This is a genomic window from Flavobacterium sp. 270 (assembly GCF_004368785.1).
Taxonomy (GTDB): Bacteria; Bacteroidota; Bacteroidia; order Flavobacteriales; family Flavobacteriaceae; genus Flavobacterium.
In genome coordinates, this window is record NZ_SODM01000002.1 from 519,045 (window position 1) to 576,715 (window position 57,671).

The following is a 57,671-nucleotide window of genomic DNA, read 5'->3' on the forward strand; positions in this document are numbered from 1 at the left end:
ATTCGTGGCAAAAAAAAATTTAAAATGAATAATTCAGAGCAAATCCAAAATCATTCTTTGATGTTATTTCATTGAGATTTAATACTGGTTTAAATGCTAATTTTTCGCTTACATTAAACTGCGATAAAGCAGCGTCAATATTAGCATCAATAATATTTAAGACATAAAAACCAACGATAAAAAGCGCTGATAAATCTCTGTTTCGTTGAAACCCTTTTTGCGCCGTTATCAATTGGCTTTCACTTAAACTCTTTAAATATTCAGAATTACTTGTGTTTCCTGCAAGTCTGCTTTTATATTCATTCCGATAAAGAGTATAGCTTTTCTGATTGTCAAGATAAAGAAAAACACTGGTTCCAATTGCTCCATAAACTAAAGGAATTTTCCAATATTTCTTATTATAGGCTTGCCCCAATCCGGGAAGTATTGCCGAGTAAAATGACGCTTTTGCTGGACGCAAAGGATCAATTGTTTCTGATTTTAAAGTATCATTTGCAATAATTTGATTCTTTTCCTGAGCAAAAGTTATAGTTAATCCAAAAAATAAAAAGAGTATAATGAAGTGGTATTGCATGAAAGTTTCTTTGAAAATTTTCATCAAAGAAACCTTTTTGTTTCTAAGTATTTTCTTAAATAAAATACAAATAAAACCTAATATTTGATTTAGTTTTTTACCTCGAATTAAAATTTAATCTTAAAATAGAATTATTGGAAATTCGTGGCAACTAAAAAAATTATTCCCCCAACAACTCCATCAATTCTAAAGCTCTTTTAGTAGACTTTACATTATCAAAAGTCAATAAAAGTCTTAAACCATTGGGAGTTTGTTTTTCTTTCATCTGGCAAAGATTACTGTGTGTAGTGACAAATTTCAGAACCTTATTAAAACGTTTAGATTGATAATAATCTGACTGTTGATCGGCAACAAAATAGCCAATCATTTTGCCTTTTTTCATGACTAATTTCTCAATACCTACACTTGTCGCAATCCATTTTATGCGAATACTATTCATCAAGGCATTAGCGCGCGGAGGCATTGGACCAAAACGGTCAACTAATTTGTTTTGAAAAATAACCAATTCCGCTTCGTTTTTAACGGAACCTAATTCATTATATAAACTCAAACGTTCTGTAACATTATTAATATATTCATCAGAAAATAAGAGCTCAAAATCGGTATCGATTTGTAGATCTTTTACGTATTCTTTGGTTTCGATATCATTTTCTTCCGGATACAAATCTTTGAATTCGTTTTCTTTTAATTCCTCAATCGCTTCGTTCATGATTTTTTGGTACGTATCAAAACCAATTTCATTAATGAAACCGCTTTGTTCACCGCCTAATAAATCTCCTGCGCCTCGAATTTCAAGATCTTTCATCGCAATGTTAAAACCACTTCCCAATTCGCTGAACTGCTCCAACGCCTGAATACGTTTTCTGGCATCTTCTGTCATTGACGAATACGGCGGACAGATAAAATAACAAAATGCTTTTTTGTTGCTTCGCCCAACGCGCCCGCGCATTTGGTGTAAGTCTGATAATCCAAAATTATTGGCATTGTTAATGAAAATTGTGTTGGCATTCGGAACGTCCAATCCGCTTTCGATGATTGTAGTTGCGACCAAAACATCAAAATCTCCGTTCATAAAACCTAACATCAATTCTTCCAGTTTTGCGCCATCCATTTGTCCGTGACCAATTCCTACTCTTGCATTTGGAACCAAACGCTGAATCATTCCGGCAACTTCTTTGATATTTTCGATTCTATTATTGATAAAGAAAACTTGTCCGTTTCTCTGAATTTCATACGAAATCGCATCACGAATTATTTCTTCATTAAAACCAACTACATTCGTTTCAATCGGATAACGATTTGGCGGAGGCGTTGTAATTACGGATAAATCGCGCGCGGCCATTAACGAAAACTGTAGCGTTCTCGGAATTGGCGTTGCGGTTAATGTCAGTGTATCAACATTCGCAGCAATCGTTTTTAATTTGTCTTTTACGTTAACCCCAAACTTCTGTTCTTCATCAACAATCAATAAACCAAGGTCTTTAAAAACTACATTTTTGTTGACTAATTGATGTGTTCCTATTACAATGTCTAGTTTTCCTTCAGCTAAATCTTTTAGCGTTTGCGTTTTTTGTTTTGCCGTTCTAAATCGGTTTAAATAACCAATTGTAACCGGCATATCTTTCAATCGTTCCGAAAAAGTTCTAAAATGCTGATAGGCCAAAATAGTCGTCGGCACCAAAACGGCAACTTGTTTACTATTATCAACGGCTTTAAAAGCAGCACGAATGGCAACTTCTGTTTTTCCGAAACCTACGTCGCCACAAACCAGACGATCCATTGGGCGATCGCTTTCCATATCGGCTTTTACTTCTGCTGTCGATTTGGTTTGATCTGGTGTATCTTCATAAATAAACGAACTTTCTAATTCGTTCTGCAAATAACTATCCGGCGCAAACTGAAACCCTTTTTCTAAACGACGTTTTGCATATAACTGAATCAAATTGAATGCAATATGTTTGACGCGCGCTTTGGTTTTTTGTTTTAAAATTTTCCAGGCGTTCGAACCTAATTTGTATATTTTTGGAGGTGTTCCGTCTTTTCCGTTGTATTTTGAGATTTTATGCAGCGAGTGAATGCTTACATAAACGATATCATTATCAGCATACACTAATTTTATGGCTTCCTGCGTTTTTCCTTCTACCTGAATTTTCTGCAAACCGCCAAACTTCCCGATTCCGTGATCGATATGCGTTACATAATCGCCTACAGAAAGTGCGGTCAATTCTTTTAGCGTAATATTCTGTTTTTTAGAATAACCGTTTTTGATGTTGAATTTATGATAACGCTCAAAAATCTGGTGATCTGTGTAAGCTGTAATCTGGTTTTCTTCATCGATAAAACCTTGATACAATGGCAGTACAATGGTGTGATATTGTTTTCGGATATTCTCTGAATTGGCTTCGTCTAAACTTTCAAAAATATCGTGGAAACGTTTTGCCTGCGTTTCATTAGAACAGAATAAATAATTCTTGTATCCGTTAAAATGATTGTCACTCAGATTATTCAACAATAAATCAAATTGTTTATTGAATGAAGGTTGTGGCTGCATGTGAAATTCAAAACTTTTTGTGGTTTTGAAAATGGGTTTAGATGCCAATTCTACAATCGAAAAATCTAAAGCACGTTTTATAAAGGCAGCTTGATTTAAGAATAATTTCTCAGGTTCGGCGTGTTTTATTTCTTTCGAAAGTTTCTCAAAAGCTTCTTCGGCTCTTGTAAATTGTTTGTCTAATTGAGAAAAAAGTCCGTCTGTATTTTGAATAAAAATAACGGTTCTTTCGGCAATATAATCTAAAAAGCTTTCGCGGTTTTCCTGAAATATCTTGTTTTCGACATTCGGGATAATCGTGATTTTTTTATGTGTTTCTACAGACAATTGGGTTTCTACATCAAAACTTCTGATACTGTCAACTTCATTTCCAAAAAACTCTATTCTGTACGGATGATCGTTTGAAAAAGAAAATACATCGACAATTCCTCCACGAACCGAAAATTCGCCGGGTTCTGTAATGAAATCGACTCTTTTAAATTCGTATTCAAACAAAACTTCATTAATAAAATCAATCGAAATTTTATCGTTTAAAGCTACTTTTAATGTGTTTTTATCGAGTTCTCTTCTGGTTACCACTTTCTCAAAAAGCGCTTCGGGATACGTAACAATTATGGCTGGTTTTTTACGGGAATTGATTCGGTTTAAAACCTCAGCACGCAATAAAACATTGGCATTATCGGTTTCGTCAACTTGGTATGGACGACGGAAAGAGGCAGGATAAAACAATACATCCTGCTCACCAATCATTTGTTCTAAATCGTTTAAATAATAAGCAGCTTCTTCTTTATTGTCTAAAACAATCAGAAAAGGAAGTTCTGTTTTTTTAAAAACAGAACGAATAACAAATGAAACTGCAGATCCCAGCAAACCGCCGAGATGCATTTTTACCTGATTCTGCTCTAATAACTGCGCCGCAATTTGCTGCGTTTTTGGTAAATTATCGTATGTTGTATATAAGGCGTTTTTACTCAACTTGTAAATTTTTATCGACCGGAATTTCGCTTTTTATGGCTCTTGTTGTGTCTAACATTTTTAAGAAATCAGCTTCTCCTTCTTCTTTTGGTATTTTACTTTTCTCAACCAATTTGTCCATTTGTCTTTCTAACGAAACCAATTCTTTATTGATATCTCCAACGAGAAAAGTTACTTTTTCGTCTGGAATTTTACTTAAATGAATAAATAAATCCAGCATTTTAACTTTGGTAATCAAAATTGAAATACGGCTTCTGATTTGAGGCTGATTGAATGTTGCCGGAATATTATTGTTTAAAGCCATTGCTTTTTTTGATATCGCAGTTGACTTTTTCTGAAATGCTCCGATTGTTTTTCTTGGTTTGTCTCCAATTTCTTTTAAGAAATCGCGCCATTCTGTCCAATTTCTAACATTTTCTTCAGAAACTTCGTTGATTGGCTCTTCTATAAAGACCCAGCCTTTATTGATATTATTAAAGATAACTTCCTTTTTTTTGGCTTCTTTTAAGTTTTCTGCAATGCGCTGTTCATCTGCATTTTGACAGGAATGCAGCACAAAAATCAAAAGCAAAAAAAGAGATATTTTATATTTCATCTGGTAAAACGTTAAGTCGCAAAGTTACAAAGTAAATTTACAATTATGAATTCTGTTTTTTGCTAAAGATTTTATAAATCAAGGTTATTTTTTTGCCACAGATTAAAATGATTTTTTATTGTGTGAGTAAAATAATCTGTGAAATCTACGGCTAAAATTCTTTTAAAATTAAATAGCAGAAAATTTATGATGGCGAATAATCCAAAAAACAAACTTCATTGTTGTTAAATTTATAATTTCATCTATTAAAAAACGTATTTATTTGCGAAAACGTTATATTTGTATCTCTAAAAATTACAAAAAATGAATCCAAAAATATTGATCATTGGTGCTTGCGGTCAGATTGGGACAGAACTGACTCAAAAATTACGCAAGTTGTACGGAACAGAAAATGTTATTGCTTCTGATATCCGAAAATTAAATACGGACGTTGTTAATTCTGGTCCTTTTGAAGTGGTCAATGCTTTAGATTTTAACCAAATTGAACATCTTGTTGAAGTTCATAAAATTACCGATATCTATTTGATGGCGGCGCTTCTTTCTGCTACGGCGGAGAAGAATCCTGCTTTTGCATGGGATTTGAATATGAATTCTCTTTTTCACGTTTTAAATTTAGCGAAAGCAAAAAAGATTCAGAAGATTTTCTGGCCTTCTAGTATTGCTGTTTTTGGACCAACAACTCCAAAAGAAAATACGCCACAATATACTATTATGGAACCTTCTACCGTTTACGGAATTAGTAAACAAGCAGGAGAAAGATGGTGCGAATATTATCATAATATTTATGGTGTTGATGTTCGTAGTATTCGCTATCCGGGCTTAATCAGCTGGTCTACTCCTCCGGGCGGTGGTACTACAGATTATGCTGTTGATATTTTCTATAAGGCTATTGCCGATAAAAAATACGAGTGCTTTTTATCGTCTGAAACCAAAATGCCAATGATGTATATGGATGATGCGATTGAAGCAACGATTAATATTATGAAAGCTCCGGCTGAAGAAATCAAAATACATTCGTCTTATAATTTGGCTGCTATGAGTTTTACTCCAACTGAAATTGCTGCCGAAATTAAAAAACATATTCCTGAATTTGAGATTACGTATAATCCAGATTTCCGTCAGAAAATTGCGGACAGCTGGCCTGCAAGTATTGATGACAGTTCTGCAAGAGAAGACTGGAACTGGAAACATACTTTTGATCTTGAATCTATGACTAAAGATATGCTAGAGCATTTGAGTTAGATATTGAATTGCTATAAAATAAAAAGTCCCGTCTAAAATAAACGGGACTTTTTTTATGTTTTAAAATGAAGATTATTTTACTTCAAAAACATTATTTGCAGGTTTCACATCCGCCATTAATCCGCTTGGATCAATTGTGATTTTTTTGATTGCTGTTTTGTTTTTATCGATTGTAAAACTGTAGTTCGATTGTGCCCAAGCCCAGTCTTCAAGAACTGTTCTTTTTACATTCGGATTTGGATTTGGTTTAATGAAATTCATCATTCTTAACGGAATGTAAAAACTCTCTGAAGTTCCGTCTGTATATTCTACAGTTAAATCAATAGGCATTGGCATTCTTCCAATTCTTTCTAAACTTATTGTAGTTTTTCCGGCATTATCGGCTACGTCTTTAATTCCGTAATCAATTGTATTTCCTGTTTGTGCCCAATCTACTAAATACCAGTCTAATTCTGCTCCAGAAACTCTTTCTGCAGATCGTTTGATATCGTTTGGTGTTGGATGTTTGAATTTGAAATCGTTAAAATACCTGTGCAATGTCGCGTCAACATTTTCTCTTCCGATTACATATTCCAATTGCGAAAGGAAAATACTTCCTTTAATATAAGAAGCAATACTGTAAGATTTGTTTTCTTCGTAACGATCACCGTGTGTTGTTAGTGGCTGTTCTTTTCCAGAATTTACTAAACTGTAATAAGCAGCATAATTTCCTTTATATGGATTTACTTCTTTTTTATCTCCTTTTAATTCGTTTGCCGCACCGTTTTGAATATAAGTTGTAAAACCTTCATCCATCCAAGGGTGTTTAGATTCGTTTGAAGCTAAAATATGCTGAAACCAAGAGTGTCCTAATTCGTGTGTAGCTGTTCCAACAATTCCGTCAACAGTTCCGTTTCCTAGCATCAAAGTACACATTGCATATTCCATTCCGCCGTCGCCGCCCTGAATAAAAGAGTATTGTTTGTACGGATATGCTCCAACTCTATGATCATAGTAATCCATTACTTTAACCATTATTGGTTCTACTTTTTTCCAGTTTTCTACAACTTTTGGTGTGTTTTTGTAGAAGAAATGTAAGTCGACATCGTTTGGTCCTTTTACAACATCATGTACATAATCTTTGTCTGCAGCCCACGCAAAATCGTGTACGTTTGGCGCGATAAAATGCCATGTCAATGTTTTTGCTTTTTTAGGATAAGTAACTGTTACTCCGGCATCTTCGTAACCGTGTCCGATTTCATTTTTATCCTGAAGATATCCTGAACCTCCTATTGTATATTCTTTGTCTATTGTAATTTTTACATCAAAATTACCCCAAACTCCGTGAAATTCTCTTGCTATATAAGGATCTGCATGCCAGCCTTCAAAATCAAATTCGGCCAATTTTGGATACCATTGCGACATAGATAATTCTATTCCTTCTGAATTATTACGTCCAGAACGACGAATCTGTACTGGAACTTGTCCGTCAAAATCTAAGGTAAAAGTAGTTTTAGAATTAGGTAAAATTGGTTTCGCCAAAGTTACTTCTAAGATTGTCCCTGAAGTTCTGGTTTTAGCCGTAACGCCATCTTGTTTGAAGTTGATAATTTTTAAAAATCCAATTTCGTTTGGTTTTAAAGTTTCAATTCTACTTTGTTTGGTTTCTTTTCCAGCATCATCTTTAATTTTGGTTACCATTCTCGCATCCGGATCTTTTATGGAATGTAAACGTGCGTCCATTTCACTTCCTGGTTGAAAGGCATTTGGATATAAATGATAGAAAACTTTTCTAAGTGTATCAGGAGAATTGTTAGTATATACTAACTCTTGTTTTCCTTTGTATTGATAGTTTTTTACATCCATCGATACCTCCATTTTATAATCGGCGTGTTGCTGCCAATATGGAGCGTTTTGTGCAAAAGCTGCGTTTAAACCAAAACTCAAAAAAGAAAGTAGAATAATTTTATGCATATTTATTATAATAGAAAATGGAAGAGCTTACACTCTTCCATTGGATTAGTATTGTATTGTAATTATTTTTTTGACATTTTTTCTGCCATGATTAATGCATTGTAAGCATTTACCATTTTACCTGTTTTAGAGGTTTCTGCTAATGGTTTTACTTCGTGTTCTTCTCCTAATGCTACATTTGCAGGAAGCAAAACTCCAGAATCCATCAAGATGTGTTTTACCTGTGATGCTTTTAATTTTGGATAATAAGAACGAATTAAAGCCGCAACTCCAGCTGCATTTGGCGATGCCATAGAAGTTCCTTGCAAGTATTTGTATTTATTGTTAGGAACTGTTGCGTAAATTTCTTCTCCCGGTGCAAAAACGTCAACGTTTATTTTTCCGAAATTAGAAAATGCGGCTACAACATTTTGTCCGTACTCTTTATTGATTGCTCCAATTGTAAGGACGTTATCTGCAAATTCTTTTACGTTGTCTTCTGCATCATTTGGAAAGTTGATATTTTCTGTTTTATCAATATCATAACCGTCATTTCCGGCTGCATGTACAATTAAAACATCTTTTTTCGCGGCATATTTGATAGCATCATAAACCCATTTTTTGTGCGGAGAAAAACTTTTTCCAAAACTTCCGTTGATTACTTTTGCTCCGTTATCTACAGCATAACGAATTGCCAATGCAATGTCTTTATCGTATTCGTCACCATCTGGAACAGCTCTAACGGTTAAGATTTCAACATTGTTTGTAATTCCGTCACCACCTAAGTTATTACCTCGAACTTGCGCAATAATTCCGGCAACGTGAGTTCCGTGAAGTGCTTTTTCTTTGTCTGGACCAAAAACAATATTATTACCATAATGATTGTCTTTAATATCATCTGGATTATCGCCTAATATTTTTCTGCTGTCTAAATCTTTGTTTAGATTATAGTTGAATTGATCGTAAACCGATTCTCTGTATTCTTCTAAATCTGCTTCTGGATCAAAAGTTGGTCCGGCATTTCCAAAAATTTGAGTCATCACCATTTTACTTCTGGCCACTTTTGGATCTGTTGAAGTAATCGTGCTTAAATCTTCTAATTTGTAAGTTGTTTTATTTAACTCTTTTTTGATAGTATTATGCACATCTAATAAAAAGTCAACCTGTTGTTTGTCTTCCAGAACCTTCTTAGATTTTTCGTCGTACATTGCTAAAGCTGCTTTGTATTGTGCAGATCCATCATCTCCTTTTTTAATGATACGGGTTAATTCCAGATTTTCGTGTACAATATCTCCAAGGAAATTCCATCCGTGAACATCATCAATAAAACCATTTTTATCATCATCGATTCCGTTGCCTGCAATTTCTTTAGGATTCGTCCAGATCATTCCTTTTAGATCTTCGTGCTCAATATCTACACCAGAATCTACAATCCCTACAATTACTTTTACACCTGTTTTACCTTGTAGTAATTCGGCGTAAGCCTTATCTACACTCATTCCGGGAATAGTATCTTTTACTAAATCAAGATGGCTCCATCTTTTTAGATCATTTTCTGAAACTGGGGCTTTTTTTACAATTACTAAAGGTGCTGTAAGTGCTTCTTTAGGTGTTGAAACTTGTGCTTGTAAAGTCGCTCCGCAACTTGCTAATACAAGTAATGCAAAAGCAGATAAGGTATTTGATTTTATATGATTCATGTAATCTTTTTAATGTAAAGTTAAAACTTGCGACTAAATTATACTTTTTTGTTACAAAAAACTAACGATTAACAATGCCTTATGATATTTTGATGCTTTTTTGGAATGAATAAAAAGTAGATCAATGTCTAAAAAACAACAGTTTAGCTTATTTGTATTAAAAATCAGACAGCTCTTTTTGATTTTTTTAATGTCGCTTTAAGGAAAGTAAAAATAATAATCCCCTTTACGTTATCCCGTAAGGAATGCTCAACTGTAATTTGTACACTTGCGCGACTGAATCATAAACAAAATCTATGAAAACAAAACTACTCTTGCTGCTATTATTAGCAAATTTTACTATTTATGCTCAAATTAATTTAGTGCCTAATTCTGGATTTGAAACATGGAGCGGCTCTGTTCTTTCAAATTGGACAATCGCTAATACAGTAACGTCCAGCACAGATTTTATAGGAGGTCAATACAGTGCAAGACTGTCGTATACGACCTTGTCTCCAAAAATTACCGCTCAAGTGCCAATGAAAGCTGGTGTAACTTATACGGTAAAATTTAATTACAAATATCTTACGAGTAACTATGGTGGAGACCATCCGATTGCTTTAAACATTTCAAAAGCCGGAAGCGCCACTACTTTGTCCAGCAGTACTTTTGCAACAAATAATTTATGGACAGAAAAAGCAACTACTTTTACTCCTGATCAAGACCTCTCTTATGACTTGTCAATTTCTGGTTTTAGCTTTGACAATGCTGCTTACTCTTTTTTAATTGATGATGTTCAAGTTTATGTTCAGGGAACAGAACAATATACAAAAATTCCGGATGTTGAATTTGAAAAAAAACTGATTGCAATGGGAGTTGATTCTGGACCTACGGATGGTCAGGTTTTGACCTCAAAAGCAAAAACAGTAAAAACATTAGATTTCAATAACATTCCAGCACTTGCAGATCTAACTGGTATACAAGACTTTGAAATTTTAGAGTCGTTAAGTTATAATGGAGGCTCTTATTCAGCAGGTAATGGCGGAGGTGGTAAATTAAAAATTATAGACCTCTCTAAAAATACTAAACTGACCTCTCTGAACATTTATGCAACTCAACTTGCTAGTTTGGATATTTCAAAAAATGTCAATTTGATCACTATTAATCTTAGTGGAAATAAATTTACAACCCTTAACACTTCTTCTAACCTTGCACTAAAAAACTTAAATTTAAGTGCAAATTTACTTACTTCGCTGGATGTTACAAAAAATTTAGCTTTATATACTTTAGATATTTCATCTACGGGATTGTCTACTTTCAATCTTTCTAACAATACACAATTAGGAGGGCTGTATATTCAAAATCTTGGATTGAAAAATCTTGACGTTTCAAACCTTTTAGATTTAGTTGGTCTTGACTGTAGTCAAAATCAGTTAACATCACTTGATGTTTCAAAAAATACTAAATTGGCTTACTTTGCTTGCGATTCAAATCAATTGACTTCATTAGATCTCTCTAAGCATACCAGTTTAACTTTTTTCAAAGGCTCTAAAAACAAGCTTAAAAGTTTGAATTTCAGAAACGGAAAAAATACTTTAATTAGCACAGGTTCGTTTGACGTGAGAGAAAATCCGGAGCTTTCTTGTATAATTGTGGATGATGCTATTTATTCCTTAAATAAATGGGGAACCTATAAAGACTCGGCCTCGTACTTTTCAAATTTTGACTGTGCAACAGTGAGCCAGATTCCGGATGTCGCATTTGAAGAAAAATTGATTAATCTTGGTATTGATACTGATGGCAAAAATGGAACAGTATTTAATTCTAGTATCGCATCGATAACTTCATTAGACGTTTCAAACAGTTCTATTACTTCTTTAAGCGGTATTGAAGGATTTACGGCTTTAAAGACTTTAAATGTTTCTGGAAATTTATTACAAAAATTGGATCTTTCTAAAAATTCAGCTTTAACAACTTTAAATACTACTGGCAACGCTGCATTAAAATGTATTCAGGTTGCAAATCTTGACGTTGCTGCTAATTGGGCCGTAACTAAAGATGCTGCAACAAGCTTAAATATAGATTGTAATGATTATACTAAAATTCCTGATATTAATTTTGAAAATAAATTAATCGCATTAGGAATAGATTCTGGAACTCCTAATGGAAAAGTATTAACTAGCAATGTGAAAGATTTAAAATCATTAGACGTTAAAAATAGTGCTATTGCTGACTTAACCGGAATTGAGGATTTTGTTTCATTAAATACCTTACAAGCAAACAATAATAAAATAAAAACACTGGATCTTTCCAAAAATATTAATTTAACCTTTTTAGATATTAATTCTAATTATACGGTAGAAACTTTAAATGTTTCTAAAAACACCAAACTAACCCAATTGTATTGTAACAGTAATAAGATAACCAGCCTGGATCTTTCCGGTCTTACTGAATTAAGTATATTGTATTGCGGCACCAATCAGTTAGCCAGCTTAGATCTTTCTAAGAATACAAAATTAACTACGGTTAGAATCGACGAAAACAGAGCACTGACGACCTTAAATCTGCAAAATGGAAAAAATACTTCTATAAGTTCAATTAGCATGATATATTGTTCAAGCTTATATTGTGTATTAGTTGATGATGTTGCATACGCAAATTCAAAATGGACCAACAGCAAAGACGCAATAGTATCTTTTTCATTAACTTGTTCAACTCCGGAATATATTTCAATACCTGACCAAGAGTTTGAAAAAGCATTAATGAGTAATAATGTTGATGGCGTTTTGGATGGAAAAGTTTTAAAATCAAGAGTTGAAGCTACAGAAAATCTGACCTTTGATGGTAAATTAATATCTGATCTCACAGGTTTACAATATTTTAAAAATTTAAAAACTTTAGATTGTTCAAGCTCATTCAATTCAACTCCTAGTAAACTTACAAAACTAGATATTTCGGCGCTTACGAATTTGACTTCTTTGGATTGTTCTTTTCTTGGGCTTACTACAATTAATACTTCAAATAATTTGGCGCTTACCTATTTAAGAGCAACTTCAAATTTACTTACAACAATAGATGTTTCTAAAAATAAAGCATTAGAAACTTTATCAATTGAGAACAACAAAATCACTGAATTAAACGTCACAGGCAATACTGCTTTGATAGGTTTATATTGCAGTAATAATCCTTTGTCTGAAGTTAATGTAACAAAAAACAAAGCTTTACAATATTTGTATGGTACAGATTTATTAATAAATTCATTAGACTTATCGCAAAATACAGCTTTAAAAAATTTAGACATCGAAAGAGATAGAGTAAAGGTTTTAGATCTTTCGAACAATTTGAAATTAGAGTTTTTAAATTGCAGCCAAAATGGTTTAACAAGCTTAGATATTTCTAAAAACACTGTTTTAAAAGAAGTAAACTGCTACAATAATCGTTTACAAAATTTAAATCTAAAAAACGGAAATAATAAAAACTTTGTAATAAATGCATGGTATTACAGAGGATTTACAGAAAACGCAAACTTAACTTGTATTGAAGTAGATGATGTAGAATATTCGAAAGCAAATTGGGCATCAATAAAAGATGCTAAGGCAAATTACTCAAATTCTTGTCCTGCAGTATTAGTATATACAACAATTCCCGATACTAATTTTGAAAACAAATTAATTGATCTTAAAATAGACACGGATGGTAAAAACGGTAAAGTCTTAACATCAAGTATTTATACTGTAACTACTTTAGACGTATCTGCCAGTAATATAACTGATTTAACAGGAATTGAAGATTTTGCTTCATTGCGTTCCCTAAATTGTTCTAAAAATCAACTGAATAAATTATCTGTTTCCAAAAATATTTTATTAAATAGTTTAAAATGCAGTAATAATGAAATTATTGATTTGGATGTTTCTAAAAACACTCAATTAGTCACTTTAAGTGCAAGTTTTAACAAAATAACCAAATTAGATGTTTCTAAAAATACGGCTTTAAAAGAATTTGACTGTGCAAACAATAACCTTTACAGCCTAAATGTAAAAAACGGTAATAATATTAATATGCAAAACATGATTTTTGGCAATTTTACCGAAAATCCAAATTTACTTTGTATTCAGGTTGATGACGCTGCATTCTCTTTGGATAAATGGATTGCAAAAGATGCTAAAGCAAATTACTCAACAGAAGCATGTCAGGTAAATTTACAATACACGAAAATTCCAGATATTAATTTTGAGAAACTTTTAATACAGCAAGGTTATGATAAAGACGGTCAAAATGGAAAAGTTTTAACTTCTGACATCTCAAAATTGACTAGTCTTAACGTTTCTGATACAACTCTTAAAATTAGTGACTTAACAGGTATTGAGGATTTTGCTGAGTTGGAAGTTTTAAATTGCTACAGTAATGAACTTACAACCCTGGATCTGTCAAAAAACAAAAAATTGACGAATTTAGATTGTTCCAGTAATAAATTAACATCTCTTAATGTTTCTAAAAATACAGCTTTACAGTATTTACACTGCCGTACAAACAGCTTAACTGAAATTGATCTTTCACAAAATTTATTACTTTATTTTGTTGGTATAAACGACAATAAGCTTACTAACATTAATGTTTCTCAAAATTTAAAATTAGAAACATTTTATGCGTCTAATAATCTTATAACAAGTGTTGATCTTTCTAAAAATAAAGACCTAAAGTATCTTATTATTACAAATACAGCTCTAACACAAATAGATCTTACTTCTAATAAAGTTTTAAAGACATTAGATGTTTCCAAAAATAAATTAGCTTCTTTGGATCTTTCTCAAAATACAAGTTTATACTCCGTTGATGTAAGTTCAAATCAATTATCTACCTTAAATCTTAAGAATGGAATTAATTCTACAATGTCAACTTTAAATTTTACATCAAACCCTAAATTGTACTGTATTCTTGTTGATGATGTTGTCTTAGCAAATACAAAATGGTCTGGCAAAAAAGATGCAATCGCCACTTACAATACAGAATGTACTGGCGAAATAGTCGTGCCATCTAATAATTTTGTTATCGAAACTAAAGGAGAATCTTGTCTTGGTGAAAACAATGGTGAAATCAGTATAACAGCAAAAACTGCATTTGCATACTCTGCATCTATAAACGGAAAAGCTGCTGCATTTACCAATAATGCGCTAAAAGTTACTGCTTTAACTCCTGGAATTTATGCAATTACGATTACAATTCCGGGACAAATATTCGAACAAAACTTTAATGTTACTATTGCAAAAGGAGCAACTATTACAGGAAAATCTAGTATAACTTCTAGAAAAGTTGACGTTGAAATCACTGAAGGAACTGCACCTTTTACTGTTTTTGTTGATGGTCAGGCACAGTTTGAAACAACCGATTCTAATTTCTCTTTAGATCTTAACAAAGCTGCTTTAGTTGAAGTTGCTACCGCTAAAGCCTGTGAAGGTGTTTATTCTAAAAAAATCAGCACAATGGATGTTTTTGGAAGCTTAACTGCATATCCAAACCCAACAACCGGAAGTTTTGAAATCGAAATTCCAGTGAATAAAAATGAAGTTAAAATCGAAATTTACAATTTTGGAGGCCAATTAGTTTCTACTAAAAACTACACGATCGAAAATGGAAAAGCGCAATTGAATCTTGAAAATCAACCTTCAGGAATTTACGCTGCCAAAATCTATTTAGACACTCCGGAATACATTAAAATTATAAAAAAATAAAGATGAAGAATTTTATATATTTATCAATCATTAGTCTTGTGTTTATTTCTTGCGGAGGAGGCAGCGATGACTCAGAGCCTACACCTCCGACAGCTGAAAATACAGCGCCAACGGTACCGGCTTTAGTTGGCCCGACAGACAATAAATTGTGTTTAGACAGCAATGTTTCTTTTCAATGGAATAAAGCAACAGATCCTAACGGTGATGCTATTACTTATCAAATTCAAGTGGCAAAAGACAATGCTTTTGCGCAAATTGAAAAAACATTTGATGGAGCAGACAACTCTGCGTCTATCGCATTGACTAAAAACACAGCTTACTACTGGAGAGTAAAAGCAACAGACAGTAAAGGATTAGCGAGTACTTTTTCTTCTACTTTCAAATTTTATACGTCTGGTGATGCGGTGGTAAATCATTTGCCTTTTGCTCCAGATTTAACTGCACCTGCTATAAATGCTGCATTAAGCGGAACAACTGCAACTCTTAAATGGACTGCATCTGATGTTGATACTGCAGATATACTTTCTTACGATGTGTATTTTGGAATGGCAAATCCGCCGACTGCTAAAGTAAAAGAAAACGCATCTTCAAATACTCTTGATGTTACTCTGGAACCTGCAAAACAATATTATTGGAGAATTGTTGTAAAAGACAATAAAGGCGGAGAAACTATTGGTCAGGTTTGGAAATTTAAAACGAACTAAGTCTATTCTTTTAACTAAAAATCCCATTTTCAAATAATGAAAATGGGATTTTTCAACTAATATTAAATCATATTTTAGCCTATGAAAACAAAATTACTCTTATTGCTTTTACTAGCAAACTTTTCTATTTATGCACAGTATACATCTATTCCTGATGTGAATTTTGAAAACAAACTGATTAGTCTGGGTATTGATTCGGGCGTTGCCGATGGTAGAGTTCTGACGTCTAAAGTAAGTTCTTTAACTTATTTATATGTTGAAACCAGCTCGATCACAGACCTTACCGGTATCGAAGCTTTTACAGCTTTAAAAGATTTGAGATGTTCTTCTAATCGATTGACAAAGCTAAATGTTTCTAAAAACATTGCGTTAACCTCTCTCGAATGCAGCAATAATTTATTAACCACACTGGATATCTCTAATAATCCATTATTACAAAAATTGGACTGCTCTCTAAATAAACTTACAGCGCTTGATTTTTCTAATAATACAGCACTTAAAAATATTTATTGCAACAGCAATCAACTTACAACCTTAAATGTCTCTAAGCAGTTAATGCTGGAGTATCTTTTTTGTGACACCAATAAAATTGAAACTCTTGACCTTTCTCCTAACGTGAATTTGTCAACCTTAACATGTTACACCAATTTGCTACAGAATCTAGACCTAAGCAAAAACACTAAAATCCATTATGTACGAGCTCATGACAATCGTTTTATCAGTTTCAATATTCAAAATGGGACAAATTATTTGTTTGATGCTCCTCTTTCTACATTAACGTTTAGTAGTCCAAATCTAAAATGTGTTCAGGTAGATAATGTAGAAGAGGCAAATGTACGCTGGCCCAGATCAGAAATTGATGCACAATACAGTACATATTGTTCTCCTTATACCATAATTCCTGATGCCAATTTTGAGAAGAAACTAATTGCTCTGGGTATTGACAAGGATGGTGTAAATGGCAAAGTTCTAACAGCAGATATTACTTCGGTAACTTCGCTGAATGTTTCAAATAGTTCGATTACTGATCTGACTGGTATTGAAGATTTTCACAGTTTGACTAATTTATCCTGTGATGGAAACCAGCTTAGTACACTGGACATTACCAAAAATGTCTCTTTAACGACCTTAAGCTGTAATCAAAATAAAATAACTACTCTGAATGTATCCCGTAATACAGCCCTAAAAACGCTGTCATGCTCTTCCAATCAATTGACAAAGATTGACTTATTTTATAGTAGTTCTTTGCAAATTTTGGATATTAGTAAAAATAAAATCGAAAAATTAGCGGTGACCTTTAATGGAGCATTAACTTCTTTATATCTAGACGAAAATCTAATAACAAGTTTAGATGTATCAAACAACCCTGCATTAACTTCTTTATCTTTAAACGGAAATCAACTAACGATTTTAAATCTTGCGAAAAACACTTTACTTACCAATGCGTCTTTCAAATCAAATCCGGATTTGTATTGCATTCAGGTTAGCAGCTTAGCATATGCAAATACAAATTGGTCCGATAAAAAAGATCCTATAACATCTTTTTCCGCAAGTCCTTGTGTCTTTACAGATTATTTTACCTTAATTCCCGATATTAATTTCGAAAACAAACTAATTAGTCTGGGTATTGATTCAGGTGTTGCCGACGGAAAAATTCTGACATCCAAAGTAACTTCTTTGACCTCTCTAAATGTGTCACAAAGCTCCATTAAAGACCTTACAGGGCTTGAAGCTTTTGTTGCTTTAAAAACTTTGAATTGCGCGAACAATAGATTGCTTCACTTAAATGTGTTTAAAAACACGCTGCTAACCTCTTTAGAATGTAATAATAACCAATTAAACAAATTGGACTTGTCTAATAATCCGATGTTACTTGTATTGGAGTGTTCTAATAATAATATACTCGCGCTTGATTTTTCTAATAATACAGCGCTTAAATCCATTAAATGTTATAATAATTTTCTAAATAACATAAATCTTTCTAAACAATTAGCACTTGAAAGTCTGGATATTAATTTTAATAGACTTCAGGCCCTTGATGTATCTTCTAATGTGAACCTGCAGTCTCTGATATGTAATGGTAATTCGATAGCTAGTCTGGATTTAAGTAAAAATAATAAACTGACCACTATGCTTGCCCATACGAACGACCTAACTCGTTTGAATATCAAAAATGGAGCAAATATCCTATTCAGCAATCCTGGTTCTGCTATACGCTTCGATAACAACCAGTATCTAGTATGTATTCAGGTTGATGATATAGATTATAGTAATAAAAACTGGAGCAGTCAGAAAAACCCAGGTGCAAGTTTCAATACAGATTGTACTCCATATACTTTAATTCCTGATATAAACTTTGAACAAAAATTAATTGATATCGGGCTTGATAGCGGAGCCATAGATGGTAAAGTTTTGACATCTAAAATCAGCACTTTAAAAACCTTAAACCTTACCAAAAGTAATATTTCAGATTTAACAGGAATACAAGATTTTGTATCATTAACTAATTTATATTGCGGTCAAAACAGTTTAAAAGCATTAAATCTAAGTAATAATAATGCTCTAACTGTTTTAGATTGTATTAACACACAGATTACAGCTTTAGATCTAAGTAATAATCTTGCTTTAACTACTTTGTATTGCGGTCAAAATTCATTAACAGCATTGAATGTAAGTAAGAATACTGCTTTAACTGTTTTAAATTGTAATAATAACCAAATTGCAACTTTAGATGTAAGTAATAATGTCGCTTTAACTGACTTAACTTGTTACTCAAATAAATTAACCTCTTTGAATATTAAAGTAAATACAGCTTTAACAAAATTAGATTCTGGTTCAAACCAATATACTTCTTTGGATTTAAGCTCAAATACTGCCTTAACATTTTTGGGCTGTAATACCAGTCAATTAACCTCTATAGACGTAAGCAAAAATACTGCTTTGACGCTTCTTGATTGTCGTGAAAACAAAATAACCAACTTGGATGTTTCTAAACTCACTGCTCTAACAGAGCTATATTGTCAGTCTAATCAACTAAAAGATTTGGATGTAAGCAAAAATAAATCTTTGGAGCTTATAAATTGTTCAAAAAATCAGTTAACAACTTTGGACATAAGCGTGCATCCAGCCGCAATTGGTTTATATGCTAATTCTAATCAATTAACGAGTCTAAATTTGAAGAATGGAAATAATGCTAACTTTCAATTGCTATATCTAAATCTTACAAACAATCCAAATCTAAGCTGTATTCAAGTTGATGACAAAGCCTATTCTGATGCTAACTGGTCAACAAAAAAAGATGCAACTGCAAGTTACGAAGCTAATTGTACGTCTTATTACACTGAGATTTCAGATTCAAACTTTGAACAGAAATTAATTAATTTAGGAATTGACACTGATGGTTTAAACGGAAAAATTACCACTGCAAACATAAGTTCAATTACCTCTTTAGACCTTTCAAATAGTAACATTAAAGACCTAACAGGAATTGAAAATTTCACAGCATTAAACATTTTAGATTGCAGTAATAATCAACTTACGACTTTGGATCTTTCTAAAAACAGTAATCTTCAAATTTTGTATGTTACAGGAAATCCACTTGTATATCTGAATTTGAAAAACGGAAATAATCAAAATCTTATTGTAGAATCACAAAATGGTAAAAAAGCTGCCAACATTCCAGGTACTAGCTTTTTAGGGCTTATTAATTTAGGCTGTGTAAAAGTAGACAGCGCTCCTTATTCTAATGCAAACTGGTCAAGAATTAAAGAAGCAACAACAACTTATTCTGAAACCTGTACTTTAGGTCTTGAAGATTCTATTCTTGATAAAATCGTAATGTATCCAAATCCAACTAAAGGCGAAGTAAACATTCTAAATGTAAGCTTAGAAAAAGCGACAGTTTACAACTCGTTAGGACAATTAGTAAAAACATTTAATTTAGATTCGTCAAACACTATTAACACGATCAATTTGTCTGGTCTTCCAAAAGGAATTTACTATATATACTTAATCAATCAAGATGCAGCTTCGGCTAAGAAAGTAATAGTAGAATAATTACAATTAGTTAAACTAAAAAATCCCATTTTCATTAATTTGAAAATGGGATTTTTTTATGTTTTAAATGCTTTTAAAGAACTTCTTCGCAGGTCAAAACTTCTTTTAATCGAACGCCTTTTTCGGTATGTTCAACCGTTATAATTTGATTGTGCGCATCATGTTCCAGAAACAAATAATGATTATTATCTGCTGCATCATTTAAGAATTTTGATTTCTCCGGCATTGTCAATAAAGGTCTTGTGTCGTACCCCATAACATACGGAAGCGGAATATGTCCGGCTGTCGCCAATAAATCGGCACAAAAAATAATGGTTTTATCTTGGTATTTTATATACGGAATCATTTGTTTTTCGGTATGGCCGTCAACGTAGAAGATGTCAAAACCCATTTCTTTCGAAAAGCCGAAATCACTGTCTGGTCGTTTTACAAAATTCAATTGCTCACTCTCTTGTAAAGGCAAAATATTTTCAGACAAAAAAGAAGCTTTTTCGCGAGGGTTTGGTTTTGTTGCCCATTCCCAATGACTTTCATTCGTCCAATATTTAGCATTTTTAAAAGCCGGTTCATAACCCGTTTTATCAGAGTTCCATCCTACACTTCCGCCACAATGATCAAAATGCAGATGCGTCATAAAAACATCCGTAATATCATCACGGTGAAAACCATATTTTGCCAAAGATTTATCTATAGAATGCGAGCCCCAAAGCGAATAATATCCAAAAAACTTCTCCGATTGTTTGTCGCCCATTCCAGTATCAATCAAAATCAGTCGTTTTCCTTCTTCAATCAATAAACAGCGCGCTGCAATATCAATTAAATTATTGTTGTCGGCAGGATTCGTTTTATTCCAAATTGTTTTAGGCACAACGCCAAACATCGCGCCGCCATCTAATTTAAAATTTCCAGATTCAATAGGATAAAGTTTCATGAGCTTAAATTTTTAATAACAAACAAAGCTAGGAAATCCAATTTCCTTATGCTAAAATTTCCTATTTAAAAACTTTCGCTTTGTAGAAATAAATATAATCGCGAATTATTTTCTAATCTTCAACTAAAAGAAAAAGATTCGTGCAAAATAGTGCAATTAGTGGCAAAAAAATTATTCTAAAGTAATAGAAGCATTTCCCATTATTTCCTGCTTGTCGAAGAAATTGACAAAATAAGTTCCTTTTTTAAACTGATTTTCATCTGCATTCAAAACACCATAAACATTTATAGATTTCCCTTGAAAATCGGTACTAACAATAAAACTGTAAACCAGTGCTTTATCATTTCCAAATTCAATCAATTTATTTTCACCCAAAACATTGTTTTTCTGATCTAAAACCTGAATATAAAAAACTCTTTTTCCTGTTTTAGCAACAAGATTTCCATTTACAGTGAAACTTATTTTAAATTTTGTAGTACCTTTTGCTCTAGTAGTTTCCAACTCTTTTCCAGAGCTTTTTTCTCTAAGTGCTAATACCTTAAAATTGGATAATGCCAATTTTGAAGCATCTTTTAGTGTAGATTCTAATTTTTTTTGTTTCGAAATTAAAGTGTCATTTTCAGCTTTTTGCTTATACATAACCAAATTTTGACTTTCAATCTCCGTTAATAAATTTTTATTCTGAGATTTAAGTTTAGTAATTTCTACAACTTTAGATTCTAATGTGTTTTTAAAATCCGATAGCTGATTGCGATAAATCTTAATCTGAGCGACCGAAGGATTTTGAGAAGCCTTAATGATTTCCATTAAGTTTTCTACATTTTTTCTCTCAAGCTCAAGTTCTTGAGACAAAGCTGTTTTTTCAAGAATGGCAACATCATAAGCCAACTTTAATGTATTTAAAGAATCCAGTATATTCTTTTGAGCAAGATATTCTCTATTCGACCCCAAAAATTCTTGTTCTTTTACGGCTTCATTTGTTTTATTCTCATCACCCCCATACGACTCCATACTAAAAACAAAGACTGTTGCTCCTACTCCAAAAACAAAAAATACTGCTAAAAGTGCTGTTAACCACTTATTTGTGTATTGTTTTTTCATAATTACTCACAATTTCTTGCAAAAGTACCAATAAATATTTGCTATGAATGCGTATAAATACCCTTTTTTAACATATTTAAAACATATTTGATACCTAAATCTTACAAAAAGATATGATTTTTAATTAATTCGCAAAATTTATTAGAATTTCATTTTTTCCAGAAAAGTAAAATGATTTTTTTATTAAAATAACTTCTATCTATTTTAACATTTGTTATAATAATGTGAACCATTATGGAAAAAGGTTTTTAAGTCGTATCTTTGCAGATAATTTCATTTCAGCATTGACATACAGCACTTTAAAATGTAATAATTTGATTACTATTTTTAATGATTAAAAGGAATGTTGAAAAGATAAATACCATAAAAACAATGATAAAAGTTTCTGATACAGCCAAAAAGAAAATCATCGATTTGATGAGTGACGATGGTTTTGATGCCGCCCATGATTACGTACGCGTAGGTGTGAAAAGCGGTGGGTGCTCTGGTTTGTCATATGATTTAAAATTTGACAAAACGAAAGGCGACGACGATAAAATATTTGTAGACAACGACATAACAATTGCAGTTGAAAAAAAATCATTTCTGTATTTAGCCGGAACAACTCTTGAGTTTTCTGGTGGATTAAACGGAAAAGGTTTTGTTTTCAATAACCCAAATGCAAGCAGAACTTGTGGTTGCGGCGAATCTTTTTCACTATAAATAAAAGAACCTATAAAGCTTAAACGCTTCAAAAGTTAAATTTTTGTAGTGTTTTAAAAAAATAAAAAATGTCAAAATATACTGAAGACGATTTAAAAATCGAACTCGAAACTAAAGAATACGAATACGGATTTTATACCAATATAGAATCTGAGACGTTTCCTATTGGCTTAAACGAAGATATCGTAAGAGCTATTTCGCTTAAAAAAGAAGAACCGGAATGGATGACCGAATGGCGCATCGAGGCTTTTCGTGCGTGGAAAGAAATGATCGAGCCGGAATGGGCAAACGTTCATTATGAAAAGCCGGATTTTCAGGCAATTTCATACTATTCTGCTCCAAAGCAAGTAGATCCAAACAAGACATTAGACGATGTAGATCCAGAACTTCTTGAAATGTACAAAAAGTTAGGAATCTCTGTTGACGAACAAAAAATGATGAACAATGTCGCTATGGATATTGTTGTCGATTCTGTTTCTGTTGCTACGACTTTCAAAAAAACTTTGGCAGAAAAAGGAATTATTTTCTGTCCGATTTCTGAAGCCATTAAAGAACATCCTGAATTAGTTAAAAAATATTTAGGAACTGTTGTACCTCAAAAAGACAACTTCTACGCAGCATTAAACTCAGCGGTTTTCTCTGACGGAAGTTTCTGTTATATTCCAAAAGGCGTTCGTTGCCCAATGGAACTTTCAACTTATTTTAGAATCAACCAAGCCGGAACAGGTCAATTCGAAAGAACGCTTGTTATTGCAGATGCCGGAAGTTATGTTTCATACCTTGAAGGTTGTACAGCTCCTAGTCGTGACGAAAATCAATTGCACGCTGCTGTGGTTGAATTGATCGCAATGGACGATGCTGAAATTAAATATTCTACCGTTCAAAACTGGTTTCCTGGAAACAAAGAAGGAAAAGGTGGGGTTTATAACTTCGTAACCAAAAGAGGTTTATGCGAAACAAACGCTAAAATTTCTTGGACGCAAGTAGAAACTGGTTCTGCTGTAACATGGAAATATCCTTCTTGTGTACTTAAAGGAGATAATTCGGTTGGAGAATTTTATTCTATTGCCGTAACCAATAATTACCAACAAGCTGATACTGGAACTAAGATGATCCATTTAGGAAAAAATACTAAATCGACTATTATTTCTAAAGGTATTTCGGCTGGAAAATCACAAAACAGTTATAGAGGTTTAGTGCAGATTTCTCCTAGAGCGGAGAATGCAAGAAACTTTTCGCAATGTGATTCCTTATTAATGGGAAATAATTGCGGAGCACATACTTTCCCTTATATCGAAAGTAAAAATCCATCAGCAAAAATTGAGCACGAAGCAACTACAAGTAAAATTGGAGAAGATCAGGTTTTTTATTGCAACCAAAGAGGTATTCCGACTGAAAAAGCGATTGCCTTAATTGTAAACGGTTTCAGTAAAGATGTATTGAACAAATTGCCAATGGAATTTGCTGTTGAAGCTCAAAAATTATTAGAGATTTCTTTAGAAGGTTCTGTAGGATAATAAAAAAACAAAACAATATGGATCTTATCTTAAAAAATGTAAATAAAAAAGATTTTCCAGTTTTTAAATCGCTGGCAAAATCTCTTGGTTTTGAAATTGTTGAAGAAATAGAAAAACCATATAATCCTGAATTTGTAAAAGAGATTTTGGAAGCCAGAGAAGAATTAAGACAAGGTAAAGGGACTAAAATGACCATTGAAGATATAGACAAACTATGGAAATAGTTTTTTCTACTAAAGCAAAAAATGATTTGGTGTTTTGGAATAAATCAGGTAATAAAAAAATTCTAAAGAAAATTTCTGAATTATTAAGAGCAATTCAAGAAAATCCTTTTGAAGGTATTGGAAAACCTGAACCCTTAAAATATAATTTATCAGGAGTTTGGTCTAGAAGAATTGATCAAGAACATCGACTGATTTATGAAATTATAGACGAGAATACAATAGAAATATTAAATGTAATTTCACTAAAAGGTCATTACGAATAAGTATTAATGGAAAACAAAACAGTAATCATTTTAGGTTCTTCCAGAAAAAACGGAAACACAACAAAAATTGTGGATGAAATTTCTAAAGAACAATATATAGATGTAATTAATCTGAGTGATTATAACATCTCCTATTATGATTATGAAAGCAAAAATATAGACGATGATTTTCTGCCTTTGATAAGAGGAATAATTGAAAATTATGATACTTTACTTTTTGCAACTCCTATATATTGGTATAATATGAGTGGAATCATGAAGGTTTTCTTTGATCGTATTTCGGATTTAATCCGAATTGAAAAAGAAACCGGGCGAAAACTCAGAGGAAAAAAAATTGGCGTGATAACAAATTCTCATGACAATGAAATTGAAGAGAGTTTTTACATTCCGTTTAAAAAAACAGCCGATTATTTAGGCATGGAATATTTAGGACACGCGCATTTTAATGCAAATGTTCTGAACCAAACAACAAAAATAGAATTGACATTTATATAAAATAAAAAACAATGTTATCAATACAAAACCTTCACGCCGCAATTGGTGATAAAGAAATCCTTAAAGGAATCAACATAGAAGTAAAAGCTGGCGAAGTACACGCTATCATGGGACCAAACGGTTCTGGAAAAAGCACACTTTCGGCTGTTATTGCCGGAAACGAAAACTACGAAGTTACAGACGGAGCAGTTTTCCTGGACGGAGAAGATCTTGCTGATCTTGCTCCAGAAGAAAGAGCGCACAAAGGAGTTTTCCTTTCGTTTCAATATCCTGTAGAAATTCCCGGAGTTAGCGTAACTAACTTTATGAAAACTGCAATCAATGAATCTCGTAAAGCAAATGGTCAGGAAGAAATGCCGGCTAACGAAATGTTGAAAGTGATTCGTGAGAAATCTGAATTGTTAGAAATCGATCGTAAATTTTTATCTCGTTCATTAAACGAAGGTTTTTCTGGTGGAGAGAAAAAAAGAAACGAGATTTTCCAAATGGCAATGTTAGAACCAAAATTGGCTATTCTTGACGAAACCGATTCTGGTCTTGATATCGATGCTTTAAGAATTGTTGCAAATGGTGTAAACAAACTGAAAAGCGAGAAAAACGCAATTATCGTTATTACGCACTACCAACGTTTATTAGATTATATCGTTCCGGATTTCGTTCACGTATTATATAATGGTAGAATCGTAAAATCTGGCGGAAAAGAGCTTGCTTACGAATTAGAAGAAAAAGGATACGACTGGATTAAAGCAGAGAATTAATTTGTTTCAGGTTTCATGTTTTTTTAGTTTCAAGTTGAATTACATTTTGTAAGTTTAAACTTAAAAATTAATTAGACGGAAAATGGCAACGATTACACGATTTGAAGATTTAGAAATTTGGAAAGAAGCTCGACGATTAGCAAAAGAAATTCATCTTATTGCAGTTCAAACAGAGTTAAGATCAGATCTCAGATTTAAAAATCAAATAAAAGCTTCTTCGGATTCAGTTATGGATAACATTGCTGAAGGATTTGAAAGAGATGGAAATTTAGAATTTAGACAATTTCTTTCTATTGCAAAAGGTTCAGCCGGAGAAACAAGATCTCAGTTATATCGAGTTTTTGATTTTGAATATATTTCAGAAGAAAAATTCGAAACTTTAAAAAAAGATTACGAAAACCTAAGTGGTAAAATAAAAAACTTTATCACTTACCTTAATAAGAAGGATTTCAAAGGGAATAAGTTTCAGTGACAAACTTGAAACTTGAAACCTGAAACACCGAAGGAAACAAAAGAACAATGGATTTAAAAGAAAAATTAGTATCGTCTTTTATGGCTTTTGAAGAGCGTGTTGATGTAAATTCAGATTTGCATGACATTCGCACAACTGCTATAAAAAACTTCGAAAATAAAGGTTTCCCAACCAAAAAAGAAGAAGCTTGGAAATATACATCGCTAAACGCCATCTTAAAAAATGACTTTACGGTTTTTCCTAAGCAAGAAAATGCAATCGAATTCAATCAGGTAAAAAAATATTTTTTACACGAAATCGACACTTATAAATTAGTGTTTATTGATGGTGTTTTCAGTTCGCATTTGTCTTCTACAACACATGACGGAATCGATGTTTGTTTAATGTCATCGGCATTAACCAAACCAAAATATAAAATGGTTATTGATACTTACTTCAATCAAATTGCAAGTAAAGATGAAAGTTTAACTTCGCTAAATACTGCTTTTGCAAGTGAAGGTGCTTTTATCAATATCCCGAAGAAAAAAGTTGCTGATAAACCTATTGAAGTAATGTATTTCTCAACAGGAAATGAGGCGGCGTTAATGGTGCAGCCGAGAAATTTGATTATTGTGGGTGAAAATTCACATGTTCAAATTATTGAGCGTCACCAAAGTTTGAACGAAAATCCGGTTTTAACGAATTCTGTTACAGAGATTTTTGCTCAAAAACGCGCAATTGTTGATTATTACAAAATTCAGAATGACAACAGCGAAGCAAACTTAGTAGACAATACTTATGTTTCGCAGCAACAAGAAAGTCATGCTTATGTGCATACTTTTTCGTTTGGAGGAAATCTTACTCGTAACAACTTAAACTTTTATCATTTTGGTGAAAGATTGACAAGTACGCTTAATGGTATTTCTATTTTGAATGACAAACAACACGTTGATCATTATACTTTGGTAAACCACGCACAGCCAAATTGTGAAAGTTTCCAAGATTATAAAGGAATTTTCTCTGATCGTTCGACTGGAGTTTTCAACGGAAAAATTCTTGTAAATAAAGAAGCTCAAAAAACAAATGCTTTCCAAAAAAGTAATAATATTTTATTGAGTGACAAAGCGACAATCAACGCAAAACCGCAATTAGAGATTTTTGCAGACGACGTAAAATGTTCGCACGGTTGTACTGTTGGACAGCTTGATGAAACAGCAATGTTTTACATGCAGTCACGCGGAATCCCGAAAAAAGAAGCTAAAGCTTTATTGATGTATGCATTCTCAAATGCCGTAATCGAAAGTATTAAAATACCGGAATTAAAACAAAGAATTACTAAAATCATTGCCATGAAATTGGGCGTGAATTTAGGATTTGATTTGTAGTATTTCTTATTATCAAAATTAAAAACCGATAAGCTTATAAAAGTTTATCGGTTTTTTTATTCCTTCAAGGTTTCCAAAACCTTGAGATATTAGCGTTAGAATTGACACCTACAAGGTTTTGAAAACCTTGCAGGAGCAACCTAATATTACTTCTTTACACTTTCAATAATCCCCTTCAAAAAACCATTAAAATCAAATCCAGGTTCTTCTTCCCTAACTCCCATTCTCACAACCACCATATCCATTGACGGAATAATCGCTACCATTTGTCCTTGATAACCACTGCAATAAAACATATCGCGAGGAACATCTGGAAATTTTCCTCCGGCGTTTAACCAAAATTGAGCTCCATATTTCCCATCAGAAGTATTGGTTGGCGTTGCGGTATATTTTACCCAGCTTTCGTCTAAGATTTGTTCGCCATTCCAATTTCCTTTATGAAGATATAATAATCCGAATTTTGACCAATCGCGTGGTGTTGCCCATCCGTAAGATGAACCTACAAAAGTTCCCGACATATCTTGTTCCACAATCATCGAGTTCATTCCGATTTTGTCTATTACGGCGCTGTACCAAAAATCAAGATATTCTTGCTGTGTTTTAAATTGGCTTCTTAAAATTCTAGACAATAAATTAGTAGTTCCAGACGAGTAATACCAATGCGTGTTGGGTTTATATTGCGCCGGTTTGTCCATTTGCACTTTTCCCATATCTTCAGCCTGAAAAAGCATTTTTGTGGCGTCGCAAATTTTTGTGTAGTTTTCTTCCCATTCCAAACCAGAATTCATGTGCAATAAATCATTAATCGTAATAATTTTACGCTCATCATTTTTCCATTCTGCAATTGGAGCTGGTTTGTAGATGTCAATTTTTCCTTGTTTAGCCAAAACTCCAAAAGCTGAACTTGTAATACTTTTTGTCATTGACCAACCCAAAATCTTACTGTCTTTTGTGAATCCTGTATCGTATTTTTCGGCAATTAATTTGTCTTTATATAAAACTACAACCGCACGAGTTCTTTTCTTTTTTCCTCCATCTTTATCAAAAGCATTTTCAACTGAATTTTTTAACTTAGAATAATCAACATTTGAAAAAGTGGTATCTTTTGGTTCCTTATTTCCATAAGGAAAAGGAAGATTGTTTTCTAATTTTGTTCTTTTCGGAAGTAGATAAGGTTTTGAAATATCAAAATCATCATTAATCAAAGTAGCACCCAAACCTTCGCGATAAATTGCTTTTCTTTCTTTCAATCCATAAACGGTTGCAGTTGCAAATTTTCCTGTTTCATTTATGGAATTTTTTGCCAGATCAATCAGATTAATATCATTATCTGTTTTCTGAATTAAATCTAATGAACGATCATCCATAAAATGTCCGGAAGCGACACTTTTAGCTGAGAAACCAGAAATTAAATCGAGTTTAGGATAAGTAGTAAAACCAAAATACAAAAGAGCAATAACTAGAACTAGCGCGAGAAGTTTAAAGATTTTTTTCATGATTAATTTTGATATTTTAATGCAATATAATTAATTTATTCTCACGATTTTACAACCAAATTTAGAAATACAATTTGCATTCTACTTTAAATTTGCGAATTCATCATAAAAGCTTTCTATTGATAGCACCATAAAAGGAAATTATAGTTTTGACCGAGAAACCAATTTAGTTTTAGTACTTTTGTAAATAGATTTTTTCTAAATAAGACATGCTAGATATTCAAAAAATAAGAGCTGATTTTCCGATTCTTTCACAAACTGTAAACGGAAAACCTTTGGTATATTTTGACAACGGTGCAACTTCACAAAAACCACAAATTGTGATTGATGCGATCGAAAAATATTATCAGGAAATAAATGCCAATATTCACCGAGGCGTACACACTTTAAGTCAATTAGCTACAGATGCTTACGAGGTTTCTCGTGGCAAAGTGCAACAACATATTAATGCGAAATTTGCTCATGAAGTTCTTTTTACTTCTGGAACAACTCACGGAATTAATTTGGTAACAAATGGTTTTGCATCAATTTTAAAACCTGGCGACGAAATTATCGTTTCTTCTTTGGAGCATCACAGTAATATAGTGCCGTGGCAGATGTTGTGCGAGAAAACCGGAGCGACATTAAGAGTTATTCCGATTAACGAAGATGGTGAATTGATTTTAGACGCTTTTGATGAGCTGCTTTCTGAAAAGACAAAAGTGGTTACTTTAAATCATATTTCTAATGCTTTAGGAATCATTAATCCTATAAAATACATAATCGAAAAAGCACACGCTGTTGGCGCTGCGGTTTTGATTGACGGGGCGCAGGCTGTTCCGCATCTTAAACCAGATGTTCAGGATTTAGATTGCGATTTTTATGCTTTTTCTGGTCATAAAATGTGTGGTCCAACCGGAACTGGTATTTTATACGGAAAAGAAGAGTGGCTAAACAAACTCCCTCCTTATCAGGGCGGCGGTGAAATGATTAAAGAAGTTACTTTCGAGAAAACAACTTATGCTGATCTTCCTCATAAATTTGAAGCCGGAACTCCAAATATTGCCGGCGGCATTGTTCTTGGAACTGCGATTGATTATTTAAATAATATCGGTTTTGAGAATATTCAAAAATATGAAAATGAGCTTTTAGAATATGCTACAAAACGTTTATTAGAAATCGAAGGCTTGAGAATTTACGGAACCGGAAAGAATAAAGCTTCTGTAGTTTCGTTTAATATTGATGGTATTCATCCATACGATATTGGTTCTATTATTGATAAATTAGGAATTGCAGTAAGAACTGGGCATCATTGTGCACAGCCTATTATGAGTTTCTTTTGTATTCCGGGAACTATTCGTGCTTCATTTTCTTTTTATAATACAAAAGAAGAAATTGATGTAATGGTTGAAGCTGTAAAAAAAGCACAAACAATGTTAAGCTAAAAACTTTCTTATGAGAATATTATCTTTCTTGCTTCTAATAATTTTTATCGGAACTGGTTGTTCAAGTCAAAAAAAAGTAGATATGACATCAACTCAAATTGAATATTCTGCAGTTTCCCGAGGTCTTTATAAAAAAATAGTAGTTCATAATCAATCGGTTTCTGTAACAAAAAACAGAAATCAAGAAGCTGTAGAAAGCAAAATTGATTCGGCAAAATGGAACGAAATTGTTGCTGCATTTTCAAAAGTAAATTTGGACAATATTCCAACCTTGAAAGCACCAACCGAAAAACGCTTTTTTGACGGTGCCGCAATCGGAAGTTTAAAAATAACAGCCAACGGAAAAACATACGAAACACCAGGTTTTGACAATGGCTATCCGCCAAAGGAAATTGAAAAGCTGGTAAACTTATTAGTAGATTTTACTAAAGAATAATTATGACAATTAAAGAAATACAAAACGAGATAATAGACGAATTCTCAATGTTTGATGACTGGATGCAGCGTTATGAATACATCATCGAATTAGGAAAAAGTCTTCCGCTTATAAAAGAAGAATACAAAACCGACGAAAATTTAATCAAAGGATGTCAGTCTAAAGTTTGGCTTCAAGGGGAGCAAAACGACGATAAAATTGTTTTTACTGCAGACAGTGATGCAATTTTGACAAAAGGAATTATAGCGATTTTAATTCGTGCTTTCTCGAATCAAAAAGCATCAGACATTATAAATGCTGATACAGAATTTATCGATGAAATCGGTTTAAAAGAGCATTTATCAGCAACTCGTGCAAACGGCTTGGTTTCGATGATAAAAAACATTAAAATGTACGCTTTAGCTTTTGATGCAAAAAACAAGAATTAAATTTTTCGCCACGAATTTCACCAATTACACTAATTTTTTTTTCAAACTAATTAATTCGGGAAATTTGTGAAATTCGTGGCAAAAAAATAAAACAAAAAACAAAAATGGAACAAGAAATAGACACAAACGAATTAGGAGAATCAATCGTAAAAATTTTAAAAGGTATTTACGATCCTGAGATTCCTGTAGATATTTACGAATTAGGTTTGATTTACGATGTAATGGTAAATACTGATTACGAAGTAAAAATCCTGATGACATTAACATCTCCAAACTGCCCGGTTGCGGAAAGTTTACCAAGAGAAGTTGAGGAGAAAGTAAAAACAATCGAGCATATAAAAGATGTTGATGTAGAGATTACTTTCGATCCGCCTTGGAGCAAAGATTTAATGAGCGAAGAAGCAAAATTAGAATTAGGAATGCTATAATATTTGTTACAAGTTTAAAGTTTCAGGTTTCAAGTTGTTGGAACGTGAAACTTTAAACCTGAAACTAACTTTTTCACATGGAAGAAATAATCAATAAAGTTGCCAACAGCGCCTTAGAAGTATTTGATCTTGAGGATTATTATCCTAAAGGAATGCGTGTGCAGCTTGACATTTCGCAATGGCTTTTAGAAGGTTTTTTATTAAAAGAAAAAGACTTTAGAGAGTATTTAAAAAATCATGACTGGTCGCAATATCAAGATCAATATGTTGCTGTAAACTGCAGTACAGACGCTATTATTCCCGCTTGGGCTTTAATATTAGTTGCTGTTCAATTGGCACCTTTTGCCAAAAAAGTAGTCAACGGAACAATTGAGGATTTAGACGGAAGTTTATACGAGGAAATTTTACCTAAAATTGATTATTCTGAATATCAAAACAAACCTGTAATCATAAAAGGCTGTTCTAAGAAACCAGTTCCAACTCGTGCTTACATTTTAGCTGCCAACTACTTACAGCCATTTGCAAGAAGCATTATGTATGGAGAAGCTTGTTCTGCGGTTCCTTTGTACAAGGAATCTAAGAAATAACGCACTTTAACACCCAATTAATCCTACAGAATAAAGCGGTTTTTAGTATATTTGTTAATACACTTAAACTAAATACTATGAGAAAGATATTCTTATTACTCTTCGTTTTAGCAAACCTTACTTTTGTTCAAGCCCAAAATTCAGAAAAAGAATTAATTCAAAATACAGAAAAAGCCGTTAAAAAAATTAATGATACAATTGAAGGTGAAGGCTGGAAAGCAAAAGGAACTGTATCACTTTTATTGAATCAATCAAGCTTTAATAACTGGATTGCCGGCGGAGAAGATAGTTTCTCTGGAACTTTAGGAATCAATTACGACTTCAATTACAAAAAAGACGATATAACATGGGATAATAAAATCCTTGCGTATTACGGGCTTTTACAAACTAAAAATACAGACTTCGGAAAAAAAACAGACGACCGCTTAGAGTTTAATTCCATTGTTGGTAAAAGAGCGTTTGGCGAATGGTATTACTCTTATTTTCTAAATTTCAGAACGCAATTTACAACGGGTTATATTTACGGTCAGGATGCAAACGGAAAAGAAATCCGAACTGAAAATACTAAATTTATGTCGCCGGGTTATCTTACTACAGGTCCTGGTATTTATTGGTCTAAAGACGATAATCTAAAAATAAACTTTGCACCACTTACCTCAAAATTTACTTTTGTAGATGGCGCGTATACCAATGGTATAGATCAGGCAACAGGATTACCGTATGTCGATGGATCTTATTTTGGCGTTGATGCCAACAAAACGATGCGCTACGAATTAGGTTTTTATGCTTCTGTTTATTACAAATTGGCTATTATGACGAATGTAACCGCAGAAAACACATTAAATTTATATTCTAATTATTTAGAAGATCCACAAAACGTGGATATCAATTATTCTTTGAACATTGTCATGAAAGTAAACAAATTTCTGTCTGCCAATTTAGCTTTTCAAGCTATTTATGATGATAATGCTTTTAAAGGTCTTCAAACTAGAGAAGTATTTGGATTAGGAATTAATTTTGGATTCTGATCAGAAGGTAGATAAATGAAAAATAAAAAAGGCTTTAGTAAACTAAAATAGTTTAACTAAAGCCTTTTCTTTTACAAACAAAAAACCTCCAACTAAAGCTGAAGGCAATTGAATACTATTTTACAATTATATGTATCAAATTGGAATTTAAAATTTGAATATTAAACTTTTTATTCCTCTTCTTTTTCTTCTTTCTCTATTGCATCCTTATAATCGGGATATAAAAATTTATTGTAAGGGAATCTCGTAATATGTATCTGACGAACTGCTTCATATACAATCTCTCTAAACTCTTCAAAATTTTCTTTCTGAGTTGCCGAGATAAATAACGCTTTGTCCTGACCAACATTACTCATCCAAGTTTGTTTCCATTCCTCCAGTGTGTAGTGTCTTCTAGTTCTTTCGGTAATTAAATCATCCTCATCAATCGTTAAATGTTTGTAGGCATCAATTTTATTAAAAACCATAATAGTGGGTTTGTCATTACTTTTGATTTCTAACAAAGTCTGATTTACAGAGGCAATATGATCTTCAAAATCGGGATGTGAGATATCTACAACGTGCAAAAGCAAATCGGCTTCGCGAACCTCATCAAGTGTACTTTTAAAAGAATCTACCAATTGTGTTGGCAATTTTCTAATAAAACCTACAGTATCAGAAAGTAAAAATGGCAGGTTTTTAATTACCACTTTACGAACTGTTGTGTCCAGCGTTGCGAATAATTTATTCTCAACAAAAACATCACTTTTACCAATCGCATTCATCAAAGTCGATTTTCCAACATTGGTATAACCAACCAACGCCACACGTACCATCGCACCGCGATTGCTGCGTTGAATACTCATTTGTTTGTCGATTGTTTTGATTTTATCTTTCAATAACGAAATTCTGTCACGTACAATACGTCTATCCGTTTCAATCTCGGTTTCACCGGGACCACGCATACCAATACCACCTTTCTGACGTTCAAGGTGCGTCCATAAACCAGAAAGTCTCGGTAATAAATAGATACACTGTGCCAATTCAACCTGAGTTCTTGCATAAGAAGTTTCGGCTCTTTGTGCAAAAATATCCAGAATCAAATTGGTTCTGTCCAAAATTTTACAATCTATAATTTTTGAGATGTTTTTTTGCTGTGAAGGCGTTAATTCATCATCAAAAATTAAAGTCGATATATTATTCTCTTTTACAAAAAGATTGATTTCATCTATTTTTCCTGTCCCAACAAAAGTCTTCGGATTTGGGCGTTCCATTTTTTGCGAAAAGCGTTTAATAACTTCACCGCCGGCGGTAAAAGTCAAAAACTCTAATTCGTCTAAATATTCATTTAATTTTTCTTCACTTTGATTTTGAGTTATAATACCAACAATGGCCGTTTTCTCAAAATTTATAACTTCTTTCTCTAACATATTTTTGAATAAGATGCAAATTTAATGATTTGTGCACTACTACACTTATAGAATTAACATTTTAAGTTCTATTTATGAAAATTAAGATATTCCATAAAAAATAAAGCCATTTAAAAATTAAAAATCTAATTTCTAAATGGCTTTATTTTAAGGTAAAAAATCTTTATTCGTAAATAAACGTTTTCTCTGTTTTTACAATTCCATTTTCCTCAATTTGAGAACAAGAAATCGGAAAGTTTAATTTATTGTATTTGTATTTTCTGCTTACCGCAACTAAAGCTGCTGACGATGGACTAAAATTAACTTCGTTATTATACGATATGTCTTCAAAACTAAACTCGTCTTCATGATAGGAAATCATTGGCACAATCACTTTATAATTGTCTCCAAAAAGGTTTTGAACAATTAATTGTTCTACCGATTTTTTATCATCATAAGTATATGTTTTAGAGATTTTATCTCCAACTAAACCTTTGTGTTTAGATACGTTGTCGTTTACATAAACGTATTCGATTTTTCCGTTAATCTGTTTGTTTTTATCACGTGAAGTACGTCTTACAATAATACCATTCTCAACGATATATTCTATATCATCAACCAAATTTTGGTGATTGGTACTTTTCTTTGTGGTTACTTTTATTCTCGATCCTTCATACATAAAAGTTACCACTTTTGTAATGTATTCGTTACCTTCATGATATTTGTTTACAAATTTGATAATATTATTATCAGCATCATAAGTGTAGTTTATTACCTCTTTCCAGTCACTTCCTGTTTTTTCTTTTATCGTCATGTCTAACAATCCATTCTTATTGTAAAAGAATTTTTGAATAACGTCTGAAGTGGTAATAGTTTGAATTTTTCCGTCAGCAAATACAATTGTTTTATTTACAATCTCACCATCTTTATAATTCTGGTAATTTGTTTTTACAATATTAATTTGTTTAAGTCTAACCGGCGGGGCATCCTGACTGTATAACAAGCACGGGAAAACCATCAATAAGATGGCTATTAAGTAGATTTTTTTCATGGTATTTCTTTCAATTTGGGATGACCAAAATACAAAATTCCATCAAAATCTAATAACATCCTGCTTAAAAACTGCACATTATTAAATTATCATCTAAAAATCAATTCATTAATTTCATTTTAAAAAAATAGATCGTTTATTTTTCGCCAAAAATTTTAACATCATCAACCATAAAAGCGCCGTTTAAGGTTTTGTCTTTTCCAGAACCAATGTATCTAAACGCAATATTGATATTTCCTGTATAAGAAGATAAATCAATACCTCCAGAACTTATAAACTCGCGTGCAGGCGTTAATAGATTAGGCAGTTTTGCATTCAGTTTTGTCCATTTGGCTTTAGTAACATTCGATCCGTCAAAATTTGTCGAGACGTAAATTTCTAATGTATTTAAAGGAGAATCAACTTTTAAATCATGCTGGGCACTTCTAAAAGATAATATTGCATTTGTATAACCTGTCAAATTGATTTTAGGTGAAATCAGCCAGGCTATATTTTCAACCGCAGTTGTACTTGTTGTATTAAATTCGGCATAACCATTTCCTCCGTAAACCATGCTTTTCCAAATTTTAGTTCCTTTTTCTGCAATATTGCTCCAGCCGGGAAGTGCAAAATTTACATTGTTTTTTACCGATTGAAAATCTTCAGCAAAAAACGGCGTGTTTCTTTTTCCATTCATAACAACATCTTCTTCAGATCGAATCATCATTTGATAATCTGTACCGTATTTTGTCAATATTCCTCGAACTTTTCCGCTTCCTTCTGGCACAAAAATGTCTGCAAAATGGGCATAACCGCTGGTTCTGAAAATAATTTGATTTCCGGTTTTATCGCGTAGATTCCAATTTGTAGAACCGCCTACATTATTTACATCTTCAAAATAATGATGTCCCAAAGCCGATTCTGTAAACTCGACATTATCCAATTCTATTAAAGTATTGAGTTTGGCATCATCTAATGCTTCTTCTATAGAAACAACCCGAACAAGTTCGTTTTCATCAAGAGTTGTGCAGGAAGCGTTAAGCACGTTTTTATAATCGTTTTGCGAAATCCTGCCTATGGTTGGTAAACCTGCATTACTTACATACAAACTCCCAATCTGCATGCCTCCATATAGCAAAGCTGTAAATTGATTTTTTAGTTTGATGTAAACTTTTGTTCCAATTCTATAATCGATATACGTGTTTGATGCATCCACAGCAACAGAAAATCCTTTTGCAGAAAATCCTGTTTTTGGCACGGTCTGGAAATAGATCGTCTTAAAAAAGTTTCCGCCTTCATCACTTGAAACCACATAGGCTTCTATAATATCATCGTATAGATATTGTTTGGGAGTAGCTGTTGAAACTTCAATTACTTTATCGACTGTTTTGTTCACTGCTAAATCGGGTTGTGTGCAAGTTAATTTCGGGATTTCAACTTCGTTATTACAGCCGTAAAAAAGTAATGCTGTGACTGCAAAAAATATATTTTTCATTTTAAATAAGTGTTCAGATTTATAGACTAATGGTAAGGTTTGCGAAATAGGTTCTTCCGTATCCGTAATAATATTTTGACCCAAATGATGGTGTTCCGCTAGAAACATCTTGATTAAAAGCTCTAAAGTTTGCATTTCTGGCCTGCTCAAAACCGCCGGTTTTATAAATCGTATTTAATGCATTATTTACACTCATAAAGAGTCCGATATATTTATGCGAAATGCGCCAGGATTTTCCACCTGTAATATTGAGTAACATGACAGGATTAAATTTTTCTTGTTTTAATAATACGGCAGTTCGCTCTTCTGTTGCTTCTGGAAAAACATGACCGCTTTTAGAATTAATATAAAAATGCGGTGTGCGGGAAATTGGCGAAACGTCAATATAACTATCCGTTAGATAATTAATATTAGTTCCAATCCACCAATATTTTGGATCTCTGTATTCTAAACCTAATGAATATGCTTGCTGCGGCATTCCGGCTTGTTTGTAGTTTTTGAGATACGCTTGTCCAAAATCAAAAGTCGCAGGAACATTTGTTTTTGCTGCATTTGCATCGTTGGTTATTAAAACATCCGGATTACTATTATAGGTGTAATTACCATAGGAGGCTGCGAAAATAGTTTTAAGAGTGGAAGATATTTGATATTCAAAACTCAATTCAGATCCTATGTTTTTCTTGTCCAAATGAGTCAAAGTCTGACTCACAAAAGCATCGGTATTGTCATAACCTGCTCCATTATCAAAAATTCCTTCGGCATAAAAAAAGGACGTTTTTGAGGTGTTTTTTATCAAAGCATAATAAGCTGTTAAACGTAATTTGAGTTTCGGCGAACGATACACATAATTACCTTCGGCACTGCTAATGTTTTCGCTTTCAATTCCGTCAACAATATTATTATTTAATCTTGAATTTATAAACGTATTCCGAATCGAAGGCGCTCTTGTTAAATGTGATCCATTAAAAAACAATAATTGTTTCCCCGAGATTTTATAAGTAAATCCGCCTTTGAAACCGAAATTTTCAAAGTTGATTTTCTCGCTTTTTCCCAGAGAATTTGTCGGGTAAATCCCATTTTGGTACAATCCTTCTCTTTGATAATTGGAAACTGAATAAGATTGTGCTAAGTAAAATTCGGTAGTATTGTACGTGAGTTTAAACTGGGCAAAAGCATCAATTTCATTTGCCAGAAAATTATAATTATAGCCGTAAGTATCTCCTTTTTTTACTTCTCGATTTGGGTGCAATAAATCCGATTGCGATTGATCGCCTTTATAGAAAGCATCTATATCTTCAAAAAATAATCCGCCTAGTAAATCTTCCAAGCATTGAAAATTATGTGACTTTAGATTTCTATACGTAATGCCACTATCAAAAGAAACATTAGTCGAAACCTGTGAATTAAAATTAGAATTTACAGCGAAAGTTTTATCATCGGTTCTGTCTTCGTATAAAACATAATGGCTTTGTGCCGGCTCAAAACCAGTAATATTATGATCAGAATTGAATGTTGGTTTCTGATTGGCTTTGTACATCGCTTCCCAATTGATTTGAGAATTTTCTAAAAATAAATCTTTACTTTTTTCTGCATTTTCAAAATCAGGTGTAAAATCTCCAGAAAATTCGCCTTTGTCTTTTGCGTATAAAGAAGTAAAATAACTGGGCAGTTTTCTATAATATACAGGATCCGGACTGTCTACTTTTTGATAATCGAGATTGCTGTTTCCTACTTTCCCGAATTGATACATTATGCTGGAATTGAGGTTTGCTTTTTCATTTATCTTTAAATAATGATTGAGCATCAACAACGGTTCTTCTATATTTTTTACTCTTGCATTTCGCTTTTTACCATTTTGATAACCCCAATACGAATTGTACTTCTCTTCTTTTAACTCCGTTACTTCGTTTGTATTGGCAGAATTTTTTCCTCTGGAACTTGGTGTATAAAATCCGGTAAAATTTAGCGTTTGATTGTTGTTTAATTTTTTTTCGACACTAACAAAAACGGACTCTGCTTTGTAATTTGTTCCATCAAAATAGCCTTCGTCTGCCCAACGTTTTCCGGCAGAAACTGCATACGCCCAGCCCGAAGCATTCATTCCAGAAGCATACGTTGCAATTGCACGTCCGGTATAGGTTGTGTTGCTTCCTGAAAACGAAAACTGCCATCCTTTTCTATACATTGAGGCTCGTGTAGTGATTTGCTGTGTTCCTAAAATACCACCAAAAGTGTAAGTTGAAGGCGCTGCTCCTACAGAAAATTCCTGATTTCGCAGCACATTATTCAATCCTCCCCAATTGCTCCATTGCGGTCTTCCATCGTAGAGTTTGTTCATGTTCATACCATTAAGCATCATCGTACCGTTTTCGCTGTCTAAACCTCGGACTCTGAATCGGGCTTGTCCCCAATTGAACGCAGAAGCCTGCATAAAAGCATCTTTGGAAGATTGTAAAAGTCCTGATGTCATTTCTGAAGAACTGTTGTCGTCTGAGAAATCGCTATCTAAAAGTGTAATTAATGCCGCCGGAACTTCTTCTGAAAAAGTATCTTCTAATTGTAAAATCCCCAGATATATATTTTTTCCAAATTGGGACTTTATTTTTAAAAGCAAATCTTTGTAACCTTGACTGTGTATCAATAATAATTGTTCGCCATTTATAGACGAATGCAATTCGAATTTTCCGTTAAACTTTGTGAGTTGTGTTATGGTTGAATTCTGAATACTGACTACAACATTTTGAATAGGATTTTGTGTTTTTGCATCAACTACTATTCCGTTAAAAATAGTTTCTTGTTGGGCTAAACAAACTTTAAAAGACAATAAAATAAAAAAGATCAGGTATTTTTTTACCATAAAAAACTTCAATTTACTTTGAAAATAGATTTTGAATGAAGAATGTTTTTGGTATCAAAACATTTTCATTCTTATTTCAAAAGATAAAATTGGTTGTTGGAAATGGCATTATTTATTCAAAAGTAATCAAAAATAATAATTATAATAATTTTCTTGTTAATTTATTTTAATATAAAATATTTTATAGTACTTTTAATTAGTATTAAAAAGCAAATAAAGGTTCAAGCAGATTTTGCAGATTAAGCTGATTTTAAAATAGTTTAAATAATTTTATAGGATAAAAACACAATAAAAATCAGCTTAATCTGTAAAATCTGCGAGAGAAAAAAATATTATGCAGTTCTAATCTTAGAAACCATAAAAGCAATTAGAACGCCAAAGATTCCGATAAAGGCAAAAGAAAACTGAAGTCCAAAAGTCTGCGCAATATGTCCGATTACCGGAGGTCCCATTAAAAAACCAAGGAAACTTACACTCGAAACAATCGTTAGCGCTTCGCCTGGCGGAACGGTTGGATTTTTTCCTGCCATACTATAAACTGTAGGAACTATGGTGGCAACTCCTAAACCAACAAACATAAACGCTATAGTACAAGGAATAATATAAGGAAGAAAAACAGCTGTAAAAAGTCCGGCAGAAATCATAACACCGCTAATTTGCATAACACGTTCACGTCCGAATTTATTAATCAAATTATCGCCTAAAAATCTACCGCTGGCCATCATAATCATAAAAGAAGTATATCCTAAAACAACCAGAGGGCCGGGCGCTTTTACTATTTCTTTAAAATAAACACCACTCCAGTCAAACATTACGCCTTCGCTGGCCATACTGCAAAAACCAATAACACCAAGCCAAAGTAATGCGCTGTCTGGTTTTGAAAATAATTTTTTTCCTTCTGGTTTGGCTTTGATTTTTTCTTTGGCTCTTACTAAAAATTTAAAATTGAAAGCAACCATTAATAATACAATGACGCCAACAATTATAAAATGATGAAGCGGACTTAATTTTAAAGCCAGCATTCCTAAACCTACCAATGCACCAGAAAATCCAGCAAAACTCCACATACCGTGAAAGGATGACATAATGGTTTTTCTAAAAAGAACTTCGGTATAAACGCCTTGTGTGTTTACAGCGATATTGGCTAAGTTTCCGAATAAGCCAAATAAAAATAAGCCTAAAGATAATTGCAATGCTGTAGTTGCCAGACCAAGATTGACCAAACACAAAACATACATTATTAAAGAGAAAATCAAGATACGATGGCTACCGAATTTGGTTACCATTTTTCCCGAAAAGGGCATTATTACTAATTGTCCGACTGGGAGCGCAAATAATATTGAACCTAAATCGCCTTCTGTTAAATGTAAAGCACTTTTTATATCTGGAATCCTGCTCGCCCATGTTGCAAAACTTAAACCCATTCCGAAATAAAACATTCCGACTGCAAAACGAATTCGGTTTAAATAAGAAGCTTTTGCTTCTCTAAAAACTTTCTTGATTTTTCCTTTAGTTTGAAAAAACGATAATGGATTAAAATTTCCCAGCATAGTCGACCTGTTTTTGTAATATCTTCAAAAATACTAAAAAGCGCTATGAAACTACATTGCATTCAATTCCTTACTCCATTTATAACGTTATTGTTTATAAATTGAGTAGATAAATTAGTTCTAACACATAAAAATCTTTATAAAATAATTGCTTTTTGCTGTGCGTTACTCGCAATTGCAGCTTCAATTATCTTCATTACTTTTATACCATCTTGTGCAGTAACAGGTTCTGTTTTATTATTGGCAATGGAATCATAAACGCCATCAAAAAAACTGAAATAATTTCCCTGCAGTGTTGGTACTTTTTCGCGAACAGTATCTGTGTGCAAAAGACCTTGTAAGCTTTCTGGCTCTGTTCCCCAAGATTCTAAATTTGGTTTCTTTCCTGCTTTTAAATCGTCTTCCTGAACATCACCGCGAGGTTTTAAAAAAGATCCTTTTTTTCCGTGAATGGTGTAAGCCGGATTTGCTTCTTTTACAAAAAAACTTGCTTTTAAGCGAACTCTAAAATTGGTGTAAATCAACAGTAAATCGATCCAATCATCCACTACAGAATCTTTTCTTGTAACTCTAATATCGCCAAAAACTGATTTTGGCGAACCAAATAAAGCAACCGCCTGATCGATTAAATGCGGACCTAAATCTTTTAATATTCCAGCACCGCTATTGGCTGTTTCTTTGTGTACTTTTGGACTTAATATTGGATTATATCTGTCGAAGTGAAATTCGGCCTCAACTAAATCCCCCAAAACTCCGTCTTTTATTATTTTTTGAATGGTTTTAAAATCACTGTCCCAGCGTCTGTTCTGAAAAACGGCCAATTTTAATCCTTTTTCTTTGGCAATCGAAGCTAATTCTTCTGCTTCGGCTGCAGTGGTTGTAAATGCTTTTTCTACAACGGCATGTTTTCCTGCCAAAAGCACTTTTTTTGCATATTCGTAATGCGTTCCTACTGGTGTATTGACGATTACCAAATCGACGTCGTCTGCTAATAATTCATCGATAGCAGCATAACTTTTTACGGCTGGGTAATCTTCCTGAATTAGTTTTTTGCTTCGTTCCCAAGAGCCTAATAATTCAAATCCTGAGTGAAGATCTAAAAAAGGCGCGTGAAAAACTTTTCCCGACATTCCGTATGATAATAGTGCTGTTTTTATTTTTTGCATTTTGATTGTTTTTTACCATTAAGTTAATTAAGTTCTTAATGGTTCAAATTAAAACTTTATGTTTTTCTATTTTATTTTAGCTCTTTCGTATTGTTTTGGCCATTGAATTTCGTCGTTTAATTCTTTTGCAAAACTTAACGGCAAATTTGGGTTTCTCAGCGATTCTCTGGCAAACATAATTAAATCGGCCTGACTGTTTTCTAAAATATCTTCAGCTTGTTTTGACTCTGTTATTAAACCAACTGCGCTGGTTAAAATATTAGCTTCTTTTTTGATTTTTTCGGCAAAAGAAACCTGATAACCAGGCTTAACTGGAATCTGCTGATGAGACACTAAACCTCCGGATGTAACATCAATTAAATCTACGCCTTTTTCTTTTAATATTTTGCAAAGCTTTACAGATTCTTCGGGATTCCATCCTCCTTCTGCCCAATCTGTTGCTGATAATCTTAAAAATAAAGGCAGCTCTGAAGGCCATTCTGACTGGACTGCTTCAAGAACTTCTAATGTAAAACGGATTCTGTTCTCAAAACTTCCGCCATATTCATCGGTTCTAACATTCGTTAAAGGAGATAAAAATTGGTGCAGTAAATAGCCATGTGCCCCGTGAACTTCTATCACTTTATAACCTGCTTCAACTACTCTTTTTGTTGCTGCTTTAAAATCTGAAATTACTTTTTGGATTCCGTTTTTGTCCAAAGCTTCTGGAAGAAAGGGTTCATTATCATGATATAGAACCGCACTTGGTGCAACGGTCTGCCATCCGCCTTGAGCGAAATCTAACTTTTTATTGCCTTTCCATGGAGCCGAAACACTCGCTTTTCGTCCTGCGTGCGCGAGTTGAATTCCCGGAACTGCATTTTGAGAAATTATAAACTCGTTAATTTGTTTTAATTTTTGAATGTGTTCGTCTTTCCAAATTCCCAAATCAGAAGGAGAAATTCTGGCTTCTGGAGAAACCGCAGTTGCTTCCTGAATTATCAAAGCAGCACCTCCGATGGCACGAGTGCCTAAGTGCACTAGATGCCAATCGTTTGCAAATCCGTCGATTGCAGAATATTGACACATTGGCGAAATAACAATTCTATTTTTTAAAGTAGTATTTTTTATCGAAAGTGAAGAGAATAATAATGAAGCCATACATGTAACTTTTACTGGTTTTGGCCTACTTATAGATTAGAGTGCCATTTGAAAAGTAAAGTTACTGCATCTTGTTAAAACTAGAAATCTAAATGTTTATTAATTAACAAACATTTAAAACCTTATGTCTTATATTGCACTCTTATATTAAATAGAAAACGCTACTTTTGTGCGTTAAATACGAACTAAAAATACAAAATGGATATAGTTATCAAACTCTCTCAATTTCTATTGAGTTTATCTTTACTTATTATTCTTCATGAATTAGGACACTTTATTCCTGCAAAATTATTTAAAACCAGAGTTGAAAAATTTTACTTATTTTTTGATGTTAAATATTCGCTGTTAAAAAAGAAAATCGGCGAAACAGAATACGGAATCGGCTGGTTGCCACTTGGAGGTTATGTAAAAATCTCAGGTATGATCGACGAAAGTATGGACAAAGAACAAATGGCATTGCCGCCACAACCGTGGGAATTTCGTTCTAAACCGGCTTGGCAGCGTTTAATTATTATGCTTGGCGGTGTTACTGTAAACTTTATCCTGGCTTTTATTATCTATATAGGTATGGCGTTTGCTTATGGCGATACTTATGTTGCGAATGCTGATTTGAAAGATGGTGTTTTGGTTGAAAATCCAGTTATGCTTAAAGCTGGTTTTAAAACCGGAGATAAATTGATCTCGATTGATAATAAAAAAGTAGAAAATTTCGACAGTGATTTAAACATGAATATTATCATGGCTAAAAACATTTTGATCGAAAGAGACGGAAAACAGCAAACTATTACAATGCCGACAGATTTTGTAGATCAGTTATCTAAAACTGAAAAAGGTCTTTTGGTGAATATTCGTTCTCCTTTTGCTATTAAAGGCATTCCTGCAGAATCTGCAAACACTGCTTTAAAACCAAAAGATTTAATTGTGAGCGTAAACGGTCAGCAGACAAAATATTATGATCAGGTTAAAACGATTTTAGAAAATAATAAAGGAAAAACTCTTTCTGCTGTTGTTTTACGTGATTTAAAACAAACTCCTGTTACTATTAAAGTAGATAATAATGGTAAACTTGGTGTAATTGCCGGCGGTGTAGATATGGAGTCTTTAGAAAAATTAGGTTATTATAAAATAAGCACAAAAGAATATAGTTTCTTCGAATCTATTCCGGTTGGACTTACAAAAGGTAAAGATCAATTGATAGGTTACGGAAAACAGCTTAAAATGATCTTTAATCCAGAAACAAAAGCGTACAAACAAGTAGGTGGTTTTGCAGCGATTTTTAACATTTTTCCATCTTCTTGGAGCTGGGAAGTGTTCTGGTCAATCACTGCTTTATTGTCAATTATGCTTGGAGTTATGAATTTATTGCCAATTCCAGCTCTTGATGGAGGTCATGTAATGTTTTTATTATACGAAATAATTAGTGGCAGAAAACCGAGCGATAAATTCTTAGAAAACGCCCAAATGGTTGGCTTTGTACTACTTATAGCACTGCTTTTGTTTGCTAACGGAAACGATATTTACAAGGCAATTATGAAGTAGAAAAAAAAATCAAGAAAAAGAGTTAAAATATTTTTGAGAAACTAAAAAATCGATTATATTTGCACTCGCTAAAAAGAGCAACAACTTCCTCCTTAGCTCAGTTGGTTAGAGCATCTGACTGTTAATCAGAGGGTCCTTGGTTCGAGCCCAAGAGGGGGAGCAAACTTTTTTTAGCAAACATATTTACCTTTAAGGTGATTCCTCCTTAGCTCAGTTGGTTAGAGCATCTGACTGTTAATCAGAGGGTCCTTGGTTCGAGCCCAAGAGGGGGAGCTTATTAAATACCACTTACAAATTGTAAGTGGTATTTTTTTTGACTATTAATCAGAGCCCCGAAAGCTTTCGGGGTTGATTCGAGCCCAAGAGGAGGAGCTTAAAAAAAAAGACTATCATTACGATAGTCTTTTTTTTGTTATATACTTTTCATCCACAGACTACGGTTTCAGATCGACAAAACCTCTTTATGTTCTTTGTGTTTAAATTAATCGCAAAGGTTCGCAAGGCTTAATAATTAAACTTTGCGAACCTTGTGTCCCGATAGCGATCGGATTGCGCTCTTTGCGCTTAAAAACGATTTCCTCACATCGTTTTACTTTTAAAAACCTTCATCATTTCCTCAGCCTTATCAATTTCGTTGATTGCTTTTAAGGATTGCGCATAGCGATAATAATAAACCGCTTCCAAATCTGTAGTCATATTAAAAAGTTCAGCATAGTATTTGGCCGCTACAACAAGATCATCTTCAAAATACGATTTGTCGGCTACTTTTTTAACCATTTCTAATGTTCTATAACCTTTGTCTAAAACTTTTTCGTAGGTATTTAAAACATTTACTTTAATGAATTTTGCTTTTTGTGCTGGCGGAATTATTCCGACTTTAACGGGTTCTATCTTTTTTGCAATTGTATCAACAACTATTTTTGTTGCGATGGCTTCAGTTGTTTTTATTTTTGTTCTTCCGTAGTTTGGCGTTACGGTTCGTGTGTTGTTCGGACCCAGGTCGTTTGTATAAATCATGTCTAAACTGGTAACTTCGTAAGTTGTTACACGGCTTCCAAAAGGCATGTTTATTTTTTCTTCAACGTGGTACGATTTTACAACAAGATCTTTTTTGGGTTTGTTGTCGGCAATTAAACGTGCATTTTTAATTTCTGGATTGGGAGAAGCGCTTTCGCTGCGCTGGGCAAAACAGTTAAACGAAAAAACACAGGCAATTGCGGTAAAAGGTGCTGCATAATTTTTCATCATAACTAATATTTTATTGGTTATACATTTTGAGAAACTTATATAAAGGTACTTATTGTTCTGTTTTTTAATTTATTATATCTACCAACAACCTTAAAAGACGTTAAAATGCGGTTTTTTAGGTTTAATGTTTACCGTGTTGTTTTGTACATTTGTATAACATCAAATAAAATGGAAAAAATTCCTGTTAGACATATTACTAATTCTCCCACTACATCAAATTCTTCTGAGAATTTCAGTATTCGGAATCTTGAGGATTTACTTTCGGAAAAAGATTTGATGGAAGACTTACATCGACATGATTTTTTTCATATTCTGGTTTTAAAAAAAGGAAAAGGATTTCACGAAATTGACTTTATTAATCATGAAGTAAAAGATCATACTGTTTTTTTCGTACGTCCGGGGCAGGCGCACCGGTTAGAATTAGACGCTTTGTGTTCTGGATATATGATTAAAATGAATGCTGCTTTTTTCAATTCTGAAAATAAAACTTCTAATCAATATTTACGCAAAACCGGCATTCAGAATTATTATCCGCTTGACGGAAATCAATTTCAAAAAATACTTTATCCACTCGATTATATTTTTGAAGAATATAATACGAAACGCGAAAACCATCTCGAAATCATAAAAGCCAACCTCAGCATTTTTTTTATGGAACTTACTCGCGAGCAAAAGAAAACAACCGCAGAAAAAACCAATTTGTATGCACAGGAACGTTTGGAGGAATTTTTAGCTCTTTTAGAAACGCATATTTTTACGCAAAAACAAGTCAGCGCTTATGCCGAAATGCTAAACCTTACTTCTTATCAGCTGAATGCTATTACGAAAACAATACTTGACAAAACGGCTTCGGAAATTATTACGGAAACTATTATTCTGGAATCTAAAAGATATCTTTTAGCAACAACCAATCAAGTGAGTCAAATTGCAGATTATATGGGTTATGATGATGTTTCGTATTTTATTCGATTGTTTAAAAAACATACTGGGTTTTCGCCGGAAACTTTTCGGCAGAACTTTAAGTAAGTGACATCAAACTTCAATTTTGTCCTATCTTTTAAAGGTGTTCCAGATTTACTTTTGAATTGAATTTTAATTGAATCCAAATGAAACAGAAATGGGACGAAAGATATAAAGAAACCGAATTTGCATACGGAACCGAGCCGAATATTTTCTTTAAAGAATGGCTGTCAAAATTTGAACCCGGAAAAATTTTAATGCCAGCCGATGGCGAAGGCCGTAACGGCGTTTTTGCTGCTCAATTGAACTGGAATGTCACTTCGTTTGATTTAAGCGCAGAAGGACAGCTAAAAGCTTTAAAACTTGCCAAAGAAAACAATATAAGTTTAGAATATAGTGTCGGTGATCTCGAAGAATTGGAATTCGAGAAAAATTCATTTGACGCAATTGGATTGATTTACGCTCATTTTTCCGCGGAAGCGAAATCTAAACTTCACCAAAAGTTAGATACTTATTTAAAATCTGGCGGAATTATTATTTTTGAAGCTTTCAGCAAAAGTCATTTCCATTTTAAAAAACAAAATCCAAAAGTGGGCGGACCAGACAATATTGATGATTTATTTTCGAAAGAAGAAATTCTAGCCGATTTTAAAAATTATGAAATCCTGCTTTTATCCGAAGAAGAAATTGTTTTGAATGAAGGGAAATTTCATATTGGAACTGGTTCTGTGATTCGGTTTGTGGGGAAGAAGATTTAGGTTTTTTATCTCATTTTTTGTCATTGGAACGTAGCAAACTCACTAAAAATGCATAGTTTGCCAAACATTGTGGCTACGAGTGTGATTTCTCCTCCGTCGAAATGACAAACTGAATGTTATATTCGTTGTGAAAAAGCGCAATCTTGTCATTTCGACGGAGGAGACTCGAGCGATAGCGAACAGGCGAAGCAAATCACACTAGAAACTCTACAAAGCTTAACCAATTTTGTCATTCTGAGCGAAGTCGAAGAATCCGTAAGAAACTCCACAATTACAAATAAAAACAAAATTCATTCTACAATTACAACCTGTCCGAAAAATTGTATTTTTGTTTTGGATAAAATAATTTTCAGGAATTTTAAATATCTTTGAACTATGACTACAACAGCAAAACATATCGGGAGAAATATAAGCCGTATCAGAGAGCTTAGAGGAATGAAACAAGAAGCACTTGCAATAGCAATTGGCGTAACGCAGCAAACTATTTCTAATATTGAAGGGAGCGAAACTGTTGAGGATGAAAAATTAAATAAAATTGCTGAAATATTAGGCGTTTCTGCCGAAGCTATTAAGAATTTCTCTGATGAAGCTGTTTTGAATATTATTGGAAACACTTTGCATGACGGTAGTTTTATTAATGGAAATGCATATAACTGCAACTTCAACCCGCTTGATAAAGTTGTCGAGCTTTATGAGCGTTTGGTTCAGGCTGAGAAAGATAAGGTTGAGTATTTGGAGAAATTGATGAAAGGAAAATAGGGATTTCTTTAGAAATATTGAAAGAAAGTTAACTAAGAATATGATACAAAAAACACCTCAAATGAGGTGTTTTTTTTTAAAATGATTTAGTGTATTTTAAAACTAAACTTGTATAATCCGTTTTACCTTTGTCTGACATTTTATAATCAGACAATGAAATAATTCTAGAATTTTCAATTGCTGCTTGACAGGAATTTTGATTTATTGGCGACTTATTTGAAAATTCTAAAGACAATTGATTGGTTTTTGAGGCTTGGTTTTTTTTGTCTTTTTCCATATTTATTCATTTATTAGTCCGCACTCTTTTAGAGAATGTATTGCTTGAGTTTCTAGTGTAGATAAAGCTTGTAAAGATTTTGCAACTTTTGGCTTTATAGTTGTAAAATCTCTTGAAACCTTCTTCCCATTACTTTTTCTTTCAGTAAAGTTAGTAAAAAAATTCAAATATTTACGAGGAGCTACACCATCAAAAATTAATATCCTTACTTTATCTTTACTATTTTCATCCTCTGTAATTGCATCATCGTGTAAAGTTATCCCTAAACTCTTTTTATATGGCTCAATATAATATACTTCTTTTATTCCAGCAACAATAATATGTCTAGCACAATTGTGACAAGGATATGTAGTACTAAATAGTTTACCATTAATCATTTTTTCTCCAGATAACTGACTTCCAGATATAATAGCATGCATCTCTGCATGTACAGACCTTGAAAATTCAATTAGATCCTTAATTTTCGAGTTTCTTAATTGATTTGCAAATTTATTAATCTTTTTTATATCAACTAATCCTTCATCATCAAAAAAAATATTATTTAAATCAGAATCAACATTTATTAATTCGATAATACTTTGAACTAAAGAGTCTTTTTGCTCATCATTACTACAAATACCTGTTTGATTACATCTAAAGTCGACTTTATCACCTTCTCTGTAAAGATTACCTCCAAACTTAGGAACATCATTCCATCCCGTTGATATTAAATTTCCTTTTTTACTTGTTATGGCCGCCCCAACTTGTCTTGATAAACACGCAGAATTACCTGAAGCAGATTTAGCTGCATACATTGCTGTTTCTTCAGATGTTGGAGTAACAATTGAACTCTCAAAAATAAGGTGTAAATATCTTTGAATTTTATCATTTAACTTATCTGAATTTTTTGTAGAAACTCTTAAGAAAAAATCTCCTTCTGTAAATGTACCTCTGACATTTTGACCATTTATATTATTATCATATTCATCAACGTCTATTATATTTCTAATTTCTTTCTGCGATAAATTTTTATTAAGTAAATTTTGTTCTCTTTCATGTTGAGGGGAAAATATACTAAATTGATAAAAATTATCAGTATAAATTTGCCTCAGTAATAATAATTCCTCTTTATTTTTTATAGAATTAAAAATAAAGCATCTTCTTCTACTCGTAAAATCTTCTGCTTTTGGCAATTCTCCTCCATCACCTTTAGTAGCTTCATGTACACGATTATTGTAAATATCTCTTATTGCTAATTCTACCAAAACTGAATTATTATTATAATGTTTTCTAATTGCATTTCCCTCATCTATTTTATACATCAATTTAGAATATTCCTCTGTGCTACCTCCTACGGGCTGAAATGCATTTATTTTATATTTATCAATATAATCGCTTAATTTTAAAACTTCTACCGTATAACCATATGTTTTTTCTAGTATTTCAGTTAATGAAGCTATAACTTCATCTTTCATAGAACCTATCGGTGAACAAATTCCTAAAAACAATTCTTCAGTAAAAGTATTTTTAACTTTTTCCCTTGTTGTCTTCCCTTTTATTCTTTCATCCTGATGTACAATTTCAAATTTTACTTGTTCCATTAGCTTTTTTTTAAATTTTTTGATTAAGGCTTAATAAAAAATTATACATATTAGTTGTATGTTTTTTAAGTTATATTTTTTCACATATTCAATTAAGAAATTAAAACTCAAATTTTATTACTTTATTAATATTACTTTTACGGAAAACCATATTCTAATTAGATATTTTAGACAAAGTAGGATAATTTATAAATTCTACAACACGTAAAAATACCTGTTTTGTCTAAGGAAACTTATTTTATCCAATCATGCGTTTTATATCTCCCAACATAGAGTGATTACACTACATTCTGCATTTTTTTCAAATTTTACAATTACTTTAGAAAATAAAAAAGCGCTGCAATTTTCATTGCAGCGCTTCCTAATATTTCAAAAAGTCTAATAAAACTTAAACCCCTAATTTCTTAGCAATCTCAGAAGGAATTCCACCTTTATTAACTAATAAAGCAGTCGTTTTATATTTCACGAAGTTTTTTGTTACAAACAAGAAACCTTTGTAGTCGTTTGTTTCTCCCCAAGAGTTTTTTACGATGTAATATTCTCTTCCAGTTTGGTCTTTTGCAAGGCCAATAATGTGCATTCCGTGGTCGTCTGTTGTGGTGTAATTATCAAACGCAGCCTGACGCATTTCTGGAGTAATTTCTGGTTCTGGTTTTGGTCCGTTAAACATGTCTGCTTTTTCTTCGGCAGTCATATCGTCGAATTTTTTTGTTGGTACATACGCCACACCATTTTTCCAGCTAAAGCTTTTTTCGCTTACGTCTGTTGCCCATGCTACAGTGTATCCTTTTTTAAGTGCATTATCGATAACGTCTGTCATATCGTTTACTTTTACATTGTAAACCTGATCAAAAGACCAGTTGTCTGGCACCATCATCGTTGTTTTTTGGTAATATGGAGAAGTTGTAAAAGAAGACATTTCTACATAATCATCTGGATTTATTCCCACTACTTCTTTTGCGAAAGATTGCGGCGTGTAATTTTTTCCTTTGTAAGTAAAATTATCCGGCACTTTTCCTAAATAAGAATCAATAACAGCAGCGTATGCTTTTTGCCAGTTTGGCGTTAATTCTCCGTTCGGGTTTTTTACCACAGCAGTTAGAAGTCCTTCAATCAGCGCTCCCATTTCGCCAAATTTATTTTTATCTGTTCCGTAGTTTAATCCTGTGTAAACTTCTCTCGGTACAGTTCCGTATTTTTTGTACATATTAATTACATCGTGCAATGCACCACCGTCGCCCAAAGTAACTGCTCCGTGCATGCGTACATAATTAATTCCTTTTTCTACATAAACATTTCTTGCAGAGAAAATCTGAGACAATTCTACAGGCTGTTTTCCTAAACGAATCATTTCTGACTCTAAGAATGAGTTTGTAGAATAACTCCAGCATGTTCCAGAAGATCCTTGAGCTTTTACAGATGTTGTTCCTAAATTTACTACTTCGGTAAATTTAAAGTTCTCTTTACTTTTATCACTTGCATTTAGTTTTAGTGAGTTTACTAAAACGTCTTGTGCAAAACAGCTGGTCGCTCCAACAAAAAATACCGACGCTGCAAGTACTGATTTGAATGAAAATGTATTCATAAATTATGTTTAAGGTTTTGAGAAATTAGTCTACAATGTTTCTAATTTGTTACAAAACAATTAAATTTTGTGTAATTTATTATATTTTTTCGGTTAATTTTTTCACAATCTTTTTATTAAGGTGTATTATAGTACAAAATATGCAAAAACAGATTGCTGTTTTTCAATCAAAACTAAATCACTTTTGTAGTTCTTAAATAAATAGTAATTTGGTTGCTGAAATTCCCAGCAAAAATCCTGAAATGTACGAACTCGAAAAAGAGAAATATTTAGGCAATACCAAAAACATTTTCAACAATACGCAGGGAATTGCTGTTGTAGAAACAGAATATCAAAGTAAGGTTTTTGAAGGCTGGCATTCCCATAATAATGCACATATTACATTGTTTCTAAAAGGCGGTACATCAGAAAAACGAAAAAATTCTACTATTGATGTTGGCCCCGGTTCGCTTTTATTTTACCACAGCGACGAATTGCATTTGAATCAAAACACACTTTTTCCTTCTAAAAATATCAATATCGAAATTGAAGAAAATCTGTTGAAAGAACTTCAGATTACAGAAGCTACAATAGAGAAATCAGTTCAGAATGCTGCTTTGACTAAATTTTTGATTCTAAAAATCTTTAAAGAATCTCAGGTTGCCGATACTTTTTCTGGCGACACCATTAATATGTTATTTGCGCAGTTGGCAAACTCTAATTCGCATTTGGATAAATTTGAAAAAAGTCCGTTTTGGGTTAAAAGTTTAAATGAATTATTGAATGACTGCTGGAACGAAAATCCGAATCTACAGGATTTGGCGCAGGTTTTAAACCTAAATCCGATTACAATTTCGAAACATTTTCCGAAATATTTTGGATGCACTTTGGGCGAATACATGCGCCGTATAAAAATAAATCGCTCGCTTTCGCTGATACAAACCAACGAAAGTAATTTGACGGAAATTAGTTTTCTATGCGGTTTTGCCGATCAGAGTCATTTTATAAGAACCTTTAAAAACCAAACCGGATTTTTACCTAAAGAATTTCAAAAAATTTAAAAAAGGCAAATTTCATTCTATTTTTTGTTTTTGAGGCACATTACTTTTGCTTCAACTTAAACATTTAAATACCAAATCTAAAAATGGAAACCCTGACTACAAAACAAAAAATATTTAATTTCCCTTTAACCAAAATTATACTTTCGTTGATCGTTTGTCTGGCTTTTGTCAATATCGGACAAGCTCTTTTTGGAAAATTATTATTGCAAACCCCGCTCGACAAAGATTTTAGAAATCTTATAAAAGGAATTATTGTTTCTGCTTTGGCTTTGGGCAGTTATATTCTTTTCTTCAAATATTATGAAAAAAGAGACGTTACCGAATTCTCTCTCAACAGAATTGCCCGAAATTTAATTATCGGAACTCTGATTGGAGCTGTTTTACAATCGCTGACTATTTTGGTTATTTATCTCGCTGGCGGTTATACTATTCTTGCTGTAAATCCTGTTTCGTTTATTATTATTCCGCTAACGCTTTCTTTTACGGCAGCAATTATCGAGGAAATTTTAGTACGCGGTATTCTTTTTAGAATCATGGAAGAAAAACTAGGAAGTTATATTGCTTTGATTATTTCGGCTTTAATTTTTGGTTTGATGCATTTGGCGAATGAAAACAGTACTTTGCTTTCTTGTTTGTCTGTTGCCATTGAAGCTGGATTATTACTTGGCGCGGCTTTTATTTACAGTAGAAATTTATGGTTTCCTATTGCTTTGCATTTTGCGTGGAATTTTATGCAGTCGGGAATTTACGGCGCCATAACTTCTGGAAATGCAAAAACAAATAGTCTGATTGAAGCTAAATTTGAAGGTTTAGAATTGATAACCGGAGGAGAATTTGGACCCGAAGGCAGTATTCAGGCCATTGTATTTTGCTCTATTGCTACAACTGTTTTATTGATTTTATCTCATAGAGAAAACAAAATAGTTTTGCCATATTGGAAGAAATAAGCTTTTTATAAAAACAAACCCGACAAGATTTAAAATCTGTCGGGTTTCATAAATAACTAACCAAATTGTATCATCTCATCCAATTGCTTCCAAAAACAATATAATATGCCCAATCTTCTGGGCCCTTTGCGACATCTACGCCCATGCGGAGTTTAAATTTTCGGGCAATTAAATATCTAAAACCGGTTCCGTAACTGTATTCTAATGGTTTTTTGAAGGTATCGCCCCAATCGCTAAATGCATTTGCACCGCCGGCATAACCCATCAAACTCCATCTTCGGTACAAATCCCAACGGAATTCTACTTCTGTAACTAAACTTGTTTTTCCCTGATATCTTCCCATTGGTACGCCGCGTAAATTTATTCCGGGTAAAAGATAAAACGGCGGACTTCCGAATGCTTGTTCTGCTTCTATTCGTAATCCTCCAATTAATTTTGGTGTTATGGGATAAAATCCGATTGCGGAAAGGTTGACGCGCCAGGCATCATAATCGCTTCCAATCGCATTGTCTGACCAGAAAAAATCAGACTGCAGCCGGATTCCTTTATCGGGCGTAAAAATGTTGTCCCGATTATCAAATTGTATCGCGCCGCCCAACTGACTGATGGTACTTTTGATGTCTTTATCTTTTACAAAATTAGGTGTATCGCCAGACGGAAGATTGATTTTTGAATTTAAAAAAAGATATTGCGGACCTGCGCTCCATTTCGGGTTATTAAATTGTTTTAACACCTGAGTATAAAAAAATGCAGTTCTAAAATTCAATTTAAATTCTTTGTCTTTAAGGTTCGGAATGTTATTTTCATAAAACGACAAATTCATATCACCGTAGCCGCCTGCAACCCGATAATTGATTTTTGATTTTATAAAACTTCCGGATCGAAAAGCACCAACCATCCAGCTTTTATTACTGGTGTACATTCCTAAAGCTCCTGTAATATCCGGATTTACAATTCTTTTTTTTCCGTTTTCATCAACAACCGGAGGATGTTTTTTAAGAAATACAGGCACTATAGCAACACCAAAACCACCTACCGCAGGTTCTGTAATTATTGTAGGAACGACGATAAACCCATTGGCATAAATTAAATAATCACTTAAATCGAATGCTCCGTCAAGAGAATCTTTTACTGTAATGTGCTTTTTTTGTCCAAAAGTATGATTTGAAAGCAACAAAAAAACAAGACTAAAGAAGAGAAGATTTGGTATGTTTTTTTTCATTTTCATCGAAATCTGAAGATTACTTTTTAAAAGAAAATCCGTTTGGTTATTCTTTCTTCGTACTAAAAACATGAGCCAGCGTGAGGAAAAAAGTATTACCCTGAAATCTGTTTATGGCAGAAACTTCTCCCAGCCAGCGCAAGCCAATTGTAGAGGTAGATTTTATGTGTATAAAATTAACTTCGGCTCCCACTGCTGCTACACGGTCTTTATCTCCTGTCCAGACAATCGGCCCGATAGGAATTTCATCATTGGTAACTTTATATTGCAAGTAGTAAATTAATCCCGCGCTTATGATCGCTTTTGGTGCTGTTTTTTCGGCATTAAAACAATAAAAGGTTTTTCCTAAACCGCCTTCAAGACTTAAAATATCTCCTGTTTTTATATCGGTATCTTTCTTTTTTCCGTTGATTTCATAAGAAACTGTTGTGGCAAAATGAAGCGTTTTTTTCTCATTAAAAAATAATGTAGTCCCCAGAGAAAACTCATTTATAAACATTCCTAATCCGCTGTTATCTGAGGCTCCAGCCGTATATTTTCCTGTTGGAAGATAAAGGGCATAACTAAACATAAAATCGGCTCTTTTTTTATGCCAGCCCAATTGTACCGGTATTAAATAAGTATCTGTAAATGCCAGAGAGCCATCAATATTTACATTATTTCCTTCTATTTTATTAGATGCAAATGCAAACAATGCTGTTGCACCGTAATTAGCTCCCAGAATTTTAAAATCGCTGACCCACGAAACTCCTGCTCCTGTTACAAAGGCATTGATATCTGGATTGTGCACCGAAATATCTCCGTCGCTGTTTCGTAAAGAAGACGCGGCATAAAAATAGCCCGGCACATAAACTGCCAAAGTATTTTCTGGAGCTAGCGTTCCAGACTGTAGTCCTACTCCGCCAAGAATATGTCCGCCTTTTAGCTGCGCATTAGACAAACTGGAAATTAGCAATACTAAAAATAGGATATGCCATTTTTGTATTGGTTTTGGTTTAAGCAATAATGTTCTCATGCTGTCTGTTTTAAAATTAATTCGGATTGACTTTCGCTTATTCCTCAATCATTATAAAACCCATTATTTAAAGCAATAAGCGTTTGATTTGTCTGTATTATTCTGGTCGTTTTAAAATATTGTGATGGTGATTTTCCGGTATGTTTTATAAAAGCCCTAAAGCAAGTTGTGCGGGATTTAAATCCAGATCCCCACGCCATTCCTTCGAGCGAAAGATCTTTCCATTCCGGATCGTTTATTTTGTCTTTAAAATATTCTATTCTTTATAAATTTACGTAATCCTGAAAATGAAGTCCAAATTCTGAATTAATTAAATTAGAAAGCTGATGTACCGCGATTCCCGTTTCGTCTGCTAAATCGCGTATCATAAAATCTTTTTTGAGAAAGAGTTTTTTATGGGTAAAAACATAATTTAATCTATAGA

At 33.0% G+C, this 57,671-nt stretch carries 46 protein-coding genes and 2 tRNA genes (1 of these 48 only partly in view); 26 read left to right on the forward strand and 22 right to left on the reverse strand.

The genetic code is table 11. From position 1 onward, the window contains the following. Window positions 1-19 precede the first annotated feature (19 nt). From EV144_RS09565 to EV144_RS09575, 3 genes are all read right to left on the reverse strand, one after another. Entirely contained in the window at window positions 20-598 is a 579-nt protein-coding gene (locus EV144_RS09565) for a DUF5683 domain-containing protein (RefSeq protein WP_410501175.1), read from the reverse strand. Between the two features lie 136 nt (window positions 599-734). Continuing rightward, window positions 735-4,100 (reverse strand): transcription-repair coupling factor, encoded by a 3,366-nt coding sequence (gene mfd / locus EV144_RS09570; RefSeq protein ID WP_134148305.1) that lies wholly within the window; start codon window positions 4,098-4,100, stop codon window positions 735-737. Beyond that, window positions 4,093-4,695 (reverse strand): hypothetical protein, encoded by a 603-nt coding sequence (locus EV144_RS09575; protein WP_134148306.1) that lies wholly within the window; start codon window positions 4,693-4,695, stop codon window positions 4,093-4,095. Before EV144_RS09575 ends, mfd begins: the two co-directional genes overlap by 8 nt. A 303-nt stretch (window positions 4,696-4,998) precedes the next feature. Here EV144_RS09575 and EV144_RS09580 point away from each other — a divergent pair, with 303 nt between their 5' ends. Beyond that, a complete protein-coding gene (locus tag EV144_RS09580) occupies window positions 4,999-5,937 on the forward strand; it encodes an L-threonine 3-dehydrogenase (RefSeq protein ID WP_134148308.1) in 939 nt (312 codons plus the stop codon). A 72-nt stretch (window positions 5,938-6,009) separates the two neighbouring features. On the opposite strand, the gene EV144_RS09585 is transcribed toward EV144_RS09580, so the two are convergent. Together EV144_RS09585 and EV144_RS09590 are read right to left on the reverse strand one after the other, a co-directional pair. Further along, a complete protein-coding gene (locus tag EV144_RS09585) occupies window positions 6,010-7,890 on the reverse strand; it encodes a M1 family metallopeptidase (RefSeq protein ID WP_134148309.1) in 1,881 nt (626 codons plus the stop codon). Between the two features lie 62 nt (window positions 7,891-7,952). Beyond that, a complete protein-coding gene (locus EV144_RS09590; protein WP_134148311.1) occupies window positions 7,953-9,569 on the reverse strand; it encodes a S8 family peptidase in 1,617 nt (538 codons plus the stop codon). A 296-nt stretch (window positions 9,570-9,865) separates the two neighbouring features. On the opposite strand from EV144_RS09590, the gene EV144_RS09595 reads away from it, so the two are divergent. From EV144_RS09595 to EV144_RS09605, 3 genes are all read left to right on the forward strand, one after another. Then, a complete protein-coding gene (locus tag EV144_RS09595) occupies window positions 9,866-15,277 on the forward strand; it encodes a T9SS type A sorting domain-containing protein (RefSeq protein WP_134148312.1) in 5,412 nt (1,803 codons plus the stop codon). A 2-nt stretch (window positions 15,278-15,279) separates the two neighbouring features. After that, entirely contained in the window at window positions 15,280-15,981 is a 702-nt protein-coding gene (locus EV144_RS09600) for a hypothetical protein (RefSeq protein ID WP_134148314.1), read from the forward strand. Window positions 15,982-16,062: 81 nt separating this feature from the next. After that, window positions 16,063-20,037 carry a leucine-rich repeat domain-containing protein gene (locus EV144_RS09605; RefSeq protein WP_134148316.1) on the forward strand — a complete coding sequence of 1,325 codons (3,975 nt, stop codon included), beginning with the start codon at window positions 16,063-16,065 and terminating at the stop codon, window positions 20,035-20,037. Window positions 20,038-20,110: 73 nt separating this feature from the next. On the opposite strand, the gene EV144_RS09610 is transcribed toward EV144_RS09605, so the two are convergent. Both EV144_RS09610 and EV144_RS09615 read right to left on the reverse strand, forming a co-directional pair. Beyond that, window positions 20,111-20,968: an MBL fold metallo-hydrolase gene (locus tag EV144_RS09610; protein ID WP_134148317.1), complete on the reverse strand. Its 858-nt coding sequence runs from the start codon at window positions 20,966-20,968 to the stop codon at window positions 20,111-20,113. A gap of 171 nt (window positions 20,969-21,139) precedes the next feature. Then, a complete protein-coding gene (locus EV144_RS09615) occupies window positions 21,140-22,069 on the reverse strand; it encodes a hypothetical protein (RefSeq protein ID WP_134148318.1) in 930 nt (309 codons plus the stop codon). A 372-nt stretch (window positions 22,070-22,441) separates the two neighbouring features. Here EV144_RS09615 and EV144_RS09620 point away from each other — a divergent pair, with 372 nt between their 5' ends. From EV144_RS09620 to sufD, 8 genes are all read left to right on the forward strand, one after another. Then, complete coding sequence (locus EV144_RS09620; RefSeq protein ID WP_116751590.1) at window positions 22,442-22,771, forward strand: HesB/IscA family protein; 330 nt, start codon at window positions 22,442-22,444, stop codon at window positions 22,769-22,771. Between the two features lie 68 nt (window positions 22,772-22,839). Then, a complete protein-coding gene (gene sufB / locus EV144_RS09625; RefSeq protein WP_134148320.1) occupies window positions 22,840-24,288 on the forward strand; it encodes a Fe-S cluster assembly protein SufB in 1,449 nt (482 codons plus the stop codon). A gap of 17 nt (window positions 24,289-24,305) precedes the next feature. Further along, window positions 24,306-24,512: a DUF2683 family protein gene (locus EV144_RS09630; protein WP_134148321.1), complete on the forward strand. Its 207-nt coding sequence runs from the start codon at window positions 24,306-24,308 to the stop codon at window positions 24,510-24,512. Then, window positions 24,503-24,775 (forward strand): Txe/YoeB family addiction module toxin, encoded by a 273-nt coding sequence (locus EV144_RS09635; RefSeq protein WP_134148323.1) that lies wholly within the window; start codon window positions 24,503-24,505, stop codon window positions 24,773-24,775. Before EV144_RS09630 ends, EV144_RS09635 begins: the two co-directional genes overlap by 10 nt. A 6-nt stretch (window positions 24,776-24,781) precedes the next feature. Continuing rightward, window positions 24,782-25,270, forward strand: coding sequence for a flavodoxin family protein (locus EV144_RS09640; RefSeq protein WP_134148325.1), 489 nt, complete (start codon window positions 24,782-24,784; stop codon window positions 25,268-25,270). 11 nt (window positions 25,271-25,281) lie between these two features. Continuing rightward, complete coding sequence (sufC, locus tag EV144_RS09645) at window positions 25,282-26,028, forward strand: Fe-S cluster assembly ATPase SufC (protein WP_134148327.1); 747 nt, start codon at window positions 25,282-25,284, stop codon at window positions 26,026-26,028. 82 nt (window positions 26,029-26,110) lie between these two features. After that, entirely contained in the window at window positions 26,111-26,500 is a 390-nt protein-coding gene (locus EV144_RS09650) for a four helix bundle protein (protein WP_134148328.1), read from the forward strand. 47 nt (window positions 26,501-26,547) lie between these two features. Then, the gene (sufD, locus tag EV144_RS09655; protein ID WP_134148330.1) at window positions 26,548-27,864 is read left to right on the forward strand and encodes a Fe-S cluster assembly protein SufD; all 1,317 of its coding nucleotides are present in this window, start codon (window positions 26,548-26,550) and stop codon (window positions 27,862-27,864) included. 146 nt (window positions 27,865-28,010) lie between these two features. Here sufD and EV144_RS09660 read toward each other — a convergent pair whose 3' ends face one another. Beyond that, window positions 28,011-29,360 carry a serine hydrolase domain-containing protein gene (locus EV144_RS09660; RefSeq protein ID WP_134148332.1) on the reverse strand — a complete coding sequence of 450 codons (1,350 nt, stop codon included), beginning with the start codon at window positions 29,358-29,360 and terminating at the stop codon, window positions 28,011-28,013. Window positions 29,361-29,569: 209 nt separating this feature from the next. Between EV144_RS09660 and EV144_RS09665 the strand changes: the two genes are divergently transcribed. The 6 genes from EV144_RS09665 (at window position 29,570) to EV144_RS09690 (ending at window position 33,691) form a co-directional block, all read left to right on the forward strand. Further along, window positions 29,570-30,784: an aminotransferase class V-fold PLP-dependent enzyme gene (locus tag EV144_RS09665; RefSeq protein ID WP_134148333.1), complete on the forward strand. Its 1,215-nt coding sequence runs from the start codon at window positions 29,570-29,572 to the stop codon at window positions 30,782-30,784. A 10-nt stretch (window positions 30,785-30,794) separates the two neighbouring features. Continuing rightward, window positions 30,795-31,220: a hypothetical protein gene (locus tag EV144_RS09670; RefSeq protein ID WP_134148335.1), complete on the forward strand. Its 426-nt coding sequence runs from the start codon at window positions 30,795-30,797 to the stop codon at window positions 31,218-31,220. A gap of 2 nt (window positions 31,221-31,222) precedes the next feature. Continuing rightward, on the forward strand, window positions 31,223-31,648 hold the full coding sequence (locus EV144_RS09675; RefSeq protein WP_134148336.1) for a SufE family protein: 426 nt from the start codon (window positions 31,223-31,225) through the stop codon (window positions 31,646-31,648). A gap of 104 nt (window positions 31,649-31,752) precedes the next feature. Next, complete coding sequence (locus tag EV144_RS09680; protein ID WP_134148338.1) at window positions 31,753-32,076, forward strand: iron-sulfur cluster assembly protein; 324 nt, start codon at window positions 31,753-31,755, stop codon at window positions 32,074-32,076. Window positions 32,077-32,153: 77 nt separating this feature from the next. After that, window positions 32,154-32,663, forward strand: a complete 510-nt coding sequence (locus EV144_RS09685; RefSeq protein WP_134148339.1) for a DUF2480 family protein — start codon at window positions 32,154-32,156, stop codon at window positions 32,661-32,663. A 77-nt stretch (window positions 32,664-32,740) separates the two neighbouring features. After that, entirely contained in the window at window positions 32,741-33,691 is a 951-nt protein-coding gene (locus EV144_RS09690; RefSeq protein WP_134148340.1) for a DUF3078 domain-containing protein, read from the forward strand. Window positions 33,692-33,861: 170 nt separating this feature from the next. On the opposite strand, the gene hflX is transcribed toward EV144_RS09690, so the two are convergent. The 7 genes from hflX to EV144_RS09725 all read right to left on the reverse strand — a co-directional run bounded on the left by hflX (window position 33,862) and on the right by EV144_RS09725 (window position 44,317). After that, a complete protein-coding gene (hflX, locus tag EV144_RS09695; RefSeq protein WP_134148342.1) occupies window positions 33,862-35,100 on the reverse strand; it encodes a GTPase HflX in 1,239 nt (412 codons plus the stop codon). Between the two features lie 163 nt (window positions 35,101-35,263). Continuing rightward, a complete protein-coding gene (locus tag EV144_RS09700; protein WP_134148343.1) occupies window positions 35,264-36,130 on the reverse strand; it encodes a hypothetical protein in 867 nt (288 codons plus the stop codon). Between the two features lie 136 nt (window positions 36,131-36,266). Continuing rightward, on the reverse strand, window positions 36,267-37,604 hold the full coding sequence (locus tag EV144_RS09705) for a DUF5689 domain-containing protein (protein WP_134148345.1): 1,338 nt from the start codon (window positions 37,602-37,604) through the stop codon (window positions 36,267-36,269). A 19-nt stretch (window positions 37,605-37,623) separates the two neighbouring features. Further along, entirely contained in the window at window positions 37,624-40,461 is a 2,838-nt protein-coding gene (locus EV144_RS09710; protein ID WP_134148347.1) for a carboxypeptidase-like regulatory domain-containing protein, read from the reverse strand. Window positions 40,462-40,793: 332 nt separating this feature from the next. Next, window positions 40,794-42,011 carry an MFS transporter gene (locus EV144_RS09715; protein WP_134148348.1) on the reverse strand — a complete coding sequence of 406 codons (1,218 nt, stop codon included), beginning with the start codon at window positions 42,009-42,011 and terminating at the stop codon, window positions 40,794-40,796. Between the two features lie 137 nt (window positions 42,012-42,148). Next, window positions 42,149-43,177, reverse strand: coding sequence for a Gfo/Idh/MocA family oxidoreductase (locus EV144_RS09720; protein WP_134148350.1), 1,029 nt, complete (start codon window positions 43,175-43,177; stop codon window positions 42,149-42,151). Window positions 43,178-43,243: 66 nt separating this feature from the next. Next, window positions 43,244-44,317: an NADH:flavin oxidoreductase/NADH oxidase gene (locus EV144_RS09725; protein ID WP_134148351.1), complete on the reverse strand. Its 1,074-nt coding sequence runs from the start codon at window positions 44,315-44,317 to the stop codon at window positions 43,244-43,246. A gap of 198 nt (window positions 44,318-44,515) precedes the next feature. Between EV144_RS09725 and rseP the strand changes: the two genes are divergently transcribed. The 3 genes from rseP to EV144_RS09740 all read left to right on the forward strand — a co-directional run bounded on the left by rseP (window position 44,516) and on the right by EV144_RS09740 (window position 46,129). Beyond that, on the forward strand, window positions 44,516-45,856 hold the full coding sequence (gene rseP, locus EV144_RS09730; RefSeq protein WP_134148353.1) for an RIP metalloprotease RseP: 1,341 nt from the start codon (window positions 44,516-44,518) through the stop codon (window positions 45,854-45,856). An 86-nt stretch (window positions 45,857-45,942) separates the two neighbouring features. Further along, window positions 45,943-46,016, forward strand: a tRNA-Asn gene (locus EV144_RS09735). A gap of 39 nt (window positions 46,017-46,055) precedes the next feature. Further along, window positions 46,056-46,129, forward strand: a tRNA-Asn gene (locus tag EV144_RS09740). 306 nt (window positions 46,130-46,435) lie between these two features. On the opposite strand, the gene EV144_RS09745 is transcribed toward EV144_RS09740, so the two are convergent. Then, on the reverse strand, window positions 46,436-47,104 hold the full coding sequence (locus EV144_RS09745; RefSeq protein ID WP_134148354.1) for a hypothetical protein: 669 nt from the start codon (window positions 47,102-47,104) through the stop codon (window positions 46,436-46,438). A gap of 168 nt (window positions 47,105-47,272) precedes the next feature. On the opposite strand from EV144_RS09745, the gene EV144_RS09750 reads away from it, so the two are divergent. The 3 genes from EV144_RS09750 to EV144_RS09760 all read left to right on the forward strand — a co-directional run bounded on the left by EV144_RS09750 (window position 47,273) and on the right by EV144_RS09760 (window position 49,581). Further along, window positions 47,273-48,130 (forward strand): AraC family transcriptional regulator, encoded by an 858-nt coding sequence (locus EV144_RS09750; RefSeq protein WP_134148356.1) that lies wholly within the window; start codon window positions 47,273-47,275, stop codon window positions 48,128-48,130. Window positions 48,131-48,210: 80 nt separating this feature from the next. Next, complete coding sequence (locus EV144_RS09755; RefSeq protein WP_134148358.1) at window positions 48,211-48,822, forward strand: class I SAM-dependent methyltransferase; 612 nt, start codon at window positions 48,211-48,213, stop codon at window positions 48,820-48,822. Between the two features lie 375 nt (window positions 48,823-49,197). Further along, window positions 49,198-49,581, forward strand: coding sequence for a helix-turn-helix domain-containing protein (locus EV144_RS09760; RefSeq protein ID WP_134148360.1), 384 nt, complete (start codon window positions 49,198-49,200; stop codon window positions 49,579-49,581). A 76-nt stretch (window positions 49,582-49,657) separates the two neighbouring features. On the opposite strand, the gene EV144_RS09765 is transcribed toward EV144_RS09760, so the two are convergent. From EV144_RS09765 to EV144_RS09775, 3 genes are all read right to left on the reverse strand, one after another. After that, entirely contained in the window at window positions 49,658-49,858 is a 201-nt protein-coding gene (locus EV144_RS09765; protein WP_134148361.1) for a hypothetical protein, read from the reverse strand. Window positions 49,859-49,860: 2 nt separating this feature from the next. After that, the gene (locus tag EV144_RS09770; RefSeq protein ID WP_134148363.1) at window positions 49,861-51,438 is read right to left on the reverse strand and encodes an anti-phage dCTP deaminase; all 1,578 of its coding nucleotides are present in this window, start codon (window positions 51,436-51,438) and stop codon (window positions 49,861-49,863) included. A gap of 388 nt (window positions 51,439-51,826) precedes the next feature. After that, window positions 51,827-53,023: an aminopeptidase C gene (locus tag EV144_RS09775; RefSeq protein ID WP_134148365.1), complete on the reverse strand. Its 1,197-nt coding sequence runs from the start codon at window positions 53,021-53,023 to the stop codon at window positions 51,827-51,829. Window positions 53,024-53,265: 242 nt separating this feature from the next. Here EV144_RS09775 and EV144_RS09780 point away from each other — a divergent pair, with 242 nt between their 5' ends. Continuing rightward, window positions 53,266-54,063, forward strand: coding sequence for an AraC family transcriptional regulator (locus EV144_RS09780; RefSeq protein WP_134148366.1), 798 nt, complete (start codon window positions 53,266-53,268; stop codon window positions 54,061-54,063). Between the two features lie 83 nt (window positions 54,064-54,146). Further along, a complete protein-coding gene (locus EV144_RS09785) occupies window positions 54,147-55,010 on the forward strand; it encodes a CPBP family intramembrane glutamic endopeptidase (protein WP_134148368.1) in 864 nt (287 codons plus the stop codon). 70 nt (window positions 55,011-55,080) lie between these two features. On the opposite strand, the gene EV144_RS09790 is transcribed toward EV144_RS09785, so the two are convergent. From EV144_RS09790 to EV144_RS09800, 3 genes are all read right to left on the reverse strand, one after another. Then, window positions 55,081-56,232 (reverse strand): BamA/TamA family outer membrane protein, encoded by a 1,152-nt coding sequence (locus EV144_RS09790; RefSeq protein ID WP_243854647.1) that lies wholly within the window; start codon window positions 56,230-56,232, stop codon window positions 55,081-55,083. Window positions 56,233-56,278: 46 nt separating this feature from the next. Continuing rightward, a complete protein-coding gene (locus EV144_RS09795; RefSeq protein ID WP_134148372.1) occupies window positions 56,279-57,247 on the reverse strand; it encodes a transporter in 969 nt (322 codons plus the stop codon). Between the two features lie 263 nt (window positions 57,248-57,510). After that, window positions 57,511-57,671, reverse strand: the 3' portion of a protein-coding gene (locus EV144_RS09800; RefSeq protein ID WP_208326846.1) for an AraC family transcriptional regulator. The gene runs 808 nt beyond the window's last position; only the last 161 of its 969 coding nucleotides appear in the window; the start codon falls outside the window, past its right edge; its stop codon occupies window positions 57,511-57,513.

Bases quoted from the DNA above. Each gene is read 5' to 3' on its own strand.
- EV144_RS09750 (WP_134148356.1), top strand. From the start codon at position 47,273: ATGGAAAAAATTCCTGTTAGACATATTACTAATTCTCCCACTACATCA.
- hflX (WP_134148342.1), bottom strand. From the start codon at position 35,100: ATGTTAGAGAAAGAAGTTATAAATTTTGAGAAAACGGCCATTGTTGGT.
- EV144_RS09705 (WP_134148345.1), bottom strand. From the start codon at position 37,604: ATGAAAAATATATTTTTTGCAGTCACAGCATTACTTTTTTACGGCTGT.
- EV144_RS09720 (WP_134148350.1), bottom strand. From the start codon at position 43,177: ATGCAAAAAATAAAAACAGCACTATTATCATACGGAATGTCGGGAAAA.
- EV144_RS09680 (WP_134148338.1), top strand. From the start codon at position 31,753: ATGGAACAAGAAATAGACACAAACGAATTAGGAGAATCAATCGTAAAA.
- EV144_RS09725 (WP_134148351.1), bottom strand. From the start codon at position 44,317: ATGGCTTCATTATTATTCTCTTCACTTTCGATAAAAAATACTACTTTA.
- EV144_RS09575 (WP_134148306.1), bottom strand. From the start codon at position 4,695: ATGAAATATAAAATATCTCTTTTTTTGCTTTTGATTTTTGTGCTGCAT.
- rseP (WP_134148353.1), top strand. From the start codon at position 44,516: ATGGATATAGTTATCAAACTCTCTCAATTTCTATTGAGTTTATCTTTA.
- EV144_RS09675 (WP_134148336.1), top strand. From the start codon at position 31,223: ATGACAATTAAAGAAATACAAAACGAGATAATAGACGAATTCTCAATG.
- EV144_RS09660 (WP_134148332.1), bottom strand. From the start codon at position 29,360: ATGAAAAAAATCTTTAAACTTCTCGCGCTAGTTCTAGTTATTGCTCTT.
- EV144_RS09785 (WP_134148368.1), top strand. From the start codon at position 54,147: ATGGAAACCCTGACTACAAAACAAAAAATATTTAATTTCCCTTTAACC.
- EV144_RS09710 (WP_134148347.1), bottom strand. From the start codon at position 40,461: ATGGTAAAAAAATACCTGATCTTTTTTATTTTATTGTCTTTTAAAGTT.
- EV144_RS09600 (WP_134148314.1), top strand. From the start codon at position 15,280: ATGAAGAATTTTATATATTTATCAATCATTAGTCTTGTGTTTATTTCT.
- EV144_RS09565 (WP_410501175.1), bottom strand. From the start codon at position 598: ATGAAAATTTTCAAAGAAACTTTCATGCAATACCACTTCATTATACTC.
- EV144_RS09615 (WP_134148318.1), bottom strand. From the start codon at position 22,069: ATGAAAAAACAATACACAAATAAGTGGTTAACAGCACTTTTAGCAGTA.
- sufD (WP_134148330.1), top strand. From the start codon at position 26,548: ATGGATTTAAAAGAAAAATTAGTATCGTCTTTTATGGCTTTTGAAGAG.
- EV144_RS09685 (WP_134148339.1), top strand. From the start codon at position 32,154: ATGGAAGAAATAATCAATAAAGTTGCCAACAGCGCCTTAGAAGTATTT.
- EV144_RS09690 (WP_134148340.1), top strand. From the start codon at position 32,741: ATGAGAAAGATATTCTTATTACTCTTCGTTTTAGCAAACCTTACTTTT.
- EV144_RS09640 (WP_134148325.1), top strand. From the start codon at position 24,782: ATGGAAAACAAAACAGTAATCATTTTAGGTTCTTCCAGAAAAAACGGA.
- EV144_RS09745 (WP_134148354.1), bottom strand. From the start codon at position 47,104: ATGATGAAAAATTATGCAGCACCTTTTACCGCAATTGCCTGTGTTTTT.
- EV144_RS09595 (WP_134148312.1), top strand. From the start codon at position 9,866: ATGAAAACAAAACTACTCTTGCTGCTATTATTAGCAAATTTTACTATT.
- EV144_RS09790 (WP_243854647.1), bottom strand. From the start codon at position 56,232: ATGAAAAAAAACATACCAAATCTTCTCTTCTTTAGTCTTGTTTTTTTG.
- EV144_RS09650 (WP_134148328.1), top strand. From the start codon at position 26,111: ATGGCAACGATTACACGATTTGAAGATTTAGAAATTTGGAAAGAAGCT.
- EV144_RS09770 (WP_134148363.1), bottom strand. From the start codon at position 51,438: ATGGAACAAGTAAAATTTGAAATTGTACATCAGGATGAAAGAATAAAA.
- EV144_RS09630 (WP_134148321.1), top strand. From the start codon at position 24,306: ATGGATCTTATCTTAAAAAATGTAAATAAAAAAGATTTTCCAGTTTTT.
- EV144_RS09580 (WP_134148308.1), top strand. From the start codon at position 4,999: ATGAATCCAAAAATATTGATCATTGGTGCTTGCGGTCAGATTGGGACA.
- EV144_RS09760 (WP_134148360.1), top strand. From the start codon at position 49,198: ATGACTACAACAGCAAAACATATCGGGAGAAATATAAGCCGTATCAGA.
- EV144_RS09755 (WP_134148358.1), top strand. From the start codon at position 48,211: ATGAAACAGAAATGGGACGAAAGATATAAAGAAACCGAATTTGCATAC.
- EV144_RS09635 (WP_134148323.1), top strand. From the start codon at position 24,503: ATGGAAATAGTTTTTTCTACTAAAGCAAAAAATGATTTGGTGTTTTGG.
- EV144_RS09765 (WP_134148361.1), bottom strand. From the start codon at position 49,858: ATGGAAAAAGACAAAAAAAACCAAGCCTCAAAAACCAATCAATTGTCT.
- EV144_RS09775 (WP_134148365.1), bottom strand. From the start codon at position 53,023: ATGAATACATTTTCATTCAAATCAGTACTTGCAGCGTCGGTATTTTTT.
- EV144_RS09670 (WP_134148335.1), top strand. From the start codon at position 30,795: ATGAGAATATTATCTTTCTTGCTTCTAATAATTTTTATCGGAACTGGT.
- sufB (WP_134148320.1), top strand. From the start codon at position 22,840: ATGTCAAAATATACTGAAGACGATTTAAAAATCGAACTCGAAACTAAA.
- EV144_RS09795 (WP_134148372.1), bottom strand. From the start codon at position 57,247: ATGAGAACATTATTGCTTAAACCAAAACCAATACAAAAATGGCATATC.
- EV144_RS09610 (WP_134148317.1), bottom strand. From the start codon at position 20,968: ATGAAACTTTATCCTATTGAATCTGGAAATTTTAAATTAGATGGCGGC.
- sufC (WP_134148327.1), top strand. From the start codon at position 25,282: ATGTTATCAATACAAAACCTTCACGCCGCAATTGGTGATAAAGAAATC.
- EV144_RS09620 (WP_116751590.1), top strand. From the start codon at position 22,442: ATGATAAAAGTTTCTGATACAGCCAAAAAGAAAATCATCGATTTGATG.
- EV144_RS09585 (WP_134148309.1), bottom strand. From the start codon at position 7,890: ATGCATAAAATTATTCTACTTTCTTTTTTGAGTTTTGGTTTAAACGCA.
- EV144_RS09590 (WP_134148311.1), bottom strand. From the start codon at position 9,569: ATGAATCATATAAAATCAAATACCTTATCTGCTTTTGCATTACTTGTA.
- EV144_RS09780 (WP_134148366.1), top strand. From the start codon at position 53,266: ATGTACGAACTCGAAAAAGAGAAATATTTAGGCAATACCAAAAACATT.
- EV144_RS09700 (WP_134148343.1), bottom strand. From the start codon at position 36,130: ATGAAAAAAATCTACTTAATAGCCATCTTATTGATGGTTTTCCCGTGC.
- EV144_RS09715 (WP_134148348.1), bottom strand. From the start codon at position 42,011: ATGCTGGGAAATTTTAATCCATTATCGTTTTTTCAAACTAAAGGAAAA.
- EV144_RS09665 (WP_134148333.1), top strand. From the start codon at position 29,570: ATGCTAGATATTCAAAAAATAAGAGCTGATTTTCCGATTCTTTCACAA.
- EV144_RS09605 (WP_134148316.1), top strand. From the start codon at position 16,063: ATGAAAACAAAATTACTCTTATTGCTTTTACTAGCAAACTTTTCTATT.